The following is a 57671-nucleotide window of genomic DNA, read 5'->3' on the forward strand; positions in this document are numbered from 1 at the left end:
ATGATTTTTGTGGTTGCGCCCGATTCGTTCAAGGGCAGCCTGACTTCGAAAAATTTCTGTGATACGGCGGAGAGCGCTTTGCTGGAGCGGTTCCCCGGGCTTACGGTGTACAAGGTGCCTATGGCCGACGGCGGCGAGGGCACGGTGGAGGCCCTGATTCTGGCCACCGGCGGCAAAAAACAGAGCTGCTGGGTCACCGGCCCCTTGTTTGACAAGACCATGGCGGCCTATGGCATCATGGGCGACGGCAAAACGGCGGTGATCGAAATGTCCAGCGCCGCCGGTCTCCCGCTGATCCCGTCCTGGAAGCGGGATCCCTTTACTTCCACCACCTATGGCGTGGGAGAGCTGATCGAGGATGCCCTGGAAAAAGGATGCACCCAGTTTATCATGGGCATCGGCGGCAGCGCCACCAACGACGGCGGCGCCGGCATGGTGGAGGCTCTGGGGGCTCAGCTGCTGGATAAGGATGGGGTCCCCATCCCGTCGGGGGCGGCGGGGCTTCTGAAGCTCCATTCCATCGATCTTTCCACCATGAATCCCAAGGTGCGTCAGGCCAAGTTCCAGGTGGCCTGCGATGTGTCCAATCCCCTGTGTGGACCTCATGGAGCAGCCTATGTGTTCGGGCCTCAGAAGGGAGCCAAGCCCAAGGATCTGCCCCTGCTGGACGAGGCCTTGCGCCGGTTCAGCCAGGTGGTCAAGCAGGATCTGGGCAAAGACATCCTGGATACGCCGGGCAGCGGCGCGGCCGGTGGTATGGGCGCAGGGCTGATGGCGTTCTTTGATGCTCAGCTGGTTCCCGGCTTCCAGATCGTCAATGAAGGGGTGGGGTTTGAAGCGCTGCTTCAGAAACTGCGCCCTGATGTGGTCATCACCGGAGAGGGCCGGATGGACGCCCAGTCGGTGATGGGCAAGCTGCCGGTGGAAGTGGCCAAGGTGGCCAAAAAATACGGCGCCCGGGTGGTGGCCGTGGTGGGCAGTAAAGGCCAGGGCTATGAAAAGGCGATGGAGGCCGGAGTGGATGCCGTCTATGAGCTGAAAGAAAAAGACATGACCTTGGAATATTCCATGATGAATGCCGCAGAGCTTTTGCACAACAAGCTGCAGAAGATCAATTTCCTGCCGGCACAGGAAAAGCGGGACTAAACAAGCGGGCAGCAGGTGATGAAATCTGCTGCCTGTTTTCCATAGCCAGCAAAAAGGAGGCGGTTTTGTGGATGTAGTCTATCGTTTTCAATCTTCCATCCCGTATAGCCTGCACGACGGGCGGGTGAATAGGATGGTGTGGGAGGATGGAGATCTGCGTCTATTCTTTCAGGATGGATATCTGGAGCTTTCCCAACCGCCTCGCCCGGTAGAGGGCCAGGTGAGTATCCGGCAGGTGGACGAGGATTTTTCCTATATCCATTTTCTCAGCGACTGTGGCCGGTTCGGCTCGTTTCAAGGGGAAAAGATACCCCTTTCGGAGTTTATCCGCCGGTATCCGGAGTTTTCTTTTGAGATCGTGGGCGAATACTATGGCTACCAGAGCCTGGTTTATGGGGGCTATCTCTCACTTCCCGAGAGGGAAAGTGTGGTGGATATGACCCTGTCCATCACCTATACCGGGGCCACTGTCTACGAAAGAGCAGAATAAAAAGAGTGGAGGAAGCACGGTGAACGGGGAAGAGGAGAAAGAGCGGCGGCAGGGGCTTTTTTATCTGCTGGAAGGGGCGATGTGCGGCCTCCTGGCCGGGAGTCTGGCCGTGGGCTACCGTCTGGCCCTGGAGGGGGCCGGAGTTCTTTTGGATCTGGGGCTGGAGATGGGGAGGACCCATCTTTGGTTTTTGCCGTTGTGGTTTGCCCTTTTGATGGCCCTGGCCTTCTTGGTTTACCGGCTCACCCGCTGGGCGCCGGAGATCAAAGGGGGCGGTGTGCCCCGGGTGATGGGGGAGCTGGATGGAGCCTTTGACGCTCCTTGGCTGCGGACGGTGCTGGCCAAATTCCTGGGCGGTACCCTATGCGCCCTGGTCGGGTTGTCCCTGGGCCGGGCAGGCCCTTCGGTGCAGCTGGGGGCCATGGCAGGCAAGGGACTGTCCCTGCTGGGAAAACGGGAGAGACAGGAGCGACGGCTGATGCTCACCTGCGGTGCGGCCGCCGGCATTGCCGCCACCTTCAATGCACCTTTTGCCGGTATCCTCTTTGCTCTGGAAGCCCTGCGCCGGGACTTTCGGCCCCGGATGCTCACTCCTTGCATGGCTGCGGCGGTGTGCGCCGATTATGTGGCCTCCGCACCTTTCGGCCTGACACCCCTGTTCCGCTTCTCCCTGCATGGCCCGATGGGCTGGCGCATGGGAGGGATTCTGGTTTTGCTGGGAGCCTTTCTGGGGGTGTTGGGAGCTCTTTACAGCAAAGGCGTGGCAGCGGGACAAGGGCTTTACGGCAGGATCTCCTGGGAGCCGGGACGGATGCTCATTCCTTTTCTGGCTGCCGGTGCGCTGGGGCTCTGGGTGCCTGAGGCTTTGGGAAGCGGCGCAGGGCTTATGGGCCTGCTGGTGGAGGGCTTGCCGGTTCTGTCCGTGCTCCTGGGGCTGCTGGCCGCCAAAACCGCTCTGTCCCTCCTGTCTTTCTGCTCTGGTGCTCCTGGAGGGCTTTTTTTGCCGGTGCTGTCCATGGGGGCGCTGTGGGGCGGCGTCTGGGCCTGTCTGATGGCAGGCGTGGGCCTGTCGGGAGAATGGGCGGCCAGTTGGGTGATTCTGGCCATGGGCGGCTTTTTTGCCGCCGTGGTGCGCGCCCCTCTTACCGCCGCCGCACTCTGCCTGGAGATGACCGGCTCCTTTTCCCATCTGCTGGCCGTCTTCCTAGTTTGCCTTACCGCCCAGGCGGTTTCCGGCCTTCTGGGGATGCCGCCCATTTACCGCCGGCTGCGCCGCCAGCTGGACGCAGGCAAAAAAGGCTTGACAAACGGCGCCGGGACCGGTAAGATGAAAGCATAAAAGGGAGTAGTTCAAAGCGTAAACGCAACATCCTGGCGCCCGCCTGCGTTTACGGCCTGCTGAGAGGTAACGAGACTTTTTGCATACGGAGTTCGTGTGCAAAAAGTCTCTTTTTGTGTGCAGGCTGAAAAGGTTCTCTTTTGGGTATATTGCAAGAAGGAAAAATCATGATGAGGTGATGAACGCGGTGTTTGAAAGCAAGAATGTCTCTCAAACGGAGCAGGAGCTGCAGACCGATCTGCAAAAGGGCCTGAGCCAGCAGGAAGCCAAAAGCCGGCTGGAAAAAGACGGCCCCAATGCCCTGGTGGAAAAGAAGGGAAAGACAAGACTTCAGATGTTCCTTTCCCAGCTCAACGAACCCATGATCTACATCCTGTTTGCGGCAGCGGCCATTTCCCTGCTGCTGAAGGAAGTGTCTGATGCCATCATTGTGCTGATCGTGGTGCTGCTCAACGCGGTGATCGGCATGGTGCAGGAGGGCAAAGCCCAGGAGGCTCTGGAGGCTTTGAAAAAGCTGTCCAGCCCCACGGCCATGGTGCGCCGGGACGGCGTGACGAAAGAGATCCCCGCTTCGGAACTGGTGAAGGGGGATGTGGTGGTGCTGGAAGCGGGACGGCAGATCCCTGCGGACCTTCGCCTGACCCAGACCACCAACCTGAAAGTGGACGAATCGGCCCTTACCGGCGAGTCGGTGCCGGTGGAAAAGGATTGCAATGCCGTTTTGCCCCAGGATGCTCCTTTGGGCGACCGGATCAACATGGGTTATATGACCACAAGCGTTACCTATGGCCGGGGCGAAGGCGTGGTGGCAGCCACCGGTATGGATACCCAGATCGGCCGCATCGCCCAGATGATCAACGAATCGGAAGAAGAACTGACCCCGCTGCAAAAGCGTCTGGCCGACCTGGGCAAGATGCTGGGCGTGGTAGCCATTGCTTTGTGCGTGGCGCTGTTCCTCATCGCCCTGGTGCAGGGGCGGAATGTGGCAGAAATGCTCATCACTGCCATTTCTCTGGCGGTGGCCGCTGTGCCCGAAGGCCTGCCCGCTGTGGTGACCATCGTGCTGGCTCTGGGCGTCCAGAGGCTGGTCAAGGTCAATACCATTGTGCGCCGTCTGCCCTCGGTGGAAACCCTGGGCGCTGTCAGCGTGGTTTGCTCCGATAAAACAGGTACTCTGACCCAGAACAAAATGACTGTGGTGCGGGCCTATTGCGACGGGGCCATTTTCCCCGCCGATCAGATGGACAGCAAAGCCCATCGCCGTCTGGTGGAAGGCATGATGCTCTGCAATGACGCTTCCATCGAAAATGGCCAGCGGCTGGGCGACCCCACCGAAATCGCTTTGCTGGATATGGGCACGCCTTTGGGGCTGACCCGTCAGGGACTGGAGGAAAAACTGCCCCGTATCGATGAAATCGCCTTTGACTCCACCCGGAAGATGATGACCACCATGCACCGGGAAGGGGAGGGGAATATCTCCTTTACCAAGGGTGCTCCCGACCAGGTGCTCAAGCACTGTGACCGGATTCTGGACCGGGGAACGGTGCGTGAGATCACCCCGGCGGACAAAGAGAAGATCACATCGGCCATGCGGGAAATGTCCATGGATGCCCTGCGGGTGCTGGCCCTGGCTTTCCGGGACGATGCCCCCCAGGTGTGCGAAGAGCGTCTGACCTTTGTGGGTCTGGTGGGCATGATTGACCCGCCCCGTCCCGAGGCCAAAGACGCCGTGGAGATCTTCAAGGGTGCTTCGGTGCGCACCGTGATGATCACCGGCGACCACAAGGATACCGCCTTTGCCATTGCCCGGGAACTGGGTATTGCCGAAAGAGAAAATCAGTGCATGACCGGCGAGCAGCTGGATACCATGACGGTGGATCAGCTGAGCCGGGTGGTGGACGATCTGCGGGTCTTTGCCCGGGTGTCTCCCGAGCATAAGGTAATGATTGTCAAGGCCCTGCGGCAGAAGGGATATATCGTTTCCATGACCGGTGACGGCGTCAATGACGCCCCCTCCCTGAAGGCCGCCGACATCGGCGTGGCCATGGGCATCACCGGCACCGATGTGGCCAAATCCGCCGCCGATATGGTGCTCACCGACGACAACTTCGCCACCATCCAGAAGGCCATCGAAGAGGGCCGGGGCATTTATGCCAACATCAAAAAATCGGTGCTCTTCCTGCTTTCTTCCAACTTTGGTGAGATCATCACCATGTTTGTAGCCATTCTGGCGGGCCTGGCCGCGCCGTTGAAAGCCATCCACATCCTGTGGGTCAATCTGATCACAGACTCTCTGCCCGGTCTGGCTCTGGGCGTGGACAAAAATGACTCCAAACTCACCATGCGCCGTCCGCCCCGGGATCCTTCGGAAAGCCTGTTTGCCGAAGGCGGCCTGGCCATGACGCTGTTCTATGGTGCGGTGATCGGTCTTTTGACTCTGGGCGCGTTCCTCTTTGTGCCGGTGCGTATGCTTCTGCAGGAGGGCAGCGCGATTACCATCGGCGCCATCGACAAGATTCTGGGCGACAGCGCCATTCTGGCCGAGAGCCAGACCTTTGCCTTTACCGTGCTGGGTATTTCCCAGCTGTTCCATGCCATCGGTATGCGCAATGTGGAGAAATCGGTGTTCCGCAACAACCTGATGGAAAACCGGTTTATGATCCTGGCTGTGATCATCGGCTTTGTGCTTCAGATCGCTGTGACCGAGATTCCCTTCCTGGTCCGGGTGTTTGGCACATACAGCCTGCATCTCAACGAGTGGCTCATTCTGACGGCGGTGTCCGCCGTGCCCATGGTGCTCCATGAGCTGCTGGTACCGGTGTTCCGCCACGCTTCCAAAAAGCGCAGCCAGAAAAAATAATTCAGAGCAAAAGAAAAAATCCCGGGGATTTCCCCGGGATTTTTTACGCTGTGGCGAAAAGCGGCCAACGCCATTTTTGGGTTTTACAGGCGGTCACGCCGCTTATCAGCAGGAGAAGGTCTGGCTGTGAGTCTCTTCGTTGAACCAGGCGGCATAGGCGTCCTGGAGACGCTTCACCAGATCCTGGGCCTTGCCGCCCACCGGCTTGCCGTCGATGTGGCTCACCCGGTTGCACAAAGCACCGGAGTTGGTCACCAGCACTTCGTCGGCATCAAACAGCTCTTTCAGGGTGATGGGGGCCTCCTTCACCGGAATGTCCATCTTGTGGGCCAGCTCCATCAGGTGCTTGCGGGTGATGCCCGGCAGGATCAGGTTGTCGGCGGGAGGGGTGCACAGCGCCCCGTCCTTGATCATCATGATGTTGCTGTGGAAGCCTTCGGTCACATAATCCCCCCGGTGATAGACGGCTTCGTCCACACCCTGCTCCACGGCCTGCTGGGCGGTGAGCACATTGGGCAGCAGGTTGAGGGTCTTCACATTGAGCATATGATGGCGGATATCGGGGGCGGTCATCAGCGTGAGCACCTTTTCCGGCGGGGTCATCTCACAGGGGGTGAGGTAGACCAGAAGATTGGCCGGTGTGCCCTGGGGAGGAAAGGCGTGATTCCGCTCTCCCGAGCCTCGGGTGGTGTGCCAGTAAAGGAGATAGCAGCCGTCCTCCACCTGGGCGCACAGGTCGCACAAAAGCTGGCGCAGCTCCTGTTTGCTCATGGCAAAGGGGATGCGGGCGGCCTGGAAACTGCGGAAAAACCGGTCGATGTGATCATCGATGGCAAAGGGGATGTGGTTGGCCGAGGTGGTGGCGTCGTAGACGCCGTCGCCGAAATAAAGCCCCCGGTCGGTAAAGGGGACGGTAAGCTCCTCCGGAGCGCCGATCTTGCCGTTGTAATAGCCGAGACTTTTCATGGGAAAGTGCCTTCCTTTCTGTATTTTTGTAAAATGGCCGATGAAAGCAGTATACCACAGCCCTTTAAAAGAGAAAAGAGCCGGAAAAATTTTCTCCGGCTCTTAGACTGTCAAAAGCGTATCTGGTCCATAACCTCACAGGAAAATATTCTTTGCCCGGGCATGGAAAACCTGCCGGGGCAAAGAGAAGAATGGGGCCGGCAGCAAGCCGCTGGCCCTTGCATGAGATTATTTGAGGATATAGAAATAGCCCAGCACCAGAAGTCCCAGCACGATGCGATACCAGCCGAAGGCTGTGAAATCGTGGCGGCGGATATAGTGCAGAAGGAAGCGGATGGCGAAGAGGGAGACCAGGAAGGCCACAACAGCACCGGTGAGCAGCACGGCCCACTCAGCGCCGGTAAAGGCAAAGCCCACCTTCAAAAGCCGCAGGAAGCTGGCGCCCAGCATCACCGGGATGGCCAGGAAGAAGGAAAACTCCGAAGCCACTTTCCGGGAGCAGCCCAGAATGGATGCGCCCAGGATGGTAGAACCGGAACGGGAGGTGCCGGGAACCAAAGAGAGGCACTGGAATACGCCGATGAGAAAGGCGGTCTTATAGCTCAGGCGGTCGATTTGGTCCACCTTGGGCGTGCGCTTGTTTCTTTCCAGCACCAGAAAGGCGATGCCGTAAATGATAAGGGCCAGAGCCACCACGGAGGCGGTGCTGATGCGCTCTACTGCTTCATCGAAGAGGATGCCCAACACGCCGGCGGGAATGGCGGCCACAATGATATGAAGCCATAGGGAAATGGTATCGATCTTCTGGTTCCGGTCCTTTTTGGGAGAAAAGGGGTTGAGCTGATGGAAATAAAGCACCACCACCGCCAGAATGGAGCCTAGCTGGATCACCACCAGGAAGGTGTTCCAGAATTCCGGGGTGCAGCGGAGATGGACCAGCTCGTCCAGCAGGATCATATGGCCGGTGGAGCTGATGGGGAGCCATTCGGTGATGCCCTGCACCAGGCCGAAAAGCACCGCCTTGAGAAGTTCGATCAAAAGCATAGCAGTCCTCCTTGGGATATGGGTCAAAGTTTCCGTCTGTGCCATTGTAGCACATAGTGGGGGAAAAAAGAACCGGGTTTCCCAAATTCACGGGGATTTTTCCCCACTTGCGGCTTTCCCCGGGAGGGGTTATAATAGGGAAGCCGGGAGACTCCGGCGGCAAACAAATGGAAAATGCAGTTTATGCGATACTTTATCTGATAAGGAGGCGCACATTCCATGAGCGAAGGGTGCACACACAACTGCGAAACTTGCAGCCAAAACTGCGGGGAACGCAATTCTCCCCGGAATATGGTGGAAAAACCCAATCCGGGCAGCCGCGTCAACAAAGTCATTGGCGTCGTCAGCGGCAAGGGTGGCGTAGGCAAGAGCCTGGTCACTTCTCTTCTGGCGGTGTCCATGCAGAGAAAGGGCTACAAGGCCGCCGTGCTGGACGCCGACATCACCGGCCCCTCCATTCCCCAGATCTTCGGCGTTCATGAGAAGGCCCGGGGCAACGGCCAGGGCATTCTGCCGGCCCACAGCGAAAGCGGCGTGGATCTGATGTCCATCAACCTGCTGCTGGAGCATGAAAGCGACCCTGTGGTGTGGCGCGGTCCGGTGATCGCCACCACTGTCAAGCAGTTCTGGACCGATGTGGTGTGGGGGGATGTGGACTTTATGTTTGTGGACATGCCTCCGGGAACCGGTGATGTGCCCCTGACAGTGTTCCAGTCCCTGCCTGTGGACGGCATCATCATCGTCACCTCTCCCCAGGAGCTGGTGAGCATGATCGTGAAAAAGGCCATGAAAATGGCTCAGCTGATGGATGTGCCCGTCATCGGCGTGGTGGAGAACATGAGCTATGTGGAGTGCCCCGACTGCGGCAAGAAGATCATGATCTACGGCGAGAGCAAAACCGCTCAGGCCGCCGCGGAGGAAGGTCTGCCCCTGCTGGCCCAGATTCCCATCAATCCCAAGCTGGCCGCTTTGTGCGATGCCGGAAAGATCCAGGATTTTGAGGGTGACTTCCTGGACAAGGCTGTGAAAATGGTGGAAGATTTCCAGAACTGGGATCTGGAAGAGGATGAGGATTTCTAAATAAAGAAAAACAGCAAAGCGGCGGCCAACCGGCTGCCGCTTTGCTGCCGAAAGGAGGGGAAATGTTTGAAGGTTTTGGTGGATGCCGATGCCTGCCCGGTGCGGGAGATCATCGTCAGGCTGTGCCGGGAAAAGCACATCCCGCTGGTGATGGTCACCGACACCAGCCACCGGATTGATGACGGATACAGCCAGGTGATCACGGTGGACAAAGGGAGGGACAGCGCCGATCTGCGTCTTATCAATGAAGTGGAAAAAGGGGACATCGTTGTGACCCAGGATTATGGGGTGGCGGCCCTGGCTTTGGGGAAGGGATGCCGGGCCGTAAGTCAGGATGGACTTTTGTTCACCGGGGAAAATATCCAGGGCCTGCTCTTTTCCCGTCATGTGGGGCAGAAGGTCCGCCGGGGCGGTGGACGAACCCGGGGGCCGAAAAAGAGGGAAAAGGCCCAGGATGCACAGTTTGAACAGGCTTTCCGCAAACTGCTGGAAGCCCAATGGGCAAAAAAATAAAAGCGCGGCCAACCTTGTGACAAACCAAGGGTCAGGCCGCGCTTTTCCTGTGCCGCGAAACTCTCCTGGCGCAGTCCATGCGCCCAGAGAAAGAGGATCAGGCTTTTTCCGGATGCTGTTCAAAATATTCCCGGGCAAATTTCATAAAAGCTTCTGCTGCCGGGGAAAGGGGACGGTCCTTGTGGTAGACGAAATAGAATTTCCGCTTTAGAAATTCGCTCTTCAGATCAAAAATCAGAAGCAGGCCGAAGCGGGCGTAATCCTCTGCGGCGATGCGGGAAGTGATGGAGACGCCCAGTCCCTTGGAGACCGCCTGTTTGATGCTTTCGGTGCTGTCCATCTGGGCGATGAGGTGGAGGGATTTGGGATCCACGCCCATGTTGCTCAGGGATTCCTCGGTTTCCTTTCGGGTGCCGGAGCCGTATTCCCGCAGGATAAAGGGCTCTTTTTTCAGCATGGACAGAGGAAAATCCCCTTTCAGCTCCCGGTATTTTTCCAGGTTGGGGGTGATGAGAACCAACTGGTCGGAGGCAAAGGGCTCAAAGACGCATTTGTTCTTTTCCAGCTGGGTGCCCACAATGCCGATCTCGGCGTCCATGTTGATGATGTGGTTGGCCACTTCCCGGCTGTCATATTGCTTCAGCTCGAAAAACAGATTGGGATAGTCCTTGGCCATCTGGGGCAGAAGCTCAGGGAGAAGATACTGGGAGGGGACGGTGGACGCGGCGATCTCCAGTGTGCCCCGGATATCGGTGGCGCAGCTTTTCACCGACAAAATGGCTTTGTCCCGCATACGCAGCATTTCGCTGGCGTATTCGTAGAAGATTTTTCCCGCCTTGGAAGGGTAGACTTCCTTGGTGGAGCGGATGATGAGCTTTGTGCCAAATTCGCTTTCCAATGCGCTGATGTGAGCGCTGATGGTGGGCTGGGAAAGATAGATTTCCTCTGCCGCTTTGGAAAAGCTTTTGAACTTGATCACATTCACAAAGGCTTCCAGTTGCTTGAAATGCATAATCAGGCTTCCTTTCATTGTGGCTTCCCGCAAGGTTATCCCTTGCCAAGAGCGGTTTGTTGCGATATGATATGCAATGACATCGGCCCGCGGCCGGTGAAAACAAAAGAGAAAGGCGGTAATGGCAATGAACGGAAAACCCAGGCTCACTGAGCTGACCAAAAGCGGTGGGTGAGCATCCAAGATAGGACCGGGTGTCCTCAATGACGTCCTTGCCAAATTGCCCAAATTCCAGGACGAAAATCTGCTGGTGGGGTTTGATTCCAGCGACGATGCCGCCGTTTACAAGGTGCGGGAGGATCTGGCCATTGTGCAGACAGTGGACTTCTTTCCCCCCATGGTGGACGACCCCTATGTATTTGGCCAGATCGCGGCCACCAATTCCCTCAGTGATGTATACGCCATGGGCTCCACTCCGGCGACGGCCATGAACCTCATCTGCTTCCCTTCCTGCCTGCCGGTGAGCATCATGGGCGAAATACTGGCGGGTGGCTATGCCAAAGTGCAGGAGGCCGGCGCCATCATTGCCGGCGGCCATACCATCGAAGACGAAGAACCCAAATACGGCCTGTGCGTCACCGGCTTCATCCATCCCAAGGATGTGCTGACAAACGCCGGATGCCAGGTGGGTGACGCCCTGGTGCTCACAAAGAGCCTGGGCACCGGCATTCTGTCCACCGGCGGCAAAGCCGATCTGCTCACCGATGGGGAATATAAGCGCATGGTGGAGCTGATGACCACCCTGAACAAAAACGCCCGGGACTGCATGGTCCGGGTGGGAGCTCATGCCTGTACCGACATCACCGGCTTCGGCTTTCTGGGCCATGCCTACGAAATGGCGGCGGGCAGCGGTATGACGCTGGTTATCGATTCCCGCCGGGTGCCGGTGGAAAAGAAGGCCCTGGAATTGGCCCAGGAGGGGATCATTCCCGGCGGGGCCTATAACAACCGGGGCTATCTCCAGGACGATGTGGAGATGGGAGCCGGGGTGTCTCTGGAGCTGAGCGATGTGCTCTACGATCCCCAGACTGCCGGCGGTCTGCTCATCTCCCTGCCGGAGCACAAAGCGCCGGAGCTGCTGCGTCAGCTGGAAGAGTTCACCGGCGACGCCCGTTTGGTGGGGTATGTGAAGCCCTTTGACGGCAAGAGCATCGTGGTGAAGTAAAAAGCATTCGGGCTGCTGAGCGACCCAACAGCGAAAAGAGATTGCTTGTTTTACCCCCTATTGATTTGCAAAAAGCCGCGACCTGTGCGTGGATTTTTGCGGATCGAGAGGGGCAAGTGTGGCCAAATGGCTGCACGCAGACCCTTGCAAAAATTCGAAAAAGTGGATTTTGACACTTTTTCGACACGCTAGAGCGGGACCCTCGTGGGTCCCGCTTTTTTGTTTGTTTTAGCCCTGGGTGAGGATCTTCCGCAGACCTTCGATGCAGGTGTCCACTTCCTCCGGGGTGTTGTGATGGCTGAAGGAGAAGCGGACGGTGCCTTGGGGGAAAGTGCCCAGGCTCTTGTGGGCCCGGGGGGCACAGTGGAGGCCGCAGCGGGTCATGACGCCATACTGGTTGTCCAGCAGGAAGGAGACTTCCGCATTGTCCATCTTCTGAAAATCAAGGGAGACGATGGCCGCCCGGTCCTGGGTATTCAGTTTGCCCACCACGCGGGTATCGGGCAGGGTGAGGGCGCCGTCGATGAACCGCTGGCAGATGGCAAGCTCCTGCCGGGCGATGTTTTCCATGCCGTATTCCTCCAGATAGGTAAGGGCCCGGTGGAGTCCGGCGATGCCCGGCAGATTCATGGTACCCGATTCAAACCGGTCGGGCATGAAGTCGGGCACTTCTTCGCTATCGCTGCGGGAGCCGGTGCCGCCGGAGATGAGGGGAGTCATCTGAGAACACAGCTCGTCCCGCAGCAGCATGCCGCCCACGCCCTGAGGACCACGCAGGCCCTTGTGGCCGGTGAAGCACAGAGCGTCGATGTGCATTTTTTCCATGTCGATAGGAAAGACACCGGCGGTCTGGGCGGTGTCCACCACAAAGATCAGGCCATGGCGGGCGCAAATCTCACCCACCTTCTGGATGGGCAGCATGGTGCCGCACAGATTGGAGGCGTGGAGCATCATCACAGCCCGGGTGTTGGGGCGAATCAGGTCCTCCACCTTCTGGGGGTCCAGCACCCCGTCCCGGTCGGCCTGGGCGGCGTCAAAACTCACGCCCTGATGGGCCATCTGCACCAGGGGGCGCATCAGGCCGTTGTGCTCCATGGAGCTGACGATCACATGATCTCCCGGCTTGAGCAGGCCCTTGATCACATAGTTGAGGGAGTAGGTGATGCTGGGAGTAAAGACCACATTGCGGGATTCTGAAAAATGAAACAGACGGCACAGCTGCTCCCGGGTGGTGAGCACCATGTCGGCCACTTCGTAGGCGCCTTCATAGCCGCCCCGGTTGATGTTGTAGGCCCCATGCTCGATGATATCCCGGATCGCGTCTCCCACCCCAGGGGCTTTGGGGAAGGAGGTGCTGCCGTTGTCGAAATAGATTTTCTCCACGATAAACCCTCCAATAAAAAGGCCGTTTCGTCCCAAAGGGACACGGCCCGTCCAGATGTACCCTTATTATACATGAAAGCCGGGGACAAGACTATGTTTATTGATAAAATCTATAAATACCATTTGAAATATTAAAAATAAGTATTATACATTTTGGAAACTATGGGATAAAATGGGCGGAGAAATCAATGGAGCGGAAGCTCCCAAGAGAAAAGAAGGGGAATGAAGAACGTGAAGAACAAAAAGACGCTATGGATGATCCTCACCGGTTTGATCATCGGCGCCATTGCAGTGCTGCTGGTGGCCAACGGCAACCCCAAGAACATGGGTTTCTGCATCGCCTGCTTTATCCGGGATATCGCCGGCGGTGTGGGAATGCATCAGGCTGCCATCGTGCAGTATATCCGGCCGGAGATCATCGGTCTGGTGCTGGGCGCTTTGATTATGTCGGTGGCCGGCAAGGAATTCAAGGCCCAGGGAGGTTCTTCTCCCGTCACCCGGTTTGTGCTGGGCTTTTTCGTCATGGTGGGTGCGCTGATGTTTTTGGGCTGCCCCCTGCGGATGGTGCTGCGCATCGCCGGCGGCGATCTGAATGCTGTTGTGGGCCTGGTGGGTTTTGTGGTTGGCATTCTGGCAGGCATCTTCTGCCTGAACCAGGGCTTCAGCCTGCGGCGCACCTATGAGCAGAGCCCGCTGGAAGGCGGCATGATCTCTGCCATCAATGTGGCTCTTCTGGTTTTGGTGGTGGCTGCGCCTCCTGTGATCTATTTCAGCACAGAAGGCCCTGGCTCCATGCGGGCTCCGCTGATCCTGGCCCTTGTGGCCGGTCTGGTGGTGGGCGCTCTGTGCCAGAAGACCCGCCTTTGCATGGTGGGCGGCATCCGGGACGCCGTGCTCTTTAAGGACTTTTATCTGCTGTGGGGCTTTATCGCCATCATCGTGGCCGCCCTCATCGGCAACCTGATCACAGGCAACTTCACTCTGGGCTTTGCCGGTCAGCCGGTGGCTCACACCGACGGTGTGTGGAACGCCCTGGGCATGGTGCTGGTGGGCTTTGCCAGCGTGCTGCTGGGCGGCTGCCCCCTGCGTCAGCTGATCCTGGCCGGCAGCGGCAACAGCGACAGCGCCGTTACCGTGCTGGGCCTCTTTGTGGGCGCTGCCTTCTGCCATAACTTCAAGCTGGCCGCTTCTGCCGAAGGCCCCACGCCTAACGGCAAGATCGCTGTGATCGTGGGTCTTGTGGTGGTGGCTGTCATCGCCTTTGTAAACATCCAGAAACAGAAAAAGAACAGCTAGGAGGAAAGAATCATGGCTGACAACAATGTGGTAGACGCCCGGGGCCGTTCCTGCCCCGAACCGGTGATCCTCACCAAGAAGGCTCTGAGCAAAAACGGAAACAAGGCCCAGGTGCTGGTGGACAATCAAGTGGCTGTTGACAATATCACTCGTTTCGCCGAAAATAAAGGTCTGAAGGTCTCCGTCACAAAAGGGGATGGAGAGTTCAAACTGACCATCGGTTAAAACAAAAGGAAAAGGAGCGGCAGCCGTGACCTATATCGCCACATTTTACACTCATTTCGGTGCTTTAACCTTTCAGCGGGAACAAAAGCGCCAGGGACTTAACGCCCAGATGATGCCGGTGCCCCGGGCTCTCAGCGCCTCTTGCGGCGTGTGCGTGCGCTTTGCCCAGGAGGGAGAACCCCAGGTGGAAGGGGCCACCGATCTGGAAGGGCTTTATCAGGAGGAAAAGGGCGGTTACCGCTGCGTTTTTCAGGCAGAATAGAAAAAAGGCCGGCAAGTCCGGCCTTTTTTCCTGTTTCCCCGGCCTTGCGGGAGGGCTTGGGGATGATGTATAATAAGTGCATTATGGCCGCCTTTTGGGCGGGACGATGAATTTTCAAAAGACAGGATGAGATAGAGATGGAGATCAAAAAAGAATTGCTGCGTTCGATCCCCAAGGTGGACGAGGTGCTGGCCCAGCCCCAGGTGAAAAAAGCCATGGAAGAGGGCCGCAGCCAGGTGACCGATGGGGTGCGCCAGGTGCTGGACGCTCTGCGGGAGCAGATCCTCCGGGGCGAAGAGCCGGACCTGACCCTGGAAGGGGTGAGCCGGGCGGTGCTGCAGCAGGTGGAGGAGAACAGCCGCATGAGCCTGCGGCCGGTGATCAACGGCACCGGTATCGTGCTGCACACCAATCTGGGCAGAGCGGTGATGTGCCGCGAGGCCGCCCAGGCCGCCATGGATGTGGCCGAAAACTACAACACCCTGGAGTATGACTGCGAAAAGGGACGCCGGGGCAGCCGGTACAGCCATGTGGAGGATCTGATCTGCCGCCTCACCGGGGCGGAAGCCGCTTTGGTGGTCAACAACAACGCTGCCGCCGTCATGCTGGTGCTGGGCACCATGGCGAAAAACAAGCAGCTCATCGTTTCCCGCGGGGAGCTGGTGGAGATCGGCGGTTCTTTCCGTGTGCCCGAGATCATGGAGCAGAGCAACTCCACTTTGTTGGAAGTGGGCACCACCAACAAGACCCACCCGTCGGATTATGAAAACGCCATCGGTCCGGATACCGCCGCTTTCCTCAAGGTGCACACCAGCAACTATAAGATCATGGGATTTACAGAGGAAGTGTCGGTGGAAGAGCTGGTGGAGATGGGAAAGCGTCACGATCTGCCGGTGATCTACGACCTGGGCAGCGGCGCCCTGGTGGATCTGGCACAGTTCGGCATCGAAAGCGAGCCCACAGTGCAGCAGGCCATGGCCGCCGGAGCCGATGTGACCTCCTTCAGCGGGGACAAGCTGCTGGGCGGGCCTCAGGCCGGCATCATCATCGGCAAAAAGAAATATGTGGACGCCATGAAGAAAAACCCTCTTACACGGGCGCTGCGTATCGACAAACTGACTCTGGCCGCGTTGGAAGCCACATTGCGCATCTATCTGGAGCCCGATGAGATCGCCCGGAAGATCCCCACTTACCGGATGCTCTCCATGTCCATGGATGAACTGCGCAGCAAGGGGGGCCGTCTGCTGCGCCGTCTGAAAAAGGTGCCCGGCCTTTCCTGTGCTCTGTCTCAGGAGGAAGGCCAGGTTGGCGGCGGCAGCGTGCCCACCCAGATGCTTCCCACCTGGGCGGTGGCCATGGAACATGAAAGCGTCACGGTGGATCAGATGGAAAGCCGGCTGCGCTCCTGCCGCATCCCGGTGATCGGACGCATCTCCAAGGATCGTCTGCTGCTGGATATGCGCACTGTACAGGAAGAGTATTTTGGCTATATCGCCCAGTGTCTGCTGGAGGTCACAGGGGGCGCCCAGTAAAAGCGCCGGGGAGGAATCACAATGAACAACGTCATCATCGGCACCGCCGGTCATGTGGACCACGGAAAAACCTGCCTGATCCGGGCACTCACCGGCATTGAAACCGACCGGCTGCGGGAGGAGAAGAAGCGGGGCATCACCATTGAGCTGGGTTTTGCCTATCTGGACCTGCCCGACGGCGGGAGAGCGGGCATCATCGATGTGCCCGGCCATGAAAAATTCGTCCGCAATATGCTGGCGGGGGCCGGAGGCATCGACCTGGCCCTGCTCATCGTGGCCGCCGACGAAGGGGTCATGCCCCAGACGGTGGAGCACCTGGGTATTTTGTCTCTGCTGGAAATCCAGCACGGCATTATTGTTCTCACCAAGACCGATATGGTGGATGAGGACTGGCGGGAGCTGGTGGCCGAGGACATCCGCAGCCAGGTGAAGGGAACTTTTCTGGAGGATGCCCCCCTGATTCCGGTGTCCTCCTATACCGGAGAGGGCATTGAAGATCTGCGCCAGGAGATTTTCCGCCAGATTTCCCTTCTGGGCGGCAAAAAGATGGACATCCCCTTCCGCATCCCGGTGGACCGGGTCTTTTCCATGGAAGGCTTTGGCACGGTCATCACTGGTACCATGATCGAAGGCCAGCTGAAAGAAGGGGATGAGGTGATGCTCTACCCCGGGGAAAAGATGGGCAAGGTGCGCAATATCCAGGTGCACTCCCAAAGCGTGGACACCGCCTATGCCGGACAGCGGGTGGCGGTGAACTTCTCCAACCTGAAAAAAAGCGATATCCAGCGTGGCGATGTGGTGGCCGTGCCCGGCTCCATGCACACTACCATGATGGTGGATGTGCGTCTGAATGTGCTGAAAGATGCCAAACGGGTCATCAAAAACACCAGCCGTCTCCATTTCTACCACGGCAGCCGGGAAGTGCTGTGCAAAGCGGTGCTGCTGGAAGGGGATGTGCTGGAAGCGGGTCAGAGCGCCTACGCCCAGCTGCGGCTGGAAGAGGAAGTGGCCCTCAAGGCGGGAGACCATTTTGTGGTGCGGTTTTATTCGCCCCTGGAGACTGTGGGCGGCGGTGTGGTGCTGGATCCCAGCCCCTTCAAGCGCCGCCGTGGGGATGAACAGGCTCTGGAAGGGCTGCGGGTGCTGGAAAAGGGCAGCCTGAAGGACAAGATCGAGCAGGGCATCCGGGAGGGAAGTCCCCATTACCGGCCGCTTTCCTTTGTGGCCGTGCAGTTTGGCGCCAGCCTGGAAGAGGCCAGAGCCTTGGCCGGAGAGCTGGAGCAGGAAGGTAAGATCGTCCGGATTGCGGGAGATCTGTATCTCCACCGGGATTTTGCCGAAGCCCAGGGCAAGCGCCTCAGCGAGATTCTGCGGGAGTATCACACCGCCAATCCCTTGAAAGAGGGCATGAAGAAGGAAGAGGTGCGCACCCGGTTTCTGCCCCGCCAGGAGCAGGCGGTGGCTGACGGTATGCTGGCCTATTATGAAAAAGTGGAACGGATCAAGATCGTAAATGGTCTGGTGTCCCTGTTCAAATTCAAGGTGAAACTGGACGAAGAAGCCTCCCGGATGATGAAGGAGATGGAGAAGATCTATCTGGACGGGGGCTATGCTCCGCCGGCCACCGAGGATGTACTGGCCCAGATGGGCAAGGATCAGAAAAAGGCCCAGCAGGTGCACAACGCCCTGATCGGCGCCGGAACCCTGGTGCGGATGGATGCTCAGATCTGCTTTGCCCGGCAGCACTATGACGAGGCGGTGGAGCGGATCAAGGAGCAGATCCGTGCTCAGGGACAGATCACTTTGGGCGAGGTGCGGGATCTGCTGGGAACCTCCCGGAAATACGCAATGGTGATCCTGGAAACTCTGGACCGGGAAAAGGTTACCAAAAAAGTGGGAGACGCCCGGGTTCTTCTGTAAGGTGTTTTATAAACAATCAAAAAGCCTGCCGGAACACCGGCAGGCTTTTTGTGTCTGATACATTATATAATATATAGTATGGGATTGATCGAAAATATCGATAGGCAGATTTACTCGCCCAGCTGAACCTGAGCGCTCACCTTGCCGATGCGGCCGCCCTGGCAAAGGAGGGTAATGGTTTCTCCCTTCTGGCCCTGTACCAGCCAGGTGACCTTTTTCTGCATGGGATCCCGTTCCTCCGTGGTGGGGCCCATGCCTTCGTTGCGGGCCTTGACGCTGGAGAAACCCTCCAGATGGCCGATGTTTTTGCAGGCGTCCTTCTGGGGCAGCAGGATGTTCTCCCCGGACAGGGTAACGGTGAGTTCTTTCAGTGTCTTGTATTTCAGGCCTTCCCGGAACACATAGGTGGGCATGAAACCCCGGTTGCCCAGGATGGCTTCCACCAGATACAGTCCGGTGCCCACTTCCTGGGTGCGTACCCGGTCAAAGCAGACCCGGGGCAGGGTGGGGATGAGCCGCAGGATGAAGCGGGTGTGCTTTTCCAGCTCCTGCTCCAAGAATTTGATGGGCGGATTCTGGGAAACCTGCTTGTAGTTGGCCCCGCCGATCTCCACCGGTCCCAGCTGGGGATGCTGGAAGGGCTTCCAGGGAAGGAAGCCTTCTTCCGGGGAGAGATTTTCGTCCATCCAGCGCAGGTATTTGACGGCGATCTCCTCTTCTTCCTCCTGGGACAGGTTTTCTTTGGGCGGATAGTGTTCTTCCACACCGGCCCGGCGGGCCAGATCCCAGCATTCGATGGTGAAGGCAGGAACGCCCAGCAGGAAGTGGCAGAAATCATCAAAGCCGCCGCAGGTCTGGGGCGCGGAAGCCGGCATATATTCGTCATAGATGTTCAGCAGGGGGAAACCATTCTCTTCGGTGCCCATTTTGCCCAAAGCGCGGTAGAGAGCCATATCCTGAGGAATGGCGTCCTTGGCGCTTTTGTAGCCGGGGGTGTAGAGAATCTGGCCGCCGGCGGTGTGCATATCCACCACGCAGCACACATTGGGATGAGCCAGCAGGAAGGCGGCGTTGGCCTGGGTTTCCGGATTGGACAGGGGATGGGCTCCGGCCCCGGCCTGCTGGCTCTCGTCCTGCCAGCCGATGGGATAGTTCCGGTTGAAGTCGTTGCCGAACTCGCTGGGCGCCATGGTCACATGGAGGCCGTCGTAATTTTCAATGATGCCTTCCGGGTATACATTATAAAATTCCCCATCGGTTTCGTCGGGACGGCGGCGCACCATCAGCCGGGGATCCTTGGAAGAGATCTTCCACACGCCGTAAGGGGAGGGGACCCGCATCAGCCGGGCCACGCCGTCGCCGTCGATGTCTCCCTTGTGCAGGCCGTTCTGGCGCTTTTCAGTGGGATAGGGCCGGGGAGCCGAACGGACATAGTCGGCGGTGGTGAGATAGTGCTCGGAACCGTCGCAGGACAGACGGGGCACCACATACAGGGTATACCGGCCCAGAATCTGCCGGATGCGGTCATCTTCCAGATTGCTCATCAGGGTGTCCAGGAAGTAAATGGCCACCATGGACCCGGTGACCTCACCGGCATGGATGTTGGCCTCCATATAATAGGCCGGTTTGTCTTCCGGCTTTCCCGTGGCGGTATTGGTGATGGTGCAGGCCAGAATGTCCCGCCCCTGGGGAGTGCGGCCGATGACCGACAGCTGGAAAAATTCCGGATGGTCTTTTTCATAGCCGTGGAGCAGATCGGCGATTTCCTGGTAGCGGTAGTAGTGGTCGTAAGGCAGACTGTGCTTCATTTTAGACAAAACCTCCCTGTGCGCAAAGCGCTTTTTTTCAGTATAACTCCGAAAAACAGGGAAGGCAACGAAAAAGACAAAAGATTGAGCCGGAGACCCTTGCATTTTACAAAAGATTGTGATAACATAGGCAACGGCTTTTATGGGACCATTATGGGAGTAGATGGGTGCTGGTGTGCCCTCTGGTCTTCAAAACCAGTAATAGCGGTTAGGAGCCGCTTAGGTGGGTTCGATTCCCACATACTCCCGCCAGAGTTTATTCAAAAAACCGATGAATGCAATCAAGAAATATAGCTTGCTTTTTCGGTGCTTTGTGTTAAAATATAGACGAACTGAATAAGCGGGATGAAACTGATCGGGAGAGACCCCTTTGGGGCGCCGAAGATGCAAGTGCTGTTCTGTCAAAACGGCGCGAAACTTTCAGGCAAAAGGACCGAGCGTGGACCGGACTCTGAAAAGCCAGCAGGCGCCCAAGGAGCAACAGTGATCGGTGGATCGCTGGAATCTCTCAGGCTCGAAAACGGAGAATGCGACAGCGTGAAAGCAAGTGCTTTTCAGGCCGTCGCTTTTTTGCTGCAATTCTGCCGATTTTTCTTGATAATATCCATCGGCTGGTGTACAATGAAAACAGAATGGGTGTGGAATGGTCGATTTATCGGAAAATCGGATAAAGACCCTTCCTTCTATCGAAAAAACAGATAAAAGCAGGAGACAAGCATGGCGGATTTCTTTATCATCACCAACAACGAAATGGTGCGGGACAAATACGCTTCCCAGGTGACGGTGGAGTTCCATCCGGTGAAGTACACCGAGATCATGCGCATGGCCCGGGATTATATCCACGCCGGCCACAAACTCCTTACCCATCCTCTGGCAGGCAGCATCAAGCCCAATGAGACCCCGTACAAAACCATCTTCCTCACCAAAAGCAAAAAGACGATGGACAGCGAGTCTCTGCGGATTATCGAAGAGTGTATCATCGCTTGCAAAAAATTCGGCAAAGAGCGCTTCCCCAATATGCCGGAAAATATGCGGCAGGATTTCCGAACCATCGATTGCAGCCTGTGCGACAACGCCATGGCCTCGGCCATGCAGTAAACACAATCATCGGTCAATTTCTTAAAGCTTTTAAGAAACTGATATACATTTAAATTATGGAGGTGCTCAAATTGAAACTGGAACTTGGATACGTCAATATCCATGATATTCAGTTCGCCGACCAGTCCAAGGTTGAGGCTGGTGTCCTCTATGTGTGCAAAGAGGATATCAAGAACCTGGTTCTGGAAGACGAGAATATCAAGTCAGTTGAACTGGAAATCGCAAAACCCGGCGACAGCATCCGCATCATGCCCGTTAAGGACGTGATCGAGCCTCGCTGCAAGGTGGAGGGCCCCGGCGACATCTTCCCCGGCGTCATCTCCAAGGTGGACACCGTGGGCAGCGGCAAGACCAATGTGCTGCGCGGCTCCGCCGTCGTCACCACCGGTAAGATCGTGGCCTTCCAGGAAGGCATCATCGATATGAGCGGTGAGGGCGCCAAGTACACCCCCTTCTCCCAGACCAACAACCTGGTGGTTGTGATCGAGCCTGTGGATGGCCTGCATCAGCACGAGCATGAGAAGGCTGTCCGCTTTGCCGGCCTGAAGACCGCAAAGTTCCTGGGCGATCTGGCCAAGAATGTCACTCCCGACGAGACCGAAGTCTTCGAGACCTACGGCGTCAAGGAAGGCATGGAGAAAATGCCCAACCTGCCCCGCGTGGCTTATGTTCAGATGCTGCAGAGCCAGGGCCTGATGCACGACACCTATGTGTACGGCGTCGATGCCAAGCGCACCCTGTCCACCATCATGAACCCCACCGAAGGCATGGACGGTGCTATCCTCAGCGGTAACTGCGTGTCCGCTTGCGATAAGAACACCACCTACCATCACCTGAACAACCCCGTTGTGAAGGACCTGTTTGCTCAGCATGGCAAGACCCTGAACTTCGTGGGCATGATCCTGACCAACGAGAACGTCTACCTGGCCGACAAGCAGCGCTCCTCTGACTGGACCGCTAAGCTGTGTCGCTGGCTGGACCTGGACGGCGCTGTTGTTTCCCAGGAAGGCTTCGGCAACCCCGACACCGACCTGATCATGAACTGCAAGAAGATCGAAGAGCAGGGCGTCAAGACTGTTATCATCACCGACGAATATGCCGGCCAGGATGGTAAGTCCCAGTCCCTGGCGGACGCCGATCCCAAGGCCGACGCTGTTGTCACTGGCGGCAACGCGAACATGGTCATCCACCTGCCCAAGATGGATAAAGTCATCGGCTATCCCGAAGTTGCCAACATCATCGCTGGCGGCCACGAGGGCAGCCTGAATGCCGACGGCAGCATCGACGCCGAGCTCCAGGTTATCACCGGCGCCACCAACGAACTCGGCTTCAACAAGCTGAGCGCCAGATAACGGAAGGAGGACAAGAGAATAATGAGCAAGATCAGAGTTGTCCATTATATCAACCAGTTCTTCGCCAACATCGGCGGCGAGGAAATGGCTGATTACAAGCCTGAACTGAGAGTCGGCGAAGTTGTCGGCCCCGGCATGGCTTTCAAGGCTGCTTTCGGCGATGAAGCTGAAATCGTTGCCACCATCGTCTGCGGCGACTCCTATTTCGGCGAGAACACCAAGGAAGCCACCGCTACCATCATGGAAATGATCAAGGGGCAGAAGCCCGACCTGTTCCTGGCTGGCCCTGCCTTTAACGCTGGCCGTTATGGCTTTGCCTGCGGCAACATCACAAAGGCTGTGAAGGACGAGCTGGGCATTCCCGTGCTCACCGGTATGTACAAGGAAAATCCCGGCGCTGACTACGCCAAGGATGTGTATATCGTTTCCACCAAGAACAGCGCTGCCGGCATGAGAGACGCCGTCAAGAAGATGGCTCCTCTGGCCCTGAAGCTGGCCAAGGGCGAAGAGATCCTGTCCTCCGCTGAGGAAGGCTATCTGCCCAACGGCATCCGCAAGAACTTCTTCGAGAAAGAGCGGGGCTCCAAGCGTGCTGTTGATATGCTGCTGAAGAAGCTGGCTGGCAAGGAGTTCGTCACCGAGTTCCCCATGCCCAACTTCGACCGCGTCGATCCCAACCCCGCTGTGAAGGATATGGCTCATGCCACCATCGCTCTGGTTACTTCCGGCGGCATCGTTCCCAAGGGCAACCCCGATCACATCGAGTCCTCCTCTGCTTCCCACTATGGCAAGTATGACATCGAGGGCGTGATGGATCTGACGGCCGACACCTATGAGACCGCTCACGGCGGCTATGACCCTGTCTATGCCAACGAGGACGCCGACCGCGTTCTGCCTGTTGATGTGCTGCGGGATCTGGAAAAGGAAGGCCGCATCGGCAAGCTGCATCGTTACTTCTACTCCACTGTTGGTAACGGTACTGCTGTGGCCAGCGCCAAGGCTTTTGCTGAAGAGTTCTCCAAAGAGCTGAAGAATGACGGTGTTGACGCCGTAATTCTGACCTCCACGTGAGGCACCTGCACACGTTGCGGTGCAACGTTGGTTAAAGAGATTGAGCGTGCGGGTATCCCCGTTGTTCATATGTGCACAGTTACCCCGATTTCCATGACCGTTGGCGCGAACAGAATTGTTCCCACCATCGCTATCCCCCATCCTCTGGGCAACCCCGAGCTGACTCATGAAGAAGAGAAGGCTCTGCGTCGTGGCCTGGTCGAGAAGGCTCTGAAGGCTCTGGAAACCGAAGTGACCGAGCAGACAATTTTTGAATAATTGTTAGGAGAGTCATCGAAATGAGCAAAGTTTATGACGTTATCATCATCGGCGCCGGCCCGGCCGGCCTGGCTGCCGCTCTGTACGCTGGCAGAGCTCGCCTGAGCACCCTGGTCATCGAGAAGATCAAGGACGGCGGACAGATCGTCATCACTGACGAGATCGAAAACTATCCCGGCGCTGTGGAAGGCGAATCCGGTCCTTCCCTCATCAAGAAGATGGTGGACCAGGTCAACCACTTCGGCGCTGAGAAGGTGTTTGACACCGTTGTGGATGTGGAGCTGGAAGGCGACATCAAGGTGATCAAGGGCAGCAAGGCCGAATACCAGGGCAAGACTGTCATCATCGCCACCGGCGCTTCTCCCAAGCCCATCGGCTGCCCCGGTGAGAAGGAACTGACCGGCAAGGGCGTTTCCTACTGCGCCACCTGCGACGGCAACTTCTTTGAGGATTTCGACATCTATGTGGTGGGCGGCGGCGACAGCGCTGTGGAAGAGGCCATGTATCTGACAAAGTTCGGCCGCAAGGTTACTCTGATCCACAGAAGAAACGAGCTGAGAGCTGCCAAGTCCATTCAGGAGAAGGCTTTTGCCAACCCCAAGATGGAGTTTATGTGGGATACCGTCATTGAAGAGCTCAAGGGCGATGACATTCTGACCAGCATGGTCGTTAAAAATGTCAAGACCGGTGAGGTCCGGGAGATCGAGGCCAACCCCGAAGACGGCACCTTTGGTGTGTTCGTGTTCATCGGCTACGATCCCCAGTCTAAGGTCTTCGAAGGCAAGGTCAACATGGAGCATGGCTACATCGTCACCGATGAAGACATGAAGACAAATATCCCCGGCGTGTTTGCCGCTGGCGATATCCGAGTGAAGAGCCTGCGTCAGGTAGTGACCGCAGCTGCCGACGGCGCCATCGCCGCTGTGCAGTGCGAGAAGTACCTCGGCTAATTTTACACAACATACAAGGAGGATATTCCAATGGTTGAGCTGACAAAAGAAAACTTCGAAGCCGAAGTTCTGAAGGCCGAAGGCAAAGTGTTCGTCGATTTCTATGGCGATGGCTGCGTGCCCTGCGCCGCTCTGATGCCCTTCGTGCATCAGTATGCTGAGACCTATGGCGACAAGATGAAGTTCTGCGCTTTGAACACCACAAAGGCCCGCAGACTGGCTATCGCCCAGAAGGTTATGGGTCTGCCCGTCATGGCGATCTATGAGAACGGTGCTCAGATCGATGTGCTGGTCAAGGAAGACTGCACTGCTGAGAGCATCGAAGAGATGATCAAAAAGCACATCTAAGTGCTCTTGATCCTCTGATTTGTCCCTGCGTTAAACGCTCCCGGCCAAAAGCCGGGAAGCGTTCAACGGGACAGCGAAAGCTGTCCATATAAAAAATCTATGAGAAGGAGGTAGAGCCATGAGTATATTGTCCGGTAAGAAGGTTATCATCATCGGCGATAGAGATGGCATCCCAGGTCCCGCGATTGAAGAATGCGCGAAGACTGCGGGCGCAGAAGTAGTCTTCTCCTCTACGGAGTGCTTCGTCTGAACCGCCGCTGGTGCAATGGACCTGGAAAATCAGAAGAGAGTGAAGGAGTTTGCTGAGCAGTATGGCCCGGAGAACATTGTTGTTCTGCTGGGCGCTGCCGAGGGCGAGGCTTCCGGCCTGGCCGCGGAGACTGTTACAGCCGGCGACCCCACTTTCGCAGGTCCGTTGACAGGAGTCTCGTTGGGACTCACGGTTTATCACATTTGCGAGCCTGAGATCAAAGCCGAAGTTGATGAGCAGGTCTACGAAGATCAGATCTCCATGATGGAGATGGTTCTGGATGTGGACGACATCGTCAACGAAATGAGCAGTATCAGAGAACAGTACTGCAAATATCTCTAAGATTTAAGAACTATGGTGATATGGTGATCAAATCACCATATCACCATTTTCTTTGTCTCTCTTACGATGGAAAAGTAAGAGGTGAACGACTTTGGGGGTATATTGCGGCTGCTGAAAACTCGATACCGTTCATGAAAGATCCATTCCCATAGAAGCGCCCCTTCGGGGCCACAATAAATTGCGTAGAGAGGCAGTGAACAAAATGAACAGCGTTATCAAAGGCGCGGGTTATGTCCTGGTGCATGCCCCTGACATGGTGCTCCACGCCGGCACCACCCAGACCACTGAGAAGATCGTCAACCCTGATTCGGAGTATCTGAAGGAGCTCCCCAACCACATTCGTTCCTATGAAGATGTGGTTGCCTACATGCCCAACCAGACTTACATCGGCAACATGACGCCGGAAGAGCTGGCCGAACATGAGCAGCCCTGGGTTGGTAAAAACATGGAAAATGCCCAGCGCTACGGCAAGTTCGGTGAGATCATGCCTCAGGACGAGTTCCTGGTTCTGATGCAGGTCTGCGACGTGTTCGAGCTGGTATATCTGGATAAAGAGTTTGTCAGCGCTACAAAGGACAAGCTGGCTGCTGACCCTGTGATCGGCGAAGATATCATGGCCAAGGTGGCCGAGGGTATCGACGGCGCCGAGATCAAGCGCCTGGTGGACGAGGAGCATGCTGAGCCCCTGTACCACATGGGCAACCTGGTGGGCTGCGTCAAGCGCGCTCACGATGTGGATGTGAACCTGTCCGCTCATGTTATGTTCGAGAACATCGCCTGCAAGGCTTCCAGCGTTCTGGCTCTGCTCCACGCTGTGAAGGCTGCCGGCATCGACAAGGCCGATGTGGAATATGTCATCGACTGCGCCGAGGAAGCTTGCGGCGATATGAACCAGCGCGGCGGCGGCAACTTCGCTAAGGCTGCTGCTGAAGTGGCTGGCCTGGTCAACGCTTCCGGCTCCGACCTGCGCGGCTTCTGTGCTGCTCCGGCCCATGCCATGATCGAGGCTGCTTCTCTGGTCAAGGCTGGCTCCTACAAGACCGTTATCGTCACCGCTGGCGGCTGCACCGCTAAGCTGGGCATGAACGGCAAGGACCATGTGAAGAAGGGTCTGCCCGCTATCGAAGATGTGCTGGGCGGCTTCGCTGTGGTCATCAGCGCCAACGACGGCGTCAACCCCGAAATCAACCTGGATATGCTGGGCCGTCACTGCGTGGGCACTGGCTCCGCTCCCCAGAATGTTATCGGTTCCCTGGTTGCTGCTCCTCTGGCTAAGGGCGGCCTGAAGATCACCGATGTGGACAAGTATTCTCCCGAGATGCAGAACCCCGACATCACAAAGCCCGCTGGCGCTGGCGATGTTCCTCTGGCCAACTATAAGATGATCGGCGCTCTGGCTGTGAAGAACGGCGAGCTGGACAAGAAGGAACTGGCTTCCTTCCCCGCCAAGCACGGTCTGGTGGGCTGGGCTCCCACACAGGGCCACATCCCCTCCGGCGCTCCTTACATCGGCTTTGCCCGTGAGGACATCCTGGCCGGCAAGATCAACCGGGCTATGATCATCGGCAAGGGCTCTCTGTTCCTGGGCCGTATGACCAACCTGTTTGACGGTGTTTCCTTCACCATTCAGCCCAACAGCGGCGCCCAGGCGGAGGAAGGCGTTTCCGAAGAGAAGGTCAAGGGCCTGATCGCCAAGGCTATGAAGGAATTCGCTGAGACTCTGATGGCTGACGCTGACGCCGAATAAGAGGTGTTGAAACATGTCTAAGTTTATTGAAAAGACCATTGCCAATACCTTCATGGAGATCGCCCAGGGCCTGGAGACCGGCAGCTTCGGCAAGCGCCCCAAGGTAGCTCTCACCGGTATGGGCAGTGAGCATGGCGAAGAAAACGCCATGAAGGCCGCCCTGATGGCTGCCAAAGAGGGCATCGATGTGTATTACATCGGCTCTCTGGAAGCCGAAGGCGTCATCACCGTGAAAGTGGCCGACGACGAAGAAGGCCACAAGAAGATGGAAGAAATGCTGGCCAACAAGGAAGTGGACGCTGCTGTCACCATGCACTATCCGTTCCCCATCGGTGTTTCCACCGTGGGCCGGGTGGTGACCCCTGGTAAGGGCAAGGAGATGTTCATCGCCACCACCACCGGCACCTCTTCCACCGACCGTATCGAAGGCATGATCAAAAATGCCATCTACGGCATCATCGCCGCCAAGACCTGCGGCGTGAAGGAGCCCACTGTGGGCATCCTGAATGTGGACGGCGCCCGTCAGACCGAAGGCGCTCTGAAGACCCTGGCTGAAAATGGGTATGACATCCATTTTGCCGAGTCCTCCCGTGCCGACGGCGGCTGCGTCATGCGCGGCAACGATATGCTGGTAGGCTCTCCTGACATCATGGTCACAGACTCCCTCACCGGCAATATCATGGTGAAGATGCTTTCTTCCTACACCACCGGCGGCAGCTTTGAGGCCATGGGCTATGGTTATGGCCCGGGCATCGGCGAAGGCTATGACCGTCTGGTTATGATCGTCTCCCGTGCTTCCGGCGCTCCTGTGATCGCTGGCGCTATCAAGTATGCTGCTCAGCTGGTGCGGGGCAACATCTTCAAGGTTGCGGAAGAAGAGTTTGCTGCCGCCAACAAGGCTGGCCTGAAGAAGCTGCTGGAGGAGCGGAAAGCTGCTGCCAACAAGCAGGCCGCCCCGGCGGAAGAAGTTGTGGCTCCTCCCAAGGAAGTGGTCACCGGCGCCATCGCCGGCATCGAGATCATGGACCTGGAGGATGCGGTGAATGTTCTGTGGAAGAACAAGATCTATGCCGAAAGCGGCATGGGCTGCACCGGTCCTGTTGTCCTGGTTTCCGACGCCAACCTGGAGAAGTCCATCGCCCTGCTGAAAGAAGCTGGGTATGTGCAGTAAAAATTCCTCTTTCTGAGGATGAAAAAAGGGCTGACCGAAGGGTCAGCCCTTTTTGTTTTCTTTTGGCTTTTGCAGCAGTTGGGAAAAGAAGGGGGGAAGGGGGCTTTCCACCTGGATAGTTTCACCGGTGATGGGCTGGCGCAGGCGGATACGGCTGGAATGGAGAGCGTGGCCGGAGCAGGGGGAAGGCAGCTGGGTGCCGTAGAGAAAGTCGCCGGCCAGGGGGTGGCCGATGTGGGCCATGTGCAGGCGGATCTGATGGGTGCGGCCGGTTTCCAGCCATAGGCGGAGCAGGGCATAGGGGCCCCCTTCCTCCAGGGTTTCATAATGGGTCACCGCCCGGGCTCCTTCGGGAGAGATCACCCGGCGCAGCACGCCGGGAATGTCCAGAATGGGGGCATCTACTGTGCCTCTCCTGGGCCGCACAGCTCCACACACCAGAGCCTGGTATTCCCGGTGAAATTCCCCGGTGTGCAGCTGTTGGGAAAGAAGATGCTGGGCGTGGGGATGTTTGGCTACGGTAAGCAGGCCGGAGGTGTTCCGGTCCAGCCGGTTGACACCCCGGAAGACAAAAGACACGCCCCGGTTTTTTTCCATTTCATAAGCCAGGAAATTGGCCAGACTGTCGGTGAAGTGGCCCTGGGAAGGATGAACCGGCACTCCGGACGGTTTGTCCAGCACCAGCAGATCGTTGTCCTCATAGAGAATACACAAAGGCCCCGGTACCGGGAGGATATTCCGGGAGGAGCGATCCTCATCCATGCGGCATGAAAGAACCTGACCGTTTCGGACCCGCTGGTTGGTGTAAGCTGGTGTTCCCTCCAGCAGAATACCTCCCCTTTCTTTCATGCGCCGCACTTGGGAAGAGGAAAAGCCCAGCACACCCCGGAGCAAAGAGAGGATGGTACGGCCCTCTTCCTCTTTTGTCACAGTGTGAGAAATGTTCCGATGCATGGCACGCTCCTTTGAAATGATTTCCGGCTTGTTTGGCAGAGAGTATTATAGCACAAAGGAGAGAAAAATGTAAAAGTTTTGCTTTACAAATGAGGAAGGCCGTGGTATGATAAACGGGACAACGAAAGATGATAGAGGCGCGGTACGGATGAGTAACCGGGTGAGAAGGTATTCTGTGACCCCGGAAGAAAGGCCAAACCGCCGAAACGGACGCCAGACATGGCGTTTGGTTGGGACTGGTGAGAAGATCACCAGGACTCCTGTCTTTGCGACAGAGGAGCTATCGATGTGTTTTCTTGCTGTTTGAGACTGCATCGGTAGATGCAGTCTTTTTTTGTTCCCTGCGGGCGGGAAGACCCGCAAAAGGAAAGAGAGGAAACAAAGTGAGCAGTAAGAACCAAAACACCGCCGTCTCCAATGAAGGAAGCGGCTTCCGCCGGGAGATCGGCCTTTTCGGAGGTGTGAGCATCATTGGCGGAATCATGATCGGCTCGGGTATTTTCTACCTGGGCAGCTATGTGCTGCAGCGCAGCGGCATGAGCATGGGTCTGTCTTTGATCGTCTGGATCCTGGGCGGCCTGATTTCCCTGATGGGAGGACTGTGCTATGCCGAACTGGGTGCTTCCATGCCCAAGGCCGGCGGCAGCTATGTGTACCTCAACCAGGCCTATCATCCTGCGGTGGGCTTTATGTGCGGCTTTTCCAGCTGGCTTCTTGGCGGCGCCGGGTCCATTGCCGCCATCGCCATCGCCTTCCCCAAAGCCTTCTCCACACTGGTGCCCATCAGTGATGTGCAGGTCAAGGCGGTGGCCATCGGTCTGATCATTCTGCTGACCGCCATCAACTATGTGGGTGTCAAGCAGGGCAGCATCGTGCAGAACATCTTCATGGTGGCCAAGGTGGCTCCCATCCTGCTGATTCTGGTGCTGGGCATCTTTGCCGGAAAGCAGACCCCTGACCTCAATCCCATTCCCGCATCGTCTCCCTCCTTCGGCGGCCTGATCGGCATGATCGCTTTTGCCATCGTGGCCTCCCTGTGGGCCTATGAAGGCTGGACCAACCTGAATATCGTCTCGGAAGAGATCCGCAACCCCAAAAAGAACCTGCCCCTGGCTCTGATTGTCGCCATTGTGGGCTGCACCGTTCTTTTCACTCTGTTCAATTTTGCCGTTTACCGGGTGCTTCCCATCGACCAGATCACTTCCATGATCGAAGGCGGAGACATCTACCTGGGCACTGAGGTGGCCAACACCGTGCTGGGCAGCGCCGGGCAGATCGTTGTGGTGATTGCCATGGCCACCGCTATCTTCGGTTCCCTCAATGGCTGTATCCTGGTGTTCCCCCGGCAGTATTACGCCATGGCCAAGGACGGCTATTTCTTCAAGTCCTTTGCCAAGCTCCATCCCAAGCACAAGACTCCTGCGGCTTCCCTCATCGTGCAGGCCATCATCTCCATTGCTCTGGTGCTGGTGCGGGATCTGGATCAGCTGACAAACCTGGTTATTTTCTCCAGCATGCTCTTTAACACCCTGACCATCGGCGCCGTTTTCATCTTCCGCAAGAAGATGCCCAACCTGGAGCGGCCCTACAAGGCCTGGGGCTATCCGGTGACCGTGGTCGTCACCCTTCTCATCTTCATCGGGCTGATGATCAACACCCTGGTGGAAGACCCTGTCACATCCATTATCGGTCTGTCTGTGCCCGCACTGGGCTTTGTATGCTATCACTTCTTCCGCTGGTATAACAACCGGCAGAGCGCCTGATGGGAGGTAAATAACATGAATACCGTCATTTATAACGCCAATGTGTATCTGGAGCGGGAGCATTTTGCTCAGGCTCTGCTCATTGAAAACGATACCATCAAGATGGTGGGCACCAACGAAGAGGTGCTGGCCGCCGCTCCCCAGGACGCCCAGAAGATGGACGCCCAGGGCAAAACGGTGATCCCCGGCTTTGTGGACACCCATCAGCATCTGTACCATGTGGGTCAGAACCTTTTGCGGGTGGATCTGTCCGGCTGCCGCAGCCAGCAGGATGTGGTGGATGCCGGCCGGAAGTTCATCGAAGAGCATAAAGTCCCCGCCGGTGAGCCGGTGGAAGGCTGGGGCTGGAACCAGGACTATTTCGCCGACGGCCCCATGATGCCCACCCGTCAGCTGCTGGATCAGGTGAGCACCGTCCATCCGGTGCTGTTTACCCGGGCCTGCGGCCATGTGATGGTGTGCAACACCCTGGCTCTGGAAAAGGCCGGCGTGTGGGAAAACCCGCCGGTGGTGGAGGGCGGCCAGTTTGATCTGGAAGCCGACGGTCATCCCAACGGCATCGTTCGGGAGAGCAGCGCCAAGGAGATTGTGAACCAGGCCATCCTCCCGGAAGAGAACGAAGAAAAGATGGAAGAGATCCTGGCCGCTGCCATGGATTACGCCGCCAGCCACGGTCTGACCAGCGTGCAGACCAACGATGTGGCCGGAGAAAATTACGAAGCCATGCTTCGGGTCTATGATAAGCTGCTCCATGAAAAGAAGAGCCTGCGGGTGTATATGCAGTGCTGCCTGATGGAAAAAGAGCTGTTCCAGCGTTTCCTCAATGACGGCCATCGCACCGGCACCGGGGATCAGTGGCTGAAGATCGGGCCGCTGAAGCTGTTCACCGACGGCAGCCTGGGCGCCCGCACCGCCCTGATGCGTCAGGATTATGCCGATGAGCCGGGTACCCGGGGCATCAGCACCCTGTCCCAGGAGGACCTGGACGCCCTGGTGGCTCTGGCTGAGGAAAACAAGATGCAGGTGGCCGTTCACGCCATCGGCGACAAGGCCATCGAGATGTGTCTGGACAGCTATGAGAAGGTGCTGAAGGATGGGAAAAACCCCAACCGCCATGGCATCGTTCATTGCCAGATCACCGACCGGCCCCTGCTCCAGCGTTTTGCCGACCTGGATGTCCATGCCCTGGTGCAGCCCATTTTCCTCCACTACGATATGCACATCTGCGCCGATCGCGTGGGGCAGGAGCTGACCAATACCTCCTATGCCTTCTACACCATGAATGAGCTGGGTGTTCATGTGTCCTATGGCACCGACTCTCCTGTGGAAGACCTGGATCCCATCGCCAACCTCCATTGCGCTGTCTGCCGCCAGGATCTGAAGCATCAGCCCGCCGGCGGATGGATCCCCACAGAAAAAGTGGATATCTATCAGGCGGTGGACGACTACACCATCAGCGGTGCCTACAATGCCTTTGAAGAGCAGACCAAGGGCCGCCTGGCCCCCGGCTATGTGGCCGACCTGGTGATGCTGGATCAGGATATTTTCCACATTCCCGAAGAACAGATTCTGGACACCCATGTGACCCTTACCATGGTAGGGGGCAAGGTGGTCTATCAGAAGTAATCATCGGACTTTTCTCCTGCAAATAGAGAACAAAAGAGCCGAAGACCCCTGCAAAACTGGAAAAGGTGGCCTTTGCCGCCTTTGCGGTACACGCAAAACCGCCGCCCTCTTTACGAAGGCGGCGGTTTTGTGCTACACTGGGATGGAACTCAGGAAAGAAGTGAGGAAAAGAATGAATATACAGATCTTTGGCAAAAGCAAATGCTTTGACACCAAAAAAGCCCAGCGCTATTTCAAAGAGCGTCGGGTGAAGTTTCAGGACATCGATGTGGCCCGCTACGGTATGAGCCAGGGGGAGCTGCGCAGCGTCAAAAGTGCGGTAGGGGGTCTTGCGCCTCTGCTGGACGAAAAGAGCCGGGAATACGAAGCGCTGCACATTGCCTACCTGGAGCGGACGGAGGACATTGAGCGGGCCCTGCTGGAAAACCCGGGGCTATTCAGGACACCCATTGTCCGCAATGGCAAAAAGGCTACTGTGGGTTATCAGCCCGATGTGTGGAAGGAGTGGGAACAAAATGGATGAGAGAAAAGTACAGCGGATCAATGAACTGACCCGCATTTCCCGTCAGCGGGAGCTGACAGAGGAAGAACAGCAGGAGCGCCAGGCCTTACGGATGGAATATGTGGAAAGCGTGAAAAAGAATCTGGCCGCCCAGCTGAACAGCACTGTGGTGGTGGATGAAAAGGGGAACCGCCGTCCGCTGCGCCCGAAAAAATAGGTGACCGGATGAAAGGGTTTGTGGGATTTTTTCTGCTGGGATGTTCCGCCTTGCTGCTGCTCATTTCTTTGATCGTGTGGTTTCTCTGGCGGCGCAACCGGCGGAGGGTGCAGGCGGTACAGGCCAAGGTGGTGGAAAATGTACGCCGGCGGGATGCCCGGGGCCGCCCTCTTTATTTTCCCGTGCTGGAATTTCAGTGGGAAGGGGAAAACAAACGCCTGGAATCGGCCTTTGGCTGGGGATGGGAACAGTTCCAGCCTTCGGAGCGGGTTTCGGCTTTCTACGATCCCCGCCATGACCGGATGGCCGTCAAACCGCCGGTGGGGCCGGGGGTGCTGGCGCTGTGTTTCTTTGTGATTTCTCTTCTTTGTCTGGTGGGGGGGAGCATGATGCTGGCCGCCATGCTGTAAAAGAAAGGAGCAAAGAAATGATCCTCTCCGGCTTGGAGATCCAAAGGAAGATGGGAAAAGAGATCATGATTGATCCCTTTGATCCTCGGAAAATCAATCCGAACAGTTATAATTTGACTCTTCATAACGAATTGTTGGTATATAATGAGGAAAAATTGGACATGAAGGGGGAGAACACCGCTCACCGGATCCTGATTCCGGAAGAGGGGCTATGGCTTCAGCCGGGAAAGCTGTACCTGGGGCGGACGGCGGAATACACCCGGACAGAGGGGTATGTGCCCATGCTGGAAGGCCGGTCTTCGGTGGGACGGCTGGGGCTTTTCATCCATGTGACAGCCGGCTTCGGGGATGTGGGATTTGCCGGTTACTGGACCTTGGAGATCTTCTGCGTCCAGCCCCTGCGGATCTATCCCCATGTGGAGATCTGCCAGATTTATTACCACACCCTGGAGGGAGATTATGTCCCTTATGGAGAGGGTAAATACCAGAACAACAGGGATATCCAGCCCAGTTTGCTCTTCCGGGATTTTGAAAAGAAGGGGTGCTGAGTCATGGCCGAAGAGATGCTGACGGTGTACAATGACCAGATGGAACCGGTGGGAGCGGTTTCCCGTTCCCAGGCCCATGCCCAGGGCCTGCTCCATCTGGTGGCCCATTGCTGGGTGATCTCGCCCCGGGAGGATGGGGTGTGGATCTGGTTTCAGAAAAGGGCAAAGGACAAGGCGGATTTTCCCGGTTATTATGATGTCGCCGTAGGAGGGCATATTGCCCATGGGGAAGCGCCGGAAGAAGCCATCCTGCGGGAGATCCGGGAAGAGATCGGTCTTTGCCTGCAAAAGGACGATCTGATCGATCTGGGGATCTGGCGGGAAGATCTGTGGGAAAAAGAAGAGACGCTGGACCGGGAAGCGGCCAGGGTCTTTTTGTATTTGTGCCCCTATCCGGAATTTGCCCCAGGGGAAGAAGTGGAAGAGATGGCCGCTGTTTCTCTGGAACAATGGCAGCGCAAGGAATTGGAAGGGTGTGAATGGGTGGAAGTACTGCGGCAAGGGCAGCGGGAGCACATCCGGGCCAGCCAATGGTGCCGCCATCCAGAGGAATTTCCCCGGCTTGTTCTGCCTTTTTTGCGGGAAAGGGGGCTTTGGCGGTGAAGTGGCAAAGCTTTATCGCCGCTGGGCGGCAATGTGTGGCAGGCCTTCCGGATTTTGCACCGGGAGAGAAGGGCAGGGCGGTATATCTCAGCGGCGGCGATAGCCTGAAAGACCGTCTGCCCCAGTTGGAACAGGCGCTGGAAGGGGAGATGGGAAAGACCTTATTCCCCTTTGCTTTGATTGCCGTTACCCCCAAAAGCTGGGAGGAGGAGTTTTCTCCCTGGGCAGCCCCTGCCCTCAGCCGGAAAACGCCGGCTTTTACCGGCGGCGGAGATGAATATCTCCGGGACCTTGCGGGGCCTATCCGGCAGGCGTGTGAAGAAAGACTGCCTTTGCTCCCTGACCGGGAAAACAGGGCTTTGGCCGGGTATTCCCTGGCGGGGCTGAGCAGCCTCTATGCCCTTTATCAGACGGAGGCTTTCGGGGCCTTAGCCAGCGTCTCCGGCTCGCTGTGGTTTGAGGGATTCCTGAATTATATGGAAAAAACGGCGCCCCGGCGCCGGGATACCCGGGTTTATCTCTCTTTGGGCAATAAGGAAGAAAAGAGCCGTCATCCTCTCATGAAGCAAGTGGGAGACAATACCCGCCGGGCCATCGGGGTTCTGGAAGGGCAGCTCACCGTCCCCTGCACATTGGAATGGAATGAGGGCGGCCATTTTGACGGAGTCAGTGAACGGCTTTGCAAGGCCATCCGGTGGATGATGAGGAGGGAAACAAAATGAAGGAACCCCAAGGGCTCACGGTGCTGGAAGGGATCTGGTGCCATGGGGAATGGATGGGAGACGAGGAGGGCAATATACAGGGAGAGTGCATTCCCTTTACACAGATGAGGGATGGAGAGTTTTATCGGAAACAGGGCGTCTATGAAAAGATGGGCCTGCCGGTGGAGCTGCGTCAGCCGGAAAAGGAGCGCTGGCCGGAGCTTTCTCCCTGTCAGGCCGCAACCCGCGCTTTTGCCTGGGAAGCCAGGCGAGCGGTGGAAAAGAACCACGCCTTTCTGGCGGTGGGAAGCTATTGCAATATGGCTCCTGCCATACTGGGTGGTGTGCAGCAGGCGGTGGGAACAGAAAAGGAAATTGGCCTTGTGTGGATGGACGCTCATGGGGATAACCATATTCTGGAGGGAAGCGGCCGGCAGTGGATCCGCCTGGTGAGCACCCCGTTGTCCATGATAGCAGGTCAGACCATGGAAAAGCTGAGGAAAGAGATCTGCCTGCTCGAAAAGCCCTGCCGGGGAGAAAACATTCTGGCGGGAGATGTGCGTATTCTAGGGGAAGAAAGCGGCTGGAATCTGTGCAGGGCAGGGATCCGCCGTCTGGACAGCAGCGATTTCGGGAGGGAAGAAGTGTGGAGGCGGGAAGTGGAGCAGTTGGCCGGAAGGGTGGATGTGATTTATCTTGCCATTGACGCAGATATACTGAAGACAGAAGCCATTCCGGCGTATATCAAAGCGGTACCTTATGGCCAGGAGGTGGAGACCGTGGCGCGCAATGCAGGGATCGTGATGGATACCGGTAAAGTGGCCGCAGTTTCCTTGTTTTGTTTTGATTTTGACCGGTATGACCAGGGAGGAGAACAGACCTATGCCAGCGGCGCCGCCATTTTGGGGGAATGCTTGAGCCGGTGGCAGTACTGCGGTAGATAAAGGCCGGTTTGTATACAAGTATCCCGGTATGTTTGCGGGAAAATGCCCTTTTGTCTCTTCTGGGGAGTTGTCCCCGGCAAAAGGGAGGTGTATAATAAAATTTACGGGAACCCATCGGGACTTTTGTCCCCGCATAATAGAAGAAAGGTGTGATCGCGGAAATGGAGATCAAAAAAGCCGCTGTGGCCGGCACCATGGAATCCAGCGATGTCTATGTGGAAATCAAACCGGCATCGGATATCGCGGTGCAGATCGAATCGGTGGTAGCACAGCAGTTCGGCGAGGAGATCGAGCGGGTAGTCCGGCAGGTGCTGGAGGAAAACGGCGTCAAGGGCGCCCATGTATCCCTCAATGACAAAGGCGCTGTGGAATGCGTCATCCGGGCCCGGGTGGAAACTGCCATCCGGCGTGGGGAAGGAGAGCGAGACCAGTGAGAAGAAGTATGCTGTTTATGCCGGGCAACAACCCCGGTATGCTGCTCAATGCAGATATTCTGGGAGCGGACGCCGTCATTCTGGATCTGGAGGATGCCGTTTCTCCTGCGGAAAAAGACGCCGCCCGTATTTTGGTGCACAATGCCATCAAAACCCTGAAATATAAATGCGAAGTATGTGTGCGCATCAATTCCATTGACACCACATTCTGGAAAGAGGATCTGGATGAGATCCTGCCTCTTGCTCCTGACCTGATCATGCCGCCTAAGATCAGCACAGCACAAGATGTGCTGGTGGTGGATGCCTACATGACCGAACTGGAAAAGAAGCACGGTATGGAAGTGGGCACAGTCAAGCTGATTCCTTTGATTGAAACTGCGCTGGGCGTGGAAAATGCCTATGCCATTGCCAGCAGCTGTCCCCGTGTGGCGGCCATGCTGCTGGGCGGCGAAGACCTGACCGCCGACCTCCAGTGCAAACGCACCAAGGAAGGCAAGGAGATCTTCTACAGCCGCAGCCGTATGGTGGTGGCCGCCCGGGCCGCCGGGGTGGACTGCTATGACACCCCCTTCACCGATGTGAACGACGACGAGGGCCTGCGGGAGGATGCCGCCTTTGCCAAAGCGCTGGGTTTCACCGGCAAATCCTCCATCTCTCCCCGCCATGTGGCCGATATCAACCGGATCTTCAGCCCCACCCAGGCCGACATCGAATACGCCCAGGAAGTGATGGAGACCATCCGTGTGGCCAAAGAGCAGGGCAAGGGCGTTGTGTCCCTGCGTGGCAAGATGATCGACGCGCCCATCGTCACACGGGCCCGTCAGGTTCTGGAAATGGCAAAAGCAATGGGGGTGCTCATCGATGAATAATTCCAAAGTGGTTTCCTCCATCAAGGAGGCAATCCAGCTGGCCGGGCTGAAAGACGGCATGACGATCTCCTTCCACCATCATCTGCGCAACGGCGACTATGTACTCAATATGGTCATGGACGCCGTGGCCGACCTGGGGATCAAAGACCTGAATGTGAATGCGTCCTCTGTGTTCGACACCCATGAGCCCCTGATCGGGCACATCAAAAACCATGTGGTCACCGGCCTGGAAGCCGATTACATCGGCGGCGTAGTGGGCCGGGCCATCTCCCACGGCGTACTGGATAAGCCGGTGACCTTCCGCTCCCATGGCGGACGCCCCAGCGACATCGAGCAGGGCCGCAGCCCCATTGATGTGGCTTTTGTGGCGGCGCCCACTTCCGACACCATGGGCAACTGCTCCGGCAAATACGGCAAATCGGCCTGCGGCAGCCTGGGCTATGCCTTTGCCGATGCCATGTATGCCAAAAAAGTGATCGTCATCACCGACAACCTGGTGCCCTATCCGCTGGCCGATTTCTCCATCAGCGAGATTTATGTGGATTATGTGGTGCAGGTGGAGAGCATCGGCAACCCGGCAGGCATCGTTTCGGGCACCACCAAGATCACCCGTGACCCGGTGGGTCTGGTGATGGCCCAGTATGCGGCCAAAGTCATTGAACATTCCGGCCTGCTGAAAGATGGTATGAGCTTCCAGACCGGCGCCGGCGGCGCTTCACTGGCTGCGGCCAAATACCTGAAGGACATCATGCTGGAAAAAGGAATCAAAGGCAGCTATGGCCTGGGCGGCATCACCAGCTATATGGTGGATATGCTCAACGCCGGCTGCTTTGAGGCGCTGCTGGATGTGCAGTGCTTTGACCTGGGCGCTGTGGAGAGCATCCGCACCAATCCCCGTCACCGGGAAGTCACCGCCTCCCACTATGCCAGCCCCTCGGTGCGCTCCAGCGCTGTGGACAGCCTGGATGTGGTCATCCTGGGCGCCACCCAGATTGACACCGACTTCAATGTGAATGTGCACACCGATTCCAATGGCTATATCATGGGCGGCAGCGGCGGCCATAGCGATACCGCCGCCGGGGCCAAGATGGCCATGATCATCGCTCCCCTCACCCGGGCCCGCCTGTCCATTGTGGTGGATCGGGTGCTCACCGTTTCCACCCCGGGCAGCACCATCGATGTGCTGGTGACCCAGCGGGGCATCGCCGTCAACCCCCGTCAGCAGGAGCTGAAGGAGCGCCTCCAGAAGGCCGGTCTGCCCATTGTGGAGATCCAGGACCTGAAGCGCATTGCCGAAGAGCTCACCGGCACTCCCAAGCCCATTCATCTGGGAGATAAAGTGGTGGCCAATGTGCTCTATCGGGACGGCAGTCTGCTGGACACCATCAAGAGCGTGGACTAATAGCAATCAAACAGAAAAAGTGCCCCATGGAAGCCATTCTTTCATGGGGCCCTTTCTATCGGAAAAAGGAGGACAAAGGCCGTGCAGGGTGATTTTTTGCAGGAGACCTATGAGGGTGGACTGAAAGGGGTGGTGCGCCGCCGGGTGGAGGAGTTTCTTTCCCGCCAGGGACTGCGCTATGACAAGGGAATCCAGTACACCGTGGTTCTGTATGACCGGCAGGGAGAGGTGGCCGCCACCGGCTCCCTGGAGAAAAATGTGCTCAAATGCATCGCCGTGGACGAAAAGTGGCGGGGCGAGGGCCTGACGGCCACTGTGGTTTCTGCTTTGCTCTCCCAGGCCTTCCAGCAGAACCGGCAGCATTTGTTCCTCTTTACAAAGCCCCGCAACAAGCAGATGTTTCTGGAGTTTGGCTTTTATGAGATCAGCCGCACTGAGGATATCCTGCTGATGGAAAACAAAAAAGACGGCATCGACTCCTTTGTCGCTTCCCTCCGCAGGGGCCAGGGGAGCCAGGGGGCGGTGGTGGCCAACTGCAATCCCTTTACCCTGGGACACCGGTATCTGATCGAGCAGGCGGCCAAAGCCTGCGACACACTGCATCTTTTTGTCCTTTCAGAGGATGCCAGCCTGTTTCCAGCCGATGTACGCATGGAGCTGGTGAAAAAGGGGACAGCCCATCTTCCCAATGTGCTGGTGCATCCCACTTCCGATTATCTCATTTCCTCAGCCACTTTCCCCACCTATTTTCTCAAGGAAGAGCAGATCGAAAAGGGAGCAGGGGGGCAGCTGGACCTGGTGGTTTTTGGTCAGCACTTTGCCCCGGCCTTGGACATCCGCTGCCGGTTTGTAGGGCAGGAGCCCTTCAGTCCCATCACCGCCCTGTATAACAAACAGATGCAGGAGATCCTCCCTAGGTTTGGTATCCAGGTGGTGGAGATCCCACGGAAGGAAGAAGGGGGAGCAGCCATCAGCGCGTCCCGGGTGCGCGCCCTTTTGGCAGAGGGGAAGATGGATGAAGTAAGGGCTTTGGTGCCGGACACTACATGGGAATTTCTGCAAAGCCCGGCAGGGCAGGATATTGCCCGGAAAGCGGGGGAGAGCCGGTGAACAAAGCCTGGACAGAAGGGCCACACCCTGCTTTGGAGCAAGTGCTGGAGTGCCGGGAAGAGCGGGCCCACCGTCAGCAGGAGTGGCTGAAAAAGGGGAGCACATTGGTGGTGCTCACCCTGAATATGCCCGGCCCCTGCAAACGCTTTCCATTAGGGGATTGGAGCGCACGGCAGGGAGCCAAGGCTCTGCGGCGACAGCTTGCAGGCTGGGGATTTCCTTTTCTGGAAGAAAAAGAATACGCTACTCCGGCGGGGATCGAGTATTTCCTCCGGGTGGAAGGGCAGCCCCGGCAGGTCAAGGAAGCCACACTCCTTCTGGAAGAACAGGAACCTCTGGGTAGATTGTGGGATGCGGATGTGCTCTATGGAACGGGAGAGAAGGTCTCCCGGCGGGAACTGGGAAAAGAAGAGCGGCAATGCCTGCTTTGCCCCCGGCCCGGGGCGGAGTGCGGCCGCAGCCGGGCCCACGGTCTTGATCAGGTGGTGGAAGAAGTCCACCGGCGGATGAAGCAGGCTCTGGCCTGGGAGATAGGTGCCTTTTGCGGCGCCTGTGCCCAGCGGGCGCTGCTTCACGAGGTGTGCTGCACCCCCAAGCCGGGACTGGTGGACGGACAGAACAATGGCGCCCACCGGGATATGGACCGGTTCACCTTTTTGGATAGCGCCGCCGTGCTGGGGGATTATTTTGCCGCCTGCGCCCGGAAAGGGGTGCTGTTCCAGGGTTCACCGGAGGAGCTTCTATGGCGCATTCGCCCTTTGGGGCTGCGGGCAGAAGAGCAGATGGCCCAGGCTACAAAAGGGGTCAACACCCACAAAGGGGCCATCTTTTCTCTGGGCATTCTGTGTGCCGGGGCCGGACGGCTGCTGGCAGAAGGGGCGGCAATCGACGAAGAGACTTTGTTTTCCCTGGCAGGGCAGATTGCAAGCCCGGCCTTGAATGATCTGGAGAAACAGGGGGAGGACACCGCAGGGCGGCGTTTTTATCAAAAAAGCGGCGTTCTGGGGGTGCGGGGCCAGGCGGCCCAAGGCTTCCCCCAGGTGCGGCAGTGGGGACTTCCCCAACTAAACAAGGCTCTGAGCCGGGGATACAGCTGGAATGGGGCCTGCGCCCAGGTCCTTTGCGCCCTGATGGCCCATACAGAGGACACAAACCTTCTGCACCGGGGCGGGGAAGAAGGCCTGCATCTGGTGCAGAAGCAGGCCGCTGCTCTTTTGGAGCAATGCCAGGAAGAGCAGGCGCTGGAAGAAGGCCTTTCCCGGCTGGACAGCCTGTTTACCGAAAAAAATCTCAGCCCGGGAGGCAGCGCCGACCTGCTGGCCGTCACTTTGTTTGTGTATTTTGTCATAACAGGGCGGGAAGGCTTTGACAATGCCTTGGGGCTTTGATACAATTAAGTCTAGACACTGGACAAAAAACGGCTTCATGCCGGTGATCAAATGAATGAAGGGGATAATCATGCATAAGTACATTGAAGTGTTGCAAAAAGAAGTGGCGCCCGCCCAAGGGTGTACCGAGCCCATCGCTGTGGCGTATGGCGTATCCATCGCCGCCGAGCAGCTGGAAGGGCCGGCCGAAAGCATTCAGCTGTATCTCAGCGGTAACATCGTCAAAAACGCCTTGGGGGTGGGCATTCCGGGCACAGGCCGTACCGGCATCGACATCGCGGCTCTTCTGGGCGCCGTCATCCGCCGGTCGGACAAGAAGCTGGAGATCCTCAATGGAATGACTGATGAGCAGCTTCAGCAGGCCGAAGCCCTGCTGGACAAGAAGATCCTGAAGGTCTCCCTGAAAGAGGATACCACAGAGCGTCTGTATATCGAAGCGGTGGTGCAGGGCGGTGGACACACCGGCCGGTGCATCATTGTCAAATCCCACACCAATGTGGTGCTCATCGAGAAAGACGGCGTAGCTTCTCTGAAAAAAGAAGTGGCCGCCAGCGAAGAAGCAGATGATCATGTGGAGATGTCGGTAAAAGAGATCTATGAATTTGCCACAACCATCCCCTTTGAAGAAATTTCTTTCCTGCTGGAAGGGGCCAAGATGAACCGGGCCGTTTCTCAGGAAGGTCTGCGGGGCAATTATGGCCTGCAGGTAGGCAAAGCATTCAGCGGCGCCCTGGGCGGTTTGATGCAGCCCACTCTGGGCGGCGATATTGTGGCCGCGGCGGCTGCGGCTTCCGATGCCCGTATGGACGGCTGCCCCATGCCGGTGATGACCACCGGCGGCAGCGGCAACCAGGGCATCTCCTGCACAGTGGCCGCCACTGCTTTGGCAGAGAAGCTGGGCAAGAGCGATGAAGAACTGGCCCGGGCCCTGGCTCTCAGCGATTTGATCACCGTTCATATCAAGAGTTATATCGGCCGTCTGTCTCCCCTGTGCGGCAGCGGCATTGCCGGCGGCACCGGTTCCTGCTGCGCCATGATCTATCTCATGGGCGGCAAGCTGCCCCAGATTGAAAAAGGCATCCAGTCCATGCTGGCCAACCACATGGGCATGATCTGCGACGGCGCCAAGACCACCTGCGCCCTCAAGATCGCCACTGGCATCCAGTCGGCCGTGCTCTGCGCCACCCTGGCCATGCAGGACATCGCCCCCACCGAAAAAGAGGGCATTGTGTGCAAGGATGTAGAAGAAACCATCCGGGGCGTGGGCCTGCTTTCCAACGAAGGCGTGCCTCAGCTGGATCCCACCATCCTCCAGGTAATGCTGAACAAATAAGAAAACAGTTCTTTGGGCCTCCGCCTTTTGGCGGAGGCCTTTTTCTTTCTCAAAATAGGGGCTGGCGGAATCCATAAGAAGAGGGTATACTGGGGAGAGAAACAAACGGGAGAGAAAGCCGCTGTCCGTTTTATGGGACAGAAAGCCTGGTATACTGAAAACAGTAAAAGAAACTGTTTTTTGCAGAAAAAGGAGGGCTTTCTCAATGGAATACACCATGGAATATAAAAACGGTCACATCGAAGTCTATGATTTCAGCGGACGGTTTCTCTTTTCCGCCGACAACATGGAGGAGGCCCGCTGGGATCTGCGGGAGATGGGTGTGGCCTGCTGAAAGGAGAGGGAGCCGTGCTGGAAGGAATTTTGCTGGCCATCATTGCCGCGCTGGCGCTGCTCCTTTTGCTGCGGGCCGGAAAAAGAAACAGACAAAGCCCCGAAGGGCCGGAGCAGGAACAGGAGCGGGAAGAAGGTCCGCTGCTGGATGTTCTGGCGCTGCGGGGCTTTTCCTATATCCCAGGCGGAGAACACCTGGCGTTGTGGGAAGGGGAGAACCTGATCTTCAGGAGGGAGACGGAAAATCCCTTTGATCCCAAAGCAGTGGCCGTTTTGCGGGAAAATGGGCAGAGAATCGGTTATCTGCCCAGGGAATACAATGCCATTCCGGCGGCACTGTTGGAGGAAGGTATTTTGCTCACCGGGCGGCTGCGGCTGGGAAATTACGGCAAAAAGGAGGTGGAGATCCATTGGCCCAGGAGCTGAAGGAAGAGCGGATACAGGTGCCTATCCAGGTGGGAGTGGCGGAAAGCCGCTGGCTGCTTCCGTCGCCTGGGCAGTGGCAGGAGATCCTGGAAAAGGGCCCCTGGTCCCCTGGGGAGATTCTTCGATGGATCGCGTTGACAGATGGGGAAGCACAGGCCGAAGAACAGTGGCTTCAGATGCTGCGCACCTATTCCGCTCAGTTAAAAGAAGAGCGGGCGGCCCGGGAGTTGACATTGGATGTGGCGGAAGGGCTTTTTCCCGGAGAAACAGAGCCGGTGGCCCGGGTTTTGCTGCGGGATCTGACGCTGGCCCGGCAGGTGATGGCCTCCTGTGCGCCAGCGGAATTTTGCCTGCTTTTGCTGAAAGGCTGCGTATCAGTCGGAAGGGACGAAGCCAGAATGCTGCTGGAAAGTTACCGCCAAAGCCCGTTGGCGGAACAAAGGGAAAGCTGGCAGAGTATGACAGAAAAACTGGCTGCCTGGGCTTTTGCAGAAGGCAAAGGGGGAAAGGCGCTGGAAGAGCTGCTGACCCTTCTGCCCCAGGAGAGACGGCAGGCTCTGGGAGCGCTGGCCCGGAGACAGAAAAAGACTCCGGTAGAGCGGCGCTATCCCGTCCCCCATCATACCGGCCGGGTGGGGGAAGAACTGATCCGCATGGTGATCCAGCGGCAGATGGATGGTCTGGGGGCGAGGCGGCCCCGGCGCTTTGGCGGATTGTTTCTGGACCTGGTGCTGCTGCGTCCGCCCCGGCCAGCAGAGAAGGAGACCTTGCCTCTTTTGAATGAGGAAGGAGCCGATCTGGGAAGGCTTCCTTTGGAGCGGCTTCCGGAGCACCAGCGCCGGATGGTGGAATGCATGGTAAAACAGGGAGAGAGAGTGTTTGTTTTGCTGGATGGAGAGATTTCTCTCCCCTCGGCAGGACTTTGGTGCGCTGCACTCTATTGGAAAAGGAAAGGGGATGAAGAAAGTGGATAAAAAGCAGAAAACCATAACATCCCGGGAGATCGGGGAGATCATCCGCCGGGATTTTTTCCGGAAATACCGCCGTTTTGCCTCTTTTCCCGGGTCGGGGCAGCGTGACGCTGCACCCATGCTGCGCTTCCGCGCTGTGCAAGAAAGCCAGGGAAGGCTGTGTTCACGAAAGTATGGCCGCCCCGGGGCGGACCTTTTGGGAGGCAAAGAGGCCCTGGGCTATGCAGGGCTGGACAAATCACCCCGCATCCAGTGGAAGGAGGATGAAATATGGCCAAGCGCTCCGGACAAAAACTGAAGCTGCTCTATCTGATGAAAATTCTGTTGGAGCAGACCGATGAGGATCATGGGCTTACCATATCCCAACTGGCACAGAAACTGGAGGAATGGGGTGTCAGTGCCGAGCGGAAGAGCCTGTATGATGATCTGGAGACTCTGCGGGTTTATGGGCTGGATGTGATCTCTCCCCAGGGGCGGGGAAGCTATGGGGTGGGCTCCCGCCTGTTTGAGGTGGCCGAGCTGAAATTGCTGGTGGACGCCGTTCAGTCCTCCCGGTTTATCACCGCCAAAAAATCCCGGGAGCTGATCGGCAAGGTGGAAAGCCTGGCCAGTGTGTATCAGGCCCAGACCCTTCAGCGTCAGGTCTATGTGGCAAATCGGATCAAGACCATGAATGAAAGCATTTACTATAACATCGATGCTTTGCATCAGGCTATCGCACAGGGAAAGCAGATCAGCTTTCGCTATTTCCAGTGGGCGGTGGGAGAGGCGGGGGAGGATGCAGTGGCCCGCCGGTTCCGCCGGGAGGGGGAGCGGTATAAGGTCAGTCCCTGGGTCCTTACCTGGGACGATGAAAACTATTACCTGGTGGCCTATGACACGCCGGAGCAGAAGATCAAACATTTTCGGGTGGACAAAATGGAAGGCATTCGTCTGGAAAAAGAAACGAGGGACGGTGCAGAGCAGTTCCAGAAGTTTGATATGGCGGTTTATTCCCGCCAGGTGTTCGGGATGTATGGCGGCGAGGAAGAGCGGGTGCGGCTTCGGTTTGCCAATCACCTGGCCGGGGTAGTGGTGGACCGGTTCGGCAAGGATGTGCCCATACGGCGGGATGGGGAGGATCATTTCACCGTGTGGCTTTCGGTGGCCGTCAGTCCCCAATTTTTCTCCTGGGTGCTGGGCTTTGGAGAGGAAGCACAGATCCTGGAGCCTGAGTGGGTATGGGAGCGGCTGAAAACCCATCTGGAAAAAACTTTGGCACTCTATGAATAAAAAAGGCCTGTCTGGAGCAAAGTTGCTCCGGACAGGCCTTTTTTATGAAAAATCTCAATCAAAAGTGGCTTGGGATGTGTTGACGGAGTGCTGGCAGCGGTTGTCGATATTCACTTTGTTGCCGGAGAAGGAGCTGCCGTCAAAATTCAGAGTCAGATCGGTGGGCACATTCTCCAGAAGCACGGCGGTGCCGCAGTTGAGGAAAGTATTGTCGTTGAACATGGAATGGGAGGCAGAATTACCGGTGCTGTTGAAGTGGAAGCCCACTTCGCAGTTTTCCACCCGACTTTCGATCAGGTTGACCCAGGCATAACCATAGCCCAGCATACCGGTTTTCCAGCCGGAGAAGTTGCAGCGGGTGGCCCGGGCCCGTACACCGGCGGAAAGACCTACCGAGGTGCCGTCGCCCACAAAGTCAATGTCATAAAAATAGGAAATGCTCCGGTCCTCGCCCACCAGCTGCACGGTGTCGGTGAAGGTGGTGCGGTCTCGCCCTTCGGTGCAACCATAGAAATTGAAGGGACGGGAGTCGATGACCAGCTCCCCTTCATAGGTGACAGGCGGCAGATAGATGTTGACGATATCGGAGGGGGCGGTTTCCCGGGCGATCTGATCCAGCAGGGCCTGAAGGTCGGAAATGGTATCCATCTTGGTGTCCTGGTACCGATAGTTATAGGTGGGGATCTCCTGAATGATAAGATCCTGGGACAGACGGATCTGATCTCCGTTTTTCATTTTGATGTTCCACACCATCTGGGTGTCGCCGCTTTCCACGGTAAAGTCGATGAGGGTGATCAAAGCGGCATCGGGGGAATAATCCGGCATGGGGGTCGGCTCACTGCACACAGTAGGGGAATCGGTGTCGGTGAGTGGATGGACTTCCATGGACACGCTGTCCACCAGTTTCATAAATTCTTCGTTGGCATCGCTGCCGGTGTCCTGGTCATTGATGTAAAAACGCATGGGGAAGCGGTATTGTTCATCGGCGGCGGCCCGCTGGGTGACAGAGGGCGTGGGCTGGTTCCGGGTATCGGGATAGCCCAGGGTGAGTTGATAGTTTTTTCTATCAGCGGAATAGAACACTTCCCCTTGCCCTTCATAGGTTTCAGGCCGGGAGACGGTATAATAGCCGATGAAGCCGGCTCCTACCAGCAAAATCGCCACGATCACCGGCAAAACCCGTTTCGGCCGGAAGCGGGGAATGCGGGAGGGACGGCGGGTGGAAAGATCGCTGGCGCAGTGAGGGCAAAAAGAAGCCCCCTCCGGCAGGGATGCACCGCAATGTGGACAGGTTTTTTCCAAGAGAATGACCTCCTTCGGACAAAACAAGTACTATGCAACGGGCATATTGTATCTTTTTTGCCATTGTTATAAAGTAAGAATAGAAAAGTATACCGATTTTCAGGAAAAAAGTAAAGGGAGGGTACAGCATGGAGAAAAAGGATACCAATGACCTGCGCCAGGAACTGATGGAAGCGGGAGACATCGATTCCTATCTTCGGGAGAATCAGGAAAGTTTTGCCACGGCTCCCGTCGCCGGACTGCTGATGGAGATCTATGAACAAAAGAATCTTTCCAAAGCGGCCCTGGCTCGGGGGGCAGGGATGAGCGAAGTATATCTCCACCAGGTGTTTGCCGGAAGGCGCAATCCTTCCCGGGACCGGCTTTTGTGCCTGTGCATCGGCCTTTCGGCCACGGTGGAGGAGACCCAGAAACTGCTGCAATATGTGGGCTATGCCCAGCTCTACCCCCGCAACAGGCGGGATGCCATCGTGCTCTATGGCCTGATCCATGGTCAGGCGCTGACGGAGATCAACGACAAGCTCTTTGAGGAAAACGAAAAGACTCTTTTTTGACATATTTTCCTTAGAAAAAGCGGGCACTGGACAGCTCCAGGGTCTGATTTACGGGATTTTGGATGTCCTGCCCGTTTTCCTGGAAAATAGAACCATACAGGTTGATGGGTACTTCCATAGGCTCCTGTTCCAGCAAAAGGCCGGTGCTGTTTTGCAAAAATTGAGTCTGATAAAAAGACAGAGTGCGCCGTTTGGGAGGCGAACCGGTGAGATGGATGGCCACCTGGTTTTGAATGAAAAGGCAATCGGAAGTGTAGATGGTGCCTGTTCCGTCTGCCAACAGACCGGTGTCAAAGCCGGAGAAGGTGCATCGGTTCAGATGAAGATGTCCGCGGGAGGAAAGGCCGGTGCCGTCTCCGGAAGAACGGAAGACCAGATCGTGAAAATAACAGTCCGGTCCTTCGTCCCACAAAAGCTGGATACCGTCTTGAAAAACGGTCTCTCCTTCCTGAGAGCCATACAGGCAGGTGGGGTGGGAGAGGTTCAGCGTGCCGGCATAGGTAATGGGAGGAAGGTGCAGCTGGATGATTTCCTCCGGAGCGCATTCTTTTTCCGCCTGTGCCACCACCGATTGCAGCTGTTCCATGGTTTCCATGGGGTAATCTTTCCAATGGTAGGAACGGACGGGCAGTAATTTCACTTCCAGATTCTGCGATATTTGAATGGTGTTGCCGCTGTCCATTTCCAGCGTCCACAGCAGTTTTCCCCGTCCGGCCTGGCCTTTGAAACGCACATTGCATACCAGGGTGGAGCCAGGGACGGTATCTGTGGCTTTTTTGGGCTCTTCACAGGAGAGGGAGTCTCCTTCCTCCTGGAGAAGCTCCACCGAAAAACTTTTCAGCTTGTGAAGGAAGAAGCCGGCTGAGTTTTCGCCGCTTTCCGGATGATGGACAAAGAGAGGAACCTGGCCCATGCCATCATAGCCGGGCATGGTATAGAAAATCTGCTCTGCCATAGGCTGTTCCTGGGTGTTCATGGTGCCCAGAGCCAGGTAAAAACGGCCGTCCGCTCCGGAGTAGGAGATCTCTCCTTCTCCTTCATAGGTACGGGGGAGGGCTCGGGTGGACAGAAACCGGGGCAAAGCCAGAGAAACGCCGATGCAGAGAAAAAGGATAAAAAGAGATGCCAGTCCCCAAATCCTGCGGCGCCAGTGTTTCCGTTTTCCCAGGGTTGGCATGGACAGGGGCTGGGACGAAAGAATCTTCTGAGCGCAATAGGGGCAGAAAGAGGCTTTGAGGGGGAGGGAGGCGCCGCAGTGGGGACAGACTTTGGAAAGCTGGGAACTCATAGGGCATCCGCCAGCCGGAGAACATTTTTGTACCGGCGCTGAGGATTTACATGGGTGCATTTTTCCACCACCCGGCCCAGATGACCTTCTGCCAGCTTTTTGGAAGGATGCTCCCCTGTGCGCATCACATTGATGAGAATGCCCACAGAATAGATGTCGGCCAGAGGGCCCGACTGGGACAGACCGTATTGTTCCGGCGCGGCAAAGCCGGTTGTGCCCAGAATATGAGTATCGCTGTCGGCCTGGGGTTTGTGGAGCCGGGCGGCGTCAAAATCGATGAGCACCGCCGTATCGCCCCGCAGGATGATGTTTTCCGGCTTTACATCCCGGTGGACAGCCCCCAGGGAGTGGAGGGCCCACAGGGCCTGGCACACCTGGGCGACGATCTTTTTGGTCTCTTCCGGAGAAAACAGGGATTCCTCCAGAAGGAAACCCAGGGTATCTCCCTGAATGTATTCCTCCAGCACCAGGTTTTTGTCTTTCCCTTCCGCCGCCTCATAGACGGTGGGCAAATGGGGACAGGTATAGCGGAGCAGTTTGCGGTATACTTCGCAGTTGCCGTAAAAATCACGGAGAACAAAAAGCTGTCCGCTTTTTTTGTGGCGGATCAGATCCACATGCCCCCGAGGGCTTTCTTTCATCCGCCGCACCAGATCGTATTCCTGCTGAAGTATTTGTGAAAACCAGGTGTAAATGATGGATCCCTCCCTGTATCCCTCTGTTTCAGAGGGGTTGTGCATCTGTTTTAAGTTTAGACGATTTCCGTTCAAAAGTAAAGGAGTGTGGAAATGAAAGGAAAAACAACAGGGGAGCTGCTGAAAGAGTTGATGTCTCCGGGCAGCTTCAGTTCCTATCTCAGCCGGAACCGGGAGCAGATGATTGAGCCCAATGTGGGGGAGGAGCTGGACAGGCTTTGCCGCAATCAGAAGCTCTCCAAAGCGGCGGTGGCCCGGCGCAGCGGGGTCAGCGAGGTTTATCTCCACCAGGTGCTTGCCGGCAAACGAAGCCCTTCACGGGACAGAATTTTGTGTCTGTGCATCGGCCTTTGCGCCCCGGTGGAGGAAGTACAGAAACTGCTGCGCCAGGCGGGATTTGCCCCGCTGGATCCGCGGATGAGCCGGGATGCTCTCATTCTGTATGGCCTGGCCCGGGGGCAGAGCCTGCCGCAGATCAACGGCGCTTTGCTGGTGCAGGGGGAAAAGGCTTTGTAATATTACACAAAAAAAGTCTCCGGTGCTCCGGAGACTTTTTCTTTTTATTATTCGATGGATTTCAGGCTCTGCACCATGTCCACTTTCTTGAGACGGAAGTGCATGGCGATGTTGACAATAACGGTGAAGAGCAGCGTGAGCAGAGCAGAAAACAGAAAGGTTAAGGCATCCAGGGCGGGATTGAACATGACGGCATCCACTTCCGAGGTGTGGATGACAAAACGGAGGAAGGGAATGCCCAAAAACAGTCCGGCTATCATGCCCATCAGGGAAGACAGGATATTTTCCCGATAGATATAGGCGGAAACCTCTCCATCATAAAAGCCCAGCACCTTGATGGTGGCGATTTCCCGTACCCGCTCTTCGATGTTGATGTTGGCCAGGTTGTAAAGCACCACGAAGGCCAGCGCGCCGGCACAGACAATGAGCACCAACACAATATAATTCAGACTGTCCACAATATCGCGGAACTGACTGCCGGAGGATGCGGTGTAATTGATCATCAGGATATTGTTGTTGGTGAGAAGCTGGGAGGACAGGGCGTCTTCTGTGGCATCCGGGGTCATGTTCACCAGAAAGCCATTATAGGAGACCGGCTGGCCCCACAGAGCTTCGTACTGAGTGGGAGAGAGATAAATCAGATTCAGGGTGTAGTTTTCGGCGATGTCCACCACCTGCACCGAATAGCTTTGGCTGCCGTCCGGGGAGAGGGTGACGGTATCGCCCACCTCCACATCCAGCAGGCGGGCCATTTTTTCGGTGAGCACAGCCCCTTCCTCGGGCAGCGCGATGGCCTCACCGTCACCCCGGTGGCGCAGGGCCACATAATCCGAAAGGGCCTGGGGGTCTTCCGGCACGAAGAGGTACAGGTTTTTGGTGACGCCGGCCCGAGAAATGTCGATGGTGCTTTGGCGCACCGCCATGGATTCCTCTACAAGGGAGCTGTTTTCCAGCTGCTGGGCGATCTCCTGCTGTTCGTCCCCTGTGATCTTGTCATCAAAGACCGCCATGGCATCATAGAGGAAAATTTCATCGTACTGCATGTCCACCACCGATGCAATGGCGTGCTGCAAACCAAATCCGGCCACCATCAAGGCGGTGCAGCCGGAAATGCCTACCACGGTCATCAAGATCCGCTTTTTGTAGCGGAACAGATTGCGGGCGGTGACCTTCTGCAAAAAGCTGAGACGGCGCCACAGGGGAGTGAAGCGCTCCAACAGCACTCGTTTGCCCGAGCGGGGCGCTTTGGGGCGCATCAGCTGGGCGGGAGATTCCGACAAGGCGTGGTGGCAGGCGGCCAGAGCGGTCAGCCCGGTGCAGGCCAAGGCGGCCAGCGTGCACAAAATGGCATAGCCCCACCGGAAGGGAGTCAGGCAGTCGGGGAGAATATACATGATCCGGTAGGCGTTGAAAATAATGGTGGGGAACAGCTTGAAGCCGATCAGAAGTCCGATGATGCTGCCGAAAAAGCTGGCAGACAGGGCATAGACCAGATACTTGGCAATGATGGCTCCTTTTCCGTAGCCCAGGGCCTTGAGGGTGCCCATTTGGGTGCGGTGCTCTTCCACCATGCGGGTCATGGTGGTCAGACACACCAAAGCGGCCACCAGAATAAAGAATACCGGGAAGACGGCGGCGATGCGGTCCACCCGCTGGGCGTCGTCGGTAAATTCGCTGTAACCGGGATTGTTGGACCGGTCCAGCAGATACCATTCCGGAGAACCCAGGTCGTTTAAGTCGTGGCGGGCCTCCAGGATCCGGGCCCGGCCTTCTTCGATTTCTGCTGCGGCCTCATCCAGCTGCTGCTGGCCTTGGGTCTTTTGGGATTCCAGCTCTTCCACACCTTGCTGGTATTCGGCTTTGGCGCTTTCCAGCTGGCTCCAGCCCTGGTTCAGTTTCTGTTCGCTGCTAGTCAGGGTGATGGCCTGGGAGTCCAGCTGGACTTTGCCTGCATTCAGCTGGGCCCGGCTTTCTTCCAGGGAGGAGCGGGTGCTCTCCAGCTGGGCACTTTTGGCGGAAAGCTCTTCTTCCACACCGCCCAGCACGCCTTCCAGCTGGACAGCAAAGGCGGCTTTTTCCTCTCCTTCCGGGGCGGCCAGCAGATATTCCCTCAAAATCTGAGAGAAGGAAAAGGCCGATTGGGGCACAAAGGCATCCAAAGCGGCAGAGGTGTCCAGCACGCTTTGTACCTCAGAGGGAATGGGTTGATCCGAAGGGAGACTTTGGGTGGAATAATTGTTCATCAGCCCCCGTACACTCTGCACCAGAGAGGAAAGGCTTTGCCACTGGCTTTCTCCCTGGGCCAGTTCGGCTTCTCCGGCAGAAAGGGCCTGATTTTGGCTCTGCCACTGGCTGAGGGCGGCATTGTACTGGGCCTTGCCGCTTTCCAGCTGTTTCTGCTGGCTTTGCAGAAGGCTTTGGTTGTCCTGGATCTGCTTTTGGGCACTTTGCAGCTTTTTCTGGGCCTCGGCGATCTGCTGCTCAAAAAGGGCTTTGTTTTCTTCGTACTGGGCAATGCCTTCATCCAGCTCCGCCTGAGAGGCGTCGATGGCGCTTTTGGCCTCGTTGTAAATCTCGTCGTGGCGGGTCTGCTCCTGCTCTTCCGCCAGCTGTTCCAGCACCGGTGTTTTTTCATCCATCACATCCTGGTATTCGTCCTCGTAAAAGGGGAGAGTCTGGGTGTCTTTGTAGGTGAGAAATACATCGGTATAGACCTCATAGGCAAAGGCCTCTTCCGGCAGATAGAGAAAAGAACGGATAGAGCCGTTGCCCATATTGCTGCTGCCCCGTTCAAAATTGATGTACATGGGGGATTCCACCACGCCCACAATGGTAAAGGTCTGGATTTTCAGGCTCTCCGACAGGTCGCCTTCTTCCAGGAACAGGGTAATGTTCTGGCCTACTTGGAAGCTCTCGCCGGAATACATCCCGTGCTCCACCAGGCATTCGTTTTCCTTTTCCGGCCAGCGGCCTTCCTTGAGCACCGGCAGATTGACGGTGTCCTCTTGTTCCTGGGCGCCATTTTCCCAGCTCCAGGCCCGCACCAGCATAGGATCCCCCTCGGCCGGCTGCACAAAGGCGTCCACTGAATAGGAGGGGGAAACACAGGCAATATCCTCCTGGGAACGCAGACTGTTCACATCTTCTTCCGTGAAGCCCATGGAGGATTTCAGGTGCATATCCATCAGGTTCTGATCCTGAAAATATTGTTGGGCGGTCTCTTTCATATCCGGGCAGGTGGATTTGATGCCGGCGAAAAAGCCCACACCCAGCAGCACGATACACAAAATGGAAAGATACCGGTTGTGGGTGCGCCGGATCTCCACCAGAATATCGTGGAAAAGAGCTTTGTAGCGTTTCATCTGATCACCACTCGATTTCTTCCACCGGTACGGGATGGGGATTTTCTTGGATCTGGGTCACTTTGCCGCTTTTCAGGTGGATTACCCGATCGGCCATGGGAGCAATGGCCGAGTTATGGGTGATGACGATGACCGTCATCCCCTGTTTGCGGCAGGTATCCTGCAAAAGGGACAGAATGGTCCGTCCGGTTTCGTCGTCCAGAGCGCCGGTAGGTTCATCGCACAAAAGAAGCTTGGGATTTTTGGCCAGGGCCCGGGCGATGGATACCCGCTGCTGCTCGCCGCCGGAAAGCTGGGCAGGGAAATTGTTCATCCGGTCGGAAAGGCCCACCTGACGCAGAACGGCGGCGGCATCCAGAGGATTGCGGCAGATCTGAGCGGCCAGCTCCACATTCTCCAAAGCGGTCAGGTTCTGCATCAGATTGTAGAACTGAAAAACAAAGCCGATGTCGTTGCGCCGGTAGCCGGTCAGCTGGCGGGGAGAAAAATGGGCCACATCGGTGCCGTCCACCAACACTTCCCCTTCATCACAGTTGTCCATGCCCCCCAGAATGTTGAGCACTGTGGTTTTGCCTGCGCCGCTTTGGCCTAAAATAATGCAAAATTCTCCCTGGCCGATGGAAAAACTCACGCCATCCACTGCTGTAATGGTCACTTCACCCATTTTGTAGCGTTTGGTCACATTGCGCAGAGACACAAAGCCTTCCATAAAACCATCCTTTCCCATAAGAAAACAGGGCCGGAGCCTGAAAATAAATCCATTTTACTTTAATTATAATAAATATATCATATCACAAAGAAAGCAGGGGAGAAAGAGCCGGGTTTAAACAATATGTGAACAAGAGAAAAGGCCGCCAGCCGGCGGCCTTTTGAGCGTGTCGAAAAAGTGGCTTTCGCCACTTTTTCGAGTTTTTGCAAGGGCCTGCATGCAGCCGATTGGCCGCTTTTGGCGGTCAATCGGCTACACTTGCCCCTTGAGAGGTGCAAAAACCGGCGCACAGGTCGCCGGTTTTTGCGAATCAATAAGAGGTAAAGAACCCCCTTTCCTCTGGCCATATCGGTTTATCGACAGACTGTGTCAATATAATCACGAATGGTCAGCGGGAGGGAAGGGAATGCCCAGCAAAGAAGCGGCGGCTTTCCGGTTCTCCTGTTCCAATTCCGCCAGTTTCCGGCAAACTGCTTCGGCGCCTTCCGGGTTTTCCTTGTCCATCAGCTGGTCGATCTGCTGGCACAGCCAGTTTTCCGATACCTGCTCCAGGGTACAGCACCGGTCACTCTGGCCGATGTAGCTCATAAAGCCGGACACTTTGATGTCATAGCTTACGGCGAGACAAGGTGTGCGGGCCACAGCAGAAAAAACAATGGAATGAAGACGCATGCCGCACAAAAGCCGCATTTTTTTCAGAAGGGCAATGGTCAGGCGCACATCCTCCGGGGCATCCCCCAGTACATAGTGGGGCGTGTGGAGACGGGAGGCCACCTGCTTGCAGGCGTGAAGGTCCCGGGGCACCTCGATGGGCAGCAAAAGGGCGGTGAGCCCGTATTTGTGATAGGCGTATTCCGCCGCTTTGGCAAAGACCTCAAAGCCGTGGAAAGTGCCCCAAGGCCGCAGGGCCAGGCAGAAATATTTCCCATCCACCGGCACGCCGTGGGAAGAGAGGAACCGGTCGGCTTCCTGGGGGGAAGCGGGAGCGAGAATGGTGGCCGGATCGGCCGCCAGACGGATATCCGGCTTGACCACATGCATATCGCTCAGTTCCTGCTGGGAAATGGTATCCCGCAGAGTGATGATGTCCACGCTGCGGTTGAGCACCTGGCCGGCCAGACGGCGGTTGAAGGGGCGGGACACATGGCCCACGCCGCAGCCGTACATCTGCACTTTGCATCCCAGCTTATGGGCGATATAAATGGTGTAAAGATAAAAATACAGGCTGCGGCTGGAAGTGGCATCCTGGATCAGGCTGCCGCCGCCGTTGATGAAGAGTCTGGCCCGGCGCATGGCCCGGCGGAAGCGGAAGAGATGGAAGGTATAGACGGCGTCCACTTCGTGGAGCAGTCGGGTCTCGGCAGGCTTGCGGGTCATGACGGTCAGGGGAGACAGCGGGTCCAGTTCCTTCATGGCGGAGATGATGGCCCCCAGAATGGCCTCGTCACCGGAGTTTCCCCGGCCGTAAGCGCCGCAGATGACAATGCCGTTGCGTTTGCCCCGTGCCTCACGGGCCTGGATGTATTCATAGATCTGGCTTTGGCGGGCGGCCATGCCTTCCAGAGAATAAATGCGGGAGGCTTTTTCCAAAAGGCGCTGCCCGAACAGGCGGCGCAGGTTTTCGTCCTGGCACAGGCGCACCATGTAGGAGGCAAAGGTGTCCACATCCCCCGGCTGGAAGATGAAGCCGTTTTCCCCTTGGTCGATCAGCTTGTGCATTCCTCCCACATCGGAGGTGATGACGGCGCATCCTTCCTTCACGCCTTCCAGGATGGAATAGGGGAAGGATTCCGAGATGGAGCAGAGCACATCGATATCACAGGATTTGAAGAATCGGCCGATGTCCGACACCCAGCCGCAGAAGCAGACGCTGTCGCTGACACCCAGCTGGGAAGCCAGGGCTTTCAGCTTGTCCATGTCCTCTCCGTCGCCGCCGATCAGCAGCTTGAGCCGCTTTTCCTCCTGCCGGGCCTTGGCAAAGGCCTGCAGCAAAGTGGGAATGTCCTTCACCGGAGTGAGGCGGGCGGCAATGCCCATAACCACATCCCCGGGGGTATAGTTCAGCCCCTGCTGGCGCAGGTATTCCTCCCGGTCAAAATCCGGGGTCTTCTGGGTGAAATCCAGGCCGTTGTAGATGGTCTGGATCCGGGAAGGACGGAAGGAACGCTGGATGAGCATTTTTTTGAAGGTGTCCGACACCGTCACATGATAATCCATCAGCCGCAGGGCGGCGGAATTGAGCCGGCCAAAGGTCTGGCGGCGGAGGAAGGAATGCATATAGTCCAGCTTGTAGTCGCTGTGCACCGTGGTGATGACGGTGCAGCCCAGAGTCAGCTTGAGAAAGATGCCCACGGTGTTGGCTTTGGCTCCGTGGCAGTGGACGATATCCGGTTGAAACTCCCGGGCAGCATCCCTGGCCAGGAGGAAATCCCGCAGAGGAAAGCCCGATTGGATCGCCAGGGTATCAATGCCGGCTTTTTGGGCATCCTGGGCAAATTCCCCCTTCCGCATACTGAGAAGCTTGAGGGTGTGCTGGTCCTTCAGGCGGGAACACAGGGCCAGGATATGGGTCTTGGCGCCGCCCCGGTCGCCGCCGCCGGCGATGTGCAAAATTTTCATGATTTCCTCCCGAAAGCCGTAGAAGTCGGCGTTGATTTCATGTATAATCCAAAAGTACAGGCCCCTGTTTTTTGCAAAAAGGGGAATGTTCATACTGTTTTATTATATCGGATCCCAGGGGCATGGTCAATACGGAAGGCCGGCCTCAACATTTGTTCCCAGGAGGTAGCGTTTTGGCAGGAGAAACAAAAA

54 protein-coding genes, 1 tRNA gene, 1 pseudogene and 2 riboswitches (1 of these 58 running past the window's edge) are annotated in these 57671 nt (G+C 56.9%); of the genes and pseudogenes, 44 read left to right on the top strand and 12 right to left on the bottom strand.

Annotated elements, in window-relative coordinates; translation table 11 throughout:
* From H6A25_RS03785 to H6A25_RS03800, 4 genes are all read left to right on the top strand, one after another.
* Entirely contained in the window at positions 1-1146 is a 1146-nt protein-coding gene (locus H6A25_RS03785; RefSeq protein WP_204750672.1) for a glycerate kinase family protein, read from the top strand.
* A 67-nt stretch (positions 1147-1213) separates the two neighbouring features.
* Complete coding sequence (locus tag H6A25_RS03790) at positions 1214-1636, top strand: hypothetical protein (protein ID WP_204750673.1); 423 nt, start codon at positions 1214-1216, stop codon at positions 1634-1636.
* A 19-nt stretch (positions 1637-1655) separates the two neighbouring features.
* Complete coding sequence (locus H6A25_RS03795; protein ID WP_204750674.1) at positions 1656-2975, top strand: chloride channel protein; 1320 nt, start codon at positions 1656-1658, stop codon at positions 2973-2975.
* A 178-nt stretch (positions 2976-3153) separates the two neighbouring features.
* Positions 3154-5835: a cation-translocating P-type ATPase gene (locus tag H6A25_RS03800; RefSeq protein WP_204750675.1), complete on the top strand. Its 2682-nt coding sequence runs from the start codon at positions 3154-3156 to the stop codon at positions 5833-5835.
* A gap of 105 nt (positions 5836-5940) precedes the next feature.
* On the opposite strand, the gene H6A25_RS03805 is transcribed toward H6A25_RS03800, so the two are convergent.
* On the bottom strand, positions 5941-6801 hold the full coding sequence (locus H6A25_RS03805; protein ID WP_204750676.1) for an aminotransferase class IV: 861 nt from the start codon (positions 6799-6801) through the stop codon (positions 5941-5943).
* Between the two features lie 228 nt (positions 6802-7029).
* Positions 7030-7845 carry an undecaprenyl-diphosphate phosphatase gene (locus H6A25_RS03810; protein ID WP_204750677.1) on the bottom strand — a complete coding sequence of 272 codons (816 nt, stop codon included), beginning with the start codon at positions 7843-7845 and terminating at the stop codon, positions 7030-7032.
* Positions 7846-8064: 219 nt separating this feature from the next.
* On the opposite strand from H6A25_RS03810, the gene H6A25_RS03815 reads away from it, so the two are divergent.
* Positions 8065-8925 carry an Mrp/NBP35 family ATP-binding protein gene (locus tag H6A25_RS03815; protein WP_204750678.1) on the top strand — a complete coding sequence of 287 codons (861 nt, stop codon included), beginning with the start codon at positions 8065-8067 and terminating at the stop codon, positions 8923-8925.
* 66 nt (positions 8926-8991) lie between these two features.
* Positions 8992-9438, top strand: coding sequence for a YaiI/YqxD family protein (locus H6A25_RS03820; protein WP_204750679.1), 447 nt, complete (start codon positions 8992-8994; stop codon positions 9436-9438).
* A 97-nt stretch (positions 9439-9535) separates the two neighbouring features.
* Here H6A25_RS03820 and H6A25_RS03825 read toward each other — a convergent pair whose 3' ends face one another.
* Entirely contained in the window at positions 9536-10450 is a 915-nt protein-coding gene (locus H6A25_RS03825) for a selenium metabolism-associated LysR family transcriptional regulator (RefSeq protein ID WP_204750680.1), read from the bottom strand.
* A 127-nt stretch (positions 10451-10577) separates the two neighbouring features.
* On the opposite strand from H6A25_RS03825, the gene selD reads away from it, so the two are divergent.
* The gene (gene selD / locus H6A25_RS03830) at positions 10578-11615 is read left to right on the top strand and encodes a selenide, water dikinase SelD (RefSeq protein ID WP_204750681.1); all 1038 of its coding nucleotides are present in this window, start codon (positions 10578-10580) and stop codon (positions 11613-11615) included.
* 228 nt (positions 11616-11843) lie between these two features.
* On the opposite strand, the gene H6A25_RS03835 is transcribed toward selD, so the two are convergent.
* A complete protein-coding gene (locus H6A25_RS03835; RefSeq protein ID WP_204750682.1) occupies positions 11844-12998 on the bottom strand; it encodes an aminotransferase class V-fold PLP-dependent enzyme in 1155 nt (384 codons plus the stop codon).
* A 174-nt stretch (positions 12999-13172) separates the two neighbouring features.
* Between H6A25_RS03835 and yedE the strand changes: the two are divergent.
* From yedE to selB, 5 genes and pseudogenes are all read left to right on the top strand, one after another.
* Positions 13173-14294 (top strand): annotated as a pseudogene (gene yedE / locus H6A25_RS03840) (YedE family putative selenium transporter); the annotation flags it as partial.
* 12 nt (positions 14295-14306) lie between these two features.
* Positions 14307-14519 (top strand): sulfurtransferase TusA family protein, encoded by a 213-nt coding sequence (locus tag H6A25_RS03845; protein WP_118426764.1) that lies wholly within the window; start codon positions 14307-14309, stop codon positions 14517-14519.
* Between the two features lie 25 nt (positions 14520-14544).
* Entirely contained in the window at positions 14545-14781 is a 237-nt protein-coding gene (locus H6A25_RS03850) for a putative Se/S carrier-like protein (protein WP_204750684.1), read from the top strand.
* Between the two features lie 137 nt (positions 14782-14918).
* On the top strand, positions 14919-16313 hold the full coding sequence (selA, locus tag H6A25_RS03855; RefSeq protein ID WP_204750685.1) for an L-seryl-tRNA(Sec) selenium transferase: 1395 nt from the start codon (positions 14919-14921) through the stop codon (positions 16311-16313).
* Between the two features lie 21 nt (positions 16314-16334).
* Entirely contained in the window at positions 16335-18233 is a 1899-nt protein-coding gene (gene selB, locus H6A25_RS03860; protein WP_204750686.1) for a selenocysteine-specific translation elongation factor, read from the top strand.
* A 110-nt stretch (positions 18234-18343) separates the two neighbouring features.
* On the opposite strand, the gene H6A25_RS03865 is transcribed toward selB, so the two are convergent.
* A complete protein-coding gene (locus tag H6A25_RS03865) occupies positions 18344-20041 on the bottom strand; it encodes a M14 family metallopeptidase (RefSeq protein ID WP_204750687.1) in 1698 nt (565 codons plus the stop codon).
* Positions 20042-20196: 155 nt separating this feature from the next.
* Here H6A25_RS03865 and H6A25_RS03870 point away from each other — a divergent pair.
* From H6A25_RS03870 to grdD, 9 genes are all read left to right on the top strand, one after another.
* Positions 20197-20293: transfer RNA gene (locus H6A25_RS03870), tRNA-Sec, on the top strand.
* 94 nt (positions 20294-20387) lie between these two features.
* Positions 20388-20487: riboswitch (glycine riboswitch) on the top strand.
* 271 nt (positions 20488-20758) lie between these two features.
* Positions 20759-21139, top strand: coding sequence for a GrdX family protein (locus H6A25_RS03875; protein WP_204750688.1), 381 nt, complete (start codon positions 20759-20761; stop codon positions 21137-21139).
* Positions 21140-21210: 71 nt separating this feature from the next.
* Positions 21211-22491 (top strand): glycine/sarcosine/betaine reductase component B subunit, encoded by a 1281-nt coding sequence (locus H6A25_RS03880; RefSeq protein WP_204750689.1) that lies wholly within the window; start codon positions 21211-21213, stop codon positions 22489-22491.
* 21 nt (positions 22492-22512) lie between these two features.
* Positions 22513-23820: a glycine reductase complex selenoprotein B gene (gene grdB, locus H6A25_RS03885; protein ID WP_204750690.1), complete on the top strand. Its 1308-nt coding sequence runs from the start codon at positions 22513-22515 to the stop codon at positions 23818-23820.
* Positions 23821-23840: 20 nt separating this feature from the next.
* Positions 23841-24770 carry a thioredoxin-disulfide reductase gene (gene trxB / locus H6A25_RS03890; protein ID WP_118426746.1) on the top strand — a complete coding sequence of 310 codons (930 nt, stop codon included), beginning with the start codon at positions 23841-23843 and terminating at the stop codon, positions 24768-24770.
* 30 nt (positions 24771-24800) lie between these two features.
* Positions 24801-25118 (top strand): thioredoxin TrxA, encoded by a 318-nt coding sequence (gene trxA / locus H6A25_RS03895; protein WP_118426744.1) that lies wholly within the window; start codon positions 24801-24803, stop codon positions 25116-25118.
* Between the two features lie 118 nt (positions 25119-25236).
* The gene (grdA, locus tag H6A25_RS03900) at positions 25237-25710 is read left to right on the top strand and encodes a glycine/sarcosine/betaine reductase complex selenoprotein A (protein ID WP_204750691.1); all 474 of its coding nucleotides are present in this window, start codon (positions 25237-25239) and stop codon (positions 25708-25710) included.
* 202 nt (positions 25711-25912) lie between these two features.
* Positions 25913-27457: a glycine/sarcosine/betaine reductase complex component C subunit beta gene (gene grdC, locus H6A25_RS03905; RefSeq protein WP_204750692.1), complete on the top strand. Its 1545-nt coding sequence runs from the start codon at positions 25913-25915 to the stop codon at positions 27455-27457.
* A gap of 13 nt (positions 27458-27470) precedes the next feature.
* Positions 27471-28628, top strand: a complete 1158-nt coding sequence (gene grdD / locus H6A25_RS03910; protein ID WP_118426737.1) for a glycine/sarcosine/betaine reductase complex component C subunit alpha — start codon at positions 27471-27473, stop codon at positions 28626-28628.
* A gap of 42 nt (positions 28629-28670) precedes the next feature.
* Here grdD and H6A25_RS03915 read toward each other — a convergent pair whose 3' ends face one another.
* Complete coding sequence (locus tag H6A25_RS03915) at positions 28671-29582, bottom strand: RluA family pseudouridine synthase (protein ID WP_204750693.1); 912 nt, start codon at positions 29580-29582, stop codon at positions 28671-28673.
* Positions 29583-29706: 124 nt separating this feature from the next.
* Positions 29707-29873, top strand: a riboswitch (Lysine riboswitch).
* Between the two features lie 92 nt (positions 29874-29965).
* Here H6A25_RS03915 and H6A25_RS03920 point away from each other — a divergent pair.
* The 20 genes from H6A25_RS03920 (at position 29966) to H6A25_RS04010 (ending at position 46434) form a co-directional block, all read left to right on the top strand.
* On the top strand, positions 29966-31345 hold the full coding sequence (locus H6A25_RS03920; protein ID WP_345941577.1) for an APC family permease: 1380 nt from the start codon (positions 29966-29968) through the stop codon (positions 31343-31345).
* Positions 31346-31360: 15 nt separating this feature from the next.
* Positions 31361-32971, top strand: coding sequence for an amidohydrolase (locus H6A25_RS03925; RefSeq protein WP_204750694.1), 1611 nt, complete (start codon positions 31361-31363; stop codon positions 32969-32971).
* A 172-nt stretch (positions 32972-33143) separates the two neighbouring features.
* A complete protein-coding gene (locus H6A25_RS03930) occupies positions 33144-33494 on the top strand; it encodes an arsenate reductase family protein (RefSeq protein ID WP_204750695.1) in 351 nt (116 codons plus the stop codon).
* The gene (locus tag H6A25_RS03935) at positions 33487-33690 is read left to right on the top strand and encodes a DUF896 domain-containing protein (RefSeq protein WP_204750696.1); all 204 of its coding nucleotides are present in this window, start codon (positions 33487-33489) and stop codon (positions 33688-33690) included. The genes H6A25_RS03930 and H6A25_RS03935 overlap by 8 nt, the downstream gene beginning before the upstream one ends.
* Positions 33691-33710: 20 nt before the next feature.
* Positions 33711-34100, top strand: a complete 390-nt coding sequence (locus H6A25_RS03940; protein WP_204750697.1) for a DUF3592 domain-containing protein — start codon at positions 33711-33713, stop codon at positions 34098-34100.
* A 17-nt stretch (positions 34101-34117) separates the two neighbouring features.
* Positions 34118-34648 carry a dCTP deaminase gene (gene dcd / locus H6A25_RS03945; RefSeq protein WP_204750698.1) on the top strand — a complete coding sequence of 177 codons (531 nt, stop codon included), beginning with the start codon at positions 34118-34120 and terminating at the stop codon, positions 34646-34648.
* A 3-nt stretch (positions 34649-34651) separates the two neighbouring features.
* On the top strand, positions 34652-35251 hold the full coding sequence (locus H6A25_RS03950) for an NUDIX hydrolase (protein ID WP_204750699.1): 600 nt from the start codon (positions 34652-34654) through the stop codon (positions 35249-35251).
* A complete protein-coding gene (locus H6A25_RS03955) occupies positions 35248-35973 on the top strand; it encodes an alpha/beta hydrolase-fold protein (RefSeq protein ID WP_204750700.1) in 726 nt (241 codons plus the stop codon). The genes H6A25_RS03950 and H6A25_RS03955 overlap by 4 nt, the downstream gene beginning before the upstream one ends.
* Complete coding sequence (locus tag H6A25_RS03960) at positions 35970-36896, top strand: arginase family protein (protein ID WP_204750701.1); 927 nt, start codon at positions 35970-35972, stop codon at positions 36894-36896. Before H6A25_RS03955 ends, H6A25_RS03960 begins: the two co-directional genes overlap by 4 nt.
* Positions 36897-37057: 161 nt before the next feature.
* Positions 37058-37330 carry a citrate lyase acyl carrier protein gene (gene citD / locus H6A25_RS03965; protein ID WP_118426717.1) on the top strand — a complete coding sequence of 91 codons (273 nt, stop codon included), beginning with the start codon at positions 37058-37060 and terminating at the stop codon, positions 37328-37330.
* Positions 37327-38199, top strand: coding sequence for an aldolase/citrate lyase family protein (locus H6A25_RS03970; protein ID WP_204750702.1), 873 nt, complete (start codon positions 37327-37329; stop codon positions 38197-38199). The genes citD and H6A25_RS03970 overlap by 4 nt, the downstream gene beginning before the upstream one ends.
* Positions 38192-39601 (top strand): citrate lyase subunit alpha, encoded by a 1410-nt coding sequence (gene citF, locus H6A25_RS03975; protein WP_204750703.1) that lies wholly within the window; start codon positions 38192-38194, stop codon positions 39599-39601. The genes H6A25_RS03970 and citF overlap by 8 nt, the downstream gene beginning before the upstream one ends.
* Before the next feature lie 81 nt (positions 39602-39682).
* Positions 39683-40711 carry a [citrate (pro-3S)-lyase] ligase gene (gene citC / locus H6A25_RS03980; protein WP_204750704.1) on the top strand — a complete coding sequence of 343 codons (1029 nt, stop codon included), beginning with the start codon at positions 39683-39685 and terminating at the stop codon, positions 40709-40711.
* Positions 40708-42099, top strand: coding sequence for a triphosphoribosyl-dephospho-CoA synthase CitG (citG, locus tag H6A25_RS03985; RefSeq protein WP_204750705.1), 1392 nt, complete (start codon positions 40708-40710; stop codon positions 42097-42099). Before citC ends, citG begins: the two co-directional genes overlap by 4 nt.
* Before the next feature lie 70 nt (positions 42100-42169).
* Positions 42170-43432, top strand: coding sequence for a serine dehydratase subunit alpha family protein (locus H6A25_RS03990; RefSeq protein ID WP_243423225.1), 1263 nt, complete (start codon positions 42170-42172; stop codon positions 43430-43432).
* A 205-nt stretch (positions 43433-43637) separates the two neighbouring features.
* Positions 43638-43766: a hypothetical protein gene (locus H6A25_RS12955; RefSeq protein ID WP_256447891.1), complete on the top strand. Its 129-nt coding sequence runs from the start codon at positions 43638-43640 to the stop codon at positions 43764-43766.
* Positions 43767-43780: 14 nt separating this feature from the next.
* A complete protein-coding gene (locus H6A25_RS03995; protein WP_204750706.1) occupies positions 43781-44191 on the top strand; it encodes an HIRAN domain-containing protein in 411 nt (136 codons plus the stop codon).
* Positions 44176-45165 carry a hypothetical protein gene (locus H6A25_RS04000; RefSeq protein ID WP_204750707.1) on the top strand — a complete coding sequence of 330 codons (990 nt, stop codon included), beginning with the start codon at positions 44176-44178 and terminating at the stop codon, positions 45163-45165. The genes H6A25_RS03995 and H6A25_RS04000 overlap by 16 nt, the downstream gene beginning before the upstream one ends.
* Positions 45149-45460 (top strand): hypothetical protein, encoded by a 312-nt coding sequence (locus tag H6A25_RS04005; RefSeq protein ID WP_204750708.1) that lies wholly within the window; start codon positions 45149-45151, stop codon positions 45458-45460. Before H6A25_RS04000 ends, H6A25_RS04005 begins: the two co-directional genes overlap by 17 nt.
* Positions 45433-46434: a helix-turn-helix transcriptional regulator gene (locus H6A25_RS04010; protein WP_204750709.1), complete on the top strand. Its 1002-nt coding sequence runs from the start codon at positions 45433-45435 to the stop codon at positions 46432-46434. The genes H6A25_RS04005 and H6A25_RS04010 overlap by 28 nt, the downstream gene beginning before the upstream one ends.
* Positions 46435-46488: 54 nt before the next feature.
* Here the strand turns inward: H6A25_RS04010 and H6A25_RS04015 are convergent, their stop codons facing one another.
* Positions 46489-47736, bottom strand: coding sequence for a zinc ribbon domain-containing protein (locus H6A25_RS04015; RefSeq protein ID WP_204750710.1), 1248 nt, complete (start codon positions 47734-47736; stop codon positions 46489-46491).
* Positions 47737-47864: 128 nt separating this feature from the next.
* On the opposite strand from H6A25_RS04015, the gene H6A25_RS04020 reads away from it, so the two are divergent.
* Positions 47865-48290 carry a helix-turn-helix domain-containing protein gene (locus H6A25_RS04020; RefSeq protein ID WP_204750711.1) on the top strand — a complete coding sequence of 142 codons (426 nt, stop codon included), beginning with the start codon at positions 47865-47867 and terminating at the stop codon, positions 48288-48290.
* A gap of 10 nt (positions 48291-48300) precedes the next feature.
* On the opposite strand, the gene H6A25_RS04025 is transcribed toward H6A25_RS04020, so the two are convergent.
* Both H6A25_RS04025 and H6A25_RS04030 read right to left on the bottom strand, forming a co-directional pair.
* Positions 48301-49578 carry a zinc ribbon domain-containing protein gene (locus tag H6A25_RS04025; protein ID WP_204750712.1) on the bottom strand — a complete coding sequence of 426 codons (1278 nt, stop codon included), beginning with the start codon at positions 49576-49578 and terminating at the stop codon, positions 48301-48303.
* Entirely contained in the window at positions 49575-50219 is a 645-nt protein-coding gene (locus tag H6A25_RS04030) for a protein kinase domain-containing protein (protein ID WP_243423226.1), read from the bottom strand. The genes H6A25_RS04025 and H6A25_RS04030 overlap by 4 nt, the downstream gene beginning before the upstream one ends.
* Before the next feature lie 147 nt (positions 50220-50366).
* Here H6A25_RS04030 and H6A25_RS04035 point away from each other — a divergent pair, with 147 nt between their 5' ends.
* Positions 50367-50789, top strand: a complete 423-nt coding sequence (locus H6A25_RS04035) for a helix-turn-helix domain-containing protein (protein WP_204750714.1) — start codon at positions 50367-50369, stop codon at positions 50787-50789.
* 47 nt (positions 50790-50836) lie between these two features.
* Here the strand turns inward: H6A25_RS04035 and H6A25_RS04040 are convergent, their stop codons facing one another.
* From H6A25_RS04040 to csaB, 3 genes are all read right to left on the bottom strand, one after another.
* Entirely contained in the window at positions 50837-54151 is a 3315-nt protein-coding gene (locus tag H6A25_RS04040) for an FtsX-like permease family protein (protein WP_204750715.1), read from the bottom strand.
* Positions 54152-54155: 4 nt separating this feature from the next.
* Positions 54156-54860: an ABC transporter ATP-binding protein gene (locus H6A25_RS04045; RefSeq protein ID WP_204750716.1), complete on the bottom strand. Its 705-nt coding sequence runs from the start codon at positions 54858-54860 to the stop codon at positions 54156-54158.
* Between the two features lie 378 nt (positions 54861-55238).
* Positions 55239-57479: a polysaccharide pyruvyl transferase CsaB gene (gene csaB, locus H6A25_RS04050; RefSeq protein WP_204750717.1), complete on the bottom strand. Its 2241-nt coding sequence runs from the start codon at positions 57477-57479 to the stop codon at positions 55239-55241.
* 173 nt (positions 57480-57652) lie between these two features.
* On the opposite strand from csaB, the gene H6A25_RS04055 reads away from it, so the two are divergent.
* Positions 57653-57671: the 5' portion of a polysaccharide biosynthesis C-terminal domain-containing protein gene (locus tag H6A25_RS04055; protein ID WP_204750718.1), read on the top strand. The gene runs 1460 nt beyond the window's last position; only the first 19 of its 1479 coding nucleotides appear in the window; the start codon lies at positions 57653-57655; its stop codon lies beyond the right edge, outside the window.

Origin of the sequence: Intestinimonas butyriciproducens (assembly GCF_016901775.1) — a bacterium.
GTDB lineage: Bacteria > Bacillota > Clostridia > Oscillospirales > Butyricicoccaceae > Pseudobutyricicoccus.

Bases quoted from the DNA above. Each gene is read 5' to 3' on its own strand.
- H6A25_RS03785 (WP_204750672.1), top strand. From the start codon at position 1: ATGATTTTTGTGGTTGCGCCCGATTCGTTCAAGGGCAGCCTGACTTCG.
- H6A25_RS03800 (WP_204750675.1), top strand. From the start codon at position 3,154: ATGAACGCGGTGTTTGAAAGCAAGAATGTCTCTCAAACGGAGCAGGAG.
- H6A25_RS03805 (WP_204750676.1), bottom strand. From the start codon at position 6,801: ATGAAAAGTCTCGGCTATTACAACGGCAAGATCGGCGCTCCGGAGGAG.
- H6A25_RS03810 (WP_204750677.1), bottom strand. From the start codon at position 7,845: ATGCTTTTGATCGAACTTCTCAAGGCGGTGCTTTTCGGCCTGGTGCAG.
- H6A25_RS03815 (WP_204750678.1), top strand. From the start codon at position 8,065: ATGAGCGAAGGGTGCACACACAACTGCGAAACTTGCAGCCAAAACTGC.
- H6A25_RS03825 (WP_204750680.1), bottom strand. From the start codon at position 10,450: ATGCATTTCAAGCAACTGGAAGCCTTTGTGAATGTGATCAAGTTCAAA.
- H6A25_RS03845 (WP_118426764.1), top strand. From the start codon at position 14,307: ATGGCTGACAACAATGTGGTAGACGCCCGGGGCCGTTCCTGCCCCGAA.
- selA (WP_204750685.1), top strand. From the start codon at position 14,919: ATGGAGATCAAAAAAGAATTGCTGCGTTCGATCCCCAAGGTGGACGAG.
- selB (WP_204750686.1), top strand. From the start codon at position 16,335: ATGAACAACGTCATCATCGGCACCGCCGGTCATGTGGACCACGGAAAA.
- H6A25_RS03865 (WP_204750687.1), bottom strand. From the start codon at position 20,041: ATGAAGCACAGTCTGCCTTACGACCACTACTACCGCTACCAGGAAATC.
- H6A25_RS03875 (WP_204750688.1), top strand. From the start codon at position 20,759: ATGGCGGATTTCTTTATCATCACCAACAACGAAATGGTGCGGGACAAA.
- trxB (WP_118426746.1), top strand. From the start codon at position 23,841: ATGAGCAAAGTTTATGACGTTATCATCATCGGCGCCGGCCCGGCCGGC.
- trxA (WP_118426744.1), top strand. From the start codon at position 24,801: ATGGTTGAGCTGACAAAAGAAAACTTCGAAGCCGAAGTTCTGAAGGCC.
- grdC (WP_204750692.1), top strand. From the start codon at position 25,913: ATGAACAGCGTTATCAAAGGCGCGGGTTATGTCCTGGTGCATGCCCCT.
- grdD (WP_118426737.1), top strand. From the start codon at position 27,471: ATGTCTAAGTTTATTGAAAAGACCATTGCCAATACCTTCATGGAGATC.
- H6A25_RS03915 (WP_204750693.1), bottom strand. From the start codon at position 29,582: ATGCATCGGAACATTTCTCACACTGTGACAAAAGAGGAAGAGGGCCGT.
- H6A25_RS03925 (WP_204750694.1), top strand. From the start codon at position 31,361: ATGAATACCGTCATTTATAACGCCAATGTGTATCTGGAGCGGGAGCAT.
- H6A25_RS03930 (WP_204750695.1), top strand. From the start codon at position 33,144: ATGAATATACAGATCTTTGGCAAAAGCAAATGCTTTGACACCAAAAAA.
- H6A25_RS03935 (WP_204750696.1), top strand. From the start codon at position 33,487: ATGGATGAGAGAAAAGTACAGCGGATCAATGAACTGACCCGCATTTCC.
- dcd (WP_204750698.1), top strand. From the start codon at position 34,118: ATGATCCTCTCCGGCTTGGAGATCCAAAGGAAGATGGGAAAAGAGATC.
- H6A25_RS03950 (WP_204750699.1), top strand. From the start codon at position 34,652: ATGGCCGAAGAGATGCTGACGGTGTACAATGACCAGATGGAACCGGTG.
- H6A25_RS03960 (WP_204750701.1), top strand. From the start codon at position 35,970: ATGAAGGAACCCCAAGGGCTCACGGTGCTGGAAGGGATCTGGTGCCAT.
- citD (WP_118426717.1), top strand. From the start codon at position 37,058: ATGGAGATCAAAAAAGCCGCTGTGGCCGGCACCATGGAATCCAGCGAT.
- citF (WP_204750703.1), top strand. From the start codon at position 38,192: ATGAATAATTCCAAAGTGGTTTCCTCCATCAAGGAGGCAATCCAGCTG.
- H6A25_RS03990 (WP_243423225.1), top strand. From the start codon at position 42,170: ATGCATAAGTACATTGAAGTGTTGCAAAAAGAAGTGGCGCCCGCCCAA.
- H6A25_RS12955 (WP_256447891.1), top strand. From the start codon at position 43,638: ATGGAATACACCATGGAATATAAAAACGGTCACATCGAAGTCTATGAT.
- H6A25_RS04005 (WP_204750708.1), top strand. From the start codon at position 45,149: ATGAAGAAAGTGGATAAAAAGCAGAAAACCATAACATCCCGGGAGATC.
- H6A25_RS04010 (WP_204750709.1), top strand. From the start codon at position 45,433: ATGGCCAAGCGCTCCGGACAAAAACTGAAGCTGCTCTATCTGATGAAA.
- H6A25_RS04020 (WP_204750711.1), top strand. From the start codon at position 47,865: ATGGAGAAAAAGGATACCAATGACCTGCGCCAGGAACTGATGGAAGCG.
- H6A25_RS04025 (WP_204750712.1), bottom strand. From the start codon at position 49,578: ATGAGTTCCCAGCTTTCCAAAGTCTGTCCCCACTGCGGCGCCTCCCTC.
- H6A25_RS04030 (WP_243423226.1), bottom strand. From the start codon at position 50,219: ATGAAAGAAAGCCCTCGGGGGCATGTGGATCTGATCCGCCACAAAAAA.
- H6A25_RS04035 (WP_204750714.1), top strand. From the start codon at position 50,367: ATGAAAGGAAAAACAACAGGGGAGCTGCTGAAAGAGTTGATGTCTCCG.
- H6A25_RS04040 (WP_204750715.1), bottom strand. From the start codon at position 54,151: ATGAAACGCTACAAAGCTCTTTTCCACGATATTCTGGTGGAGATCCGG.
- H6A25_RS04045 (WP_204750716.1), bottom strand. From the start codon at position 54,860: ATGGAAGGCTTTGTGTCTCTGCGCAATGTGACCAAACGCTACAAAATG.
- csaB (WP_204750717.1), bottom strand. From the start codon at position 57,479: ATGAAAATTTTGCACATCGCCGGCGGCGGCGACCGGGGCGGCGCCAAG.